The 54678-nt window shown below is 68.6% G+C and carries 56 protein-coding genes (2 of these 56 only partly in view); 22 read left to right on the top strand and 34 right to left on the bottom strand.

Going from position 1 to position 54678, the window contains the following annotated elements:
* The 4 genes from MRBLMI13_RS09880 to MRBLMI13_RS09865 all read left to right on the top strand — a co-directional run.
* Nucleotides 1-178 carry the 3' end of a M4 family metallopeptidase gene (locus tag MRBLMI13_RS09880; protein ID WP_367822194.1) on the top strand. Its footprint begins 887 nt before the window's first position, so the window shows 178 of its 1065 coding nt (coding positions 888-1065); its start codon lies beyond the left edge, outside the window; the stop codon is at nt 176-178.
* Entirely contained in the window at nt 153-458 is a 306-nt protein-coding gene (locus tag MRBLMI13_RS09875; protein ID WP_042538225.1) for a protealysin inhibitor emfourin, read from the top strand. The genes MRBLMI13_RS09880 and MRBLMI13_RS09875 overlap by 26 nt, the downstream gene beginning before the upstream one ends.
* Before the next feature lie 69 nt (nt 459-527).
* Nucleotides 528-857 carry a hypothetical protein gene (locus tag MRBLMI13_RS09870; protein WP_042538227.1) on the top strand — a complete coding sequence of 110 codons (330 nt, stop codon included), beginning with the start codon at nt 528-530 and terminating at the stop codon, nt 855-857.
* 99 nt (nt 858-956) lie between these two features.
* Nucleotides 957-1196: a hypothetical protein gene (locus MRBLMI13_RS09865; protein ID WP_367822191.1), complete on the top strand. Its 240-nt coding sequence runs from the start codon at nt 957-959 to the stop codon at nt 1194-1196.
* Nucleotides 1197-1214: 18 nt separating this feature from the next.
* Here MRBLMI13_RS09865 and MRBLMI13_RS09860 read toward each other — a convergent pair whose 3' ends face one another.
* On the bottom strand, nt 1215-2267 hold the full coding sequence (locus MRBLMI13_RS09860; protein ID WP_367822189.1) for a mechanosensitive ion channel family protein: 1053 nt from the start codon (nt 2265-2267) through the stop codon (nt 1215-1217).
* A gap of 84 nt (nt 2268-2351) precedes the next feature.
* Here MRBLMI13_RS09860 and MRBLMI13_RS09855 point away from each other — a divergent pair, with 84 nt between their 5' ends.
* Nucleotides 2352-3098 (top strand): ribonuclease H family protein, encoded by a 747-nt coding sequence (locus MRBLMI13_RS09855; protein WP_367822187.1) that lies wholly within the window; start codon nt 2352-2354, stop codon nt 3096-3098.
* A gap of 43 nt (nt 3099-3141) precedes the next feature.
* The gene (locus tag MRBLMI13_RS09850; RefSeq protein WP_367822185.1) at nt 3142-3558 is read left to right on the top strand and encodes a DoxX family protein; all 417 of its coding nucleotides are present in this window, start codon (nt 3142-3144) and stop codon (nt 3556-3558) included.
* A gap of 103 nt (nt 3559-3661) precedes the next feature.
* Here the strand turns inward: MRBLMI13_RS09850 and MRBLMI13_RS09845 are convergent, their stop codons facing one another.
* Together MRBLMI13_RS09845 and MRBLMI13_RS09840 are read right to left on the bottom strand one after the other, a co-directional pair.
* Nucleotides 3662-4639 carry an SRPBCC family protein gene (locus tag MRBLMI13_RS09845; protein ID WP_056375372.1) on the bottom strand — a complete coding sequence of 326 codons (978 nt, stop codon included), beginning with the start codon at nt 4637-4639 and terminating at the stop codon, nt 3662-3664.
* A 2-nt stretch (nt 4640-4641) separates the two neighbouring features.
* A complete protein-coding gene (locus MRBLMI13_RS09840) occupies nt 4642-5046 on the bottom strand; it encodes an ArsR/SmtB family transcription factor (protein WP_309693160.1) in 405 nt (134 codons plus the stop codon).
* A 125-nt stretch (nt 5047-5171) separates the two neighbouring features.
* Between MRBLMI13_RS09840 and MRBLMI13_RS09835 the strand changes: the two genes are divergently transcribed.
* A complete protein-coding gene (locus MRBLMI13_RS09835; RefSeq protein ID WP_367822182.1) occupies nt 5172-6218 on the top strand; it encodes an NAD(P)-dependent alcohol dehydrogenase in 1047 nt (348 codons plus the stop codon).
* A gap of 60 nt (nt 6219-6278) precedes the next feature.
* On the opposite strand, the gene MRBLMI13_RS09830 is transcribed toward MRBLMI13_RS09835, so the two are convergent.
* On the bottom strand, nt 6279-6962 hold the full coding sequence (locus tag MRBLMI13_RS09830; RefSeq protein ID WP_367822180.1) for a class I SAM-dependent methyltransferase: 684 nt from the start codon (nt 6960-6962) through the stop codon (nt 6279-6281).
* 38 nt (nt 6963-7000) lie between these two features.
* Between MRBLMI13_RS09830 and MRBLMI13_RS09825 the strand changes: the two genes are divergently transcribed.
* The gene (locus tag MRBLMI13_RS09825) at nt 7001-8491 is read left to right on the top strand and encodes a dihydrolipoyl dehydrogenase family protein (RefSeq protein ID WP_367822178.1); all 1491 of its coding nucleotides are present in this window, start codon (nt 7001-7003) and stop codon (nt 8489-8491) included.
* A 12-nt stretch (nt 8492-8503) separates the two neighbouring features.
* On the opposite strand, the gene MRBLMI13_RS09820 is transcribed toward MRBLMI13_RS09825, so the two are convergent.
* Nucleotides 8504-9145 (bottom strand): CDP-alcohol phosphatidyltransferase family protein, encoded by a 642-nt coding sequence (locus tag MRBLMI13_RS09820; RefSeq protein ID WP_056376407.1) that lies wholly within the window; start codon nt 9143-9145, stop codon nt 8504-8506.
* Nucleotides 9138-9857: a TVP38/TMEM64 family protein gene (locus MRBLMI13_RS09815; RefSeq protein ID WP_367822176.1), complete on the bottom strand. Its 720-nt coding sequence runs from the start codon at nt 9855-9857 to the stop codon at nt 9138-9140. The genes MRBLMI13_RS09820 and MRBLMI13_RS09815 overlap by 8 nt, the downstream gene beginning before the upstream one ends.
* Nucleotides 9858-9932: 75 nt before the next feature.
* Here MRBLMI13_RS09815 and MRBLMI13_RS09810 point away from each other — a divergent pair, with 75 nt between their 5' ends.
* The 4 genes from MRBLMI13_RS09810 to MRBLMI13_RS09795 are packed head-to-tail and all read left to right on the top strand — an operon-like array spanning nt 9933 to nt 14032.
* Nucleotides 9933-11174, top strand: coding sequence for an ABC transporter substrate-binding protein (locus MRBLMI13_RS09810; RefSeq protein ID WP_367822174.1), 1242 nt, complete (start codon nt 9933-9935; stop codon nt 11172-11174).
* A complete protein-coding gene (locus MRBLMI13_RS09805; RefSeq protein WP_367822173.1) occupies nt 11171-12046 on the top strand; it encodes an ABC transporter permease in 876 nt (291 codons plus the stop codon). The genes MRBLMI13_RS09810 and MRBLMI13_RS09805 overlap by 4 nt, the downstream gene beginning before the upstream one ends.
* A 4-nt stretch (nt 12047-12050) precedes the next feature.
* Complete coding sequence (locus tag MRBLMI13_RS09800; protein ID WP_367822171.1) at nt 12051-12983, top strand: ABC transporter permease; 933 nt, start codon at nt 12051-12053, stop codon at nt 12981-12983.
* Nucleotides 12980-14032, top strand: a complete 1053-nt coding sequence (locus MRBLMI13_RS09795; protein ID WP_367822169.1) for an ABC transporter ATP-binding protein — start codon at nt 12980-12982, stop codon at nt 14030-14032. The genes MRBLMI13_RS09800 and MRBLMI13_RS09795 overlap by 4 nt, the downstream gene beginning before the upstream one ends.
* 46 nt (nt 14033-14078) lie before the next feature.
* Here the strand turns inward: MRBLMI13_RS09795 and MRBLMI13_RS09790 are convergent, their stop codons facing one another.
* The 9 genes from MRBLMI13_RS09790 to MRBLMI13_RS09750 form a co-directional block, all read right to left on the bottom strand.
* The gene (locus MRBLMI13_RS09790) at nt 14079-15563 is read right to left on the bottom strand and encodes a hypothetical protein (RefSeq protein ID WP_200933712.1); all 1485 of its coding nucleotides are present in this window, start codon (nt 15561-15563) and stop codon (nt 14079-14081) included.
* 151 nt (nt 15564-15714) lie between these two features.
* Entirely contained in the window at nt 15715-17835 is a 2121-nt protein-coding gene (locus tag MRBLMI13_RS09785; protein WP_367823097.1) for a heavy metal translocating P-type ATPase, read from the bottom strand.
* Between the two features lie 70 nt (nt 17836-17905).
* Nucleotides 17906-20173, bottom strand: a complete 2268-nt coding sequence (locus MRBLMI13_RS09780; protein WP_367822167.1) for a heavy metal translocating P-type ATPase — start codon at nt 20171-20173, stop codon at nt 17906-17908.
* Between the two features lie 69 nt (nt 20174-20242).
* Nucleotides 20243-21205, bottom strand: coding sequence for a heavy-metal-associated domain-containing protein (locus tag MRBLMI13_RS09775; protein ID WP_367822165.1), 963 nt, complete (start codon nt 21203-21205; stop codon nt 20243-20245).
* Nucleotides 21202-21414, bottom strand: coding sequence for a heavy-metal-associated domain-containing protein (locus MRBLMI13_RS09770; RefSeq protein ID WP_079113876.1), 213 nt, complete (start codon nt 21412-21414; stop codon nt 21202-21204). Before MRBLMI13_RS09770 ends, MRBLMI13_RS09775 begins: the two co-directional genes overlap by 4 nt.
* A gap of 132 nt (nt 21415-21546) precedes the next feature.
* Nucleotides 21547-23085, bottom strand: coding sequence for a glycoside hydrolase family 32 protein (locus tag MRBLMI13_RS09765; RefSeq protein WP_367822163.1), 1539 nt, complete (start codon nt 23083-23085; stop codon nt 21547-21549).
* Nucleotides 23086-23121: 36 nt separating this feature from the next.
* A complete protein-coding gene (locus MRBLMI13_RS09760) occupies nt 23122-23955 on the bottom strand; it encodes a carbohydrate ABC transporter permease (RefSeq protein ID WP_367822161.1) in 834 nt (277 codons plus the stop codon).
* Nucleotides 23956-23963: 8 nt separating this feature from the next.
* Entirely contained in the window at nt 23964-24917 is a 954-nt protein-coding gene (locus tag MRBLMI13_RS09755; protein WP_367822159.1) for a carbohydrate ABC transporter permease, read from the bottom strand.
* Complete coding sequence (locus MRBLMI13_RS09750; protein ID WP_367822157.1) at nt 24917-26299, bottom strand: extracellular solute-binding protein; 1383 nt, start codon at nt 26297-26299, stop codon at nt 24917-24919. Before MRBLMI13_RS09750 ends, MRBLMI13_RS09755 begins: the two co-directional genes overlap by 1 nt.
* A 196-nt stretch (nt 26300-26495) precedes the next feature.
* On the opposite strand from MRBLMI13_RS09750, the gene MRBLMI13_RS09745 reads away from it, so the two are divergent.
* Both MRBLMI13_RS09745 and MRBLMI13_RS09740 read left to right on the top strand, forming a co-directional pair.
* Nucleotides 26496-27521 carry a LacI family DNA-binding transcriptional regulator gene (locus MRBLMI13_RS09745; protein ID WP_367822155.1) on the top strand — a complete coding sequence of 342 codons (1026 nt, stop codon included), beginning with the start codon at nt 26496-26498 and terminating at the stop codon, nt 27519-27521.
* A gap of 117 nt (nt 27522-27638) precedes the next feature.
* Nucleotides 27639-28391: an SDR family NAD(P)-dependent oxidoreductase gene (locus MRBLMI13_RS09740; protein WP_367822153.1), complete on the top strand. Its 753-nt coding sequence runs from the start codon at nt 27639-27641 to the stop codon at nt 28389-28391.
* 309 nt (nt 28392-28700) lie between these two features.
* On the opposite strand, the gene hisD (MRBLMI13_RS09735) is transcribed toward MRBLMI13_RS09740, so the two are convergent.
* Nucleotides 28701-30017 (bottom strand): histidinol dehydrogenase, encoded by a 1317-nt coding sequence (hisD, locus tag MRBLMI13_RS09735; RefSeq protein WP_367822151.1) that lies wholly within the window; start codon nt 30015-30017, stop codon nt 28701-28703.
* A 76-nt stretch (nt 30018-30093) separates the two neighbouring features.
* Here hisD (MRBLMI13_RS09735) and MRBLMI13_RS09730 point away from each other — a divergent pair, with 76 nt between their 5' ends.
* A complete protein-coding gene (locus tag MRBLMI13_RS09730; RefSeq protein WP_309693098.1) occupies nt 30094-31020 on the top strand; it encodes a LysR family transcriptional regulator in 927 nt (308 codons plus the stop codon).
* A 153-nt stretch (nt 31021-31173) separates the two neighbouring features.
* Here MRBLMI13_RS09730 and MRBLMI13_RS09725 read toward each other — a convergent pair whose 3' ends face one another.
* The 4 genes from MRBLMI13_RS09725 to MRBLMI13_RS09710 all read right to left on the bottom strand — a co-directional run bounded on the left by MRBLMI13_RS09725 (nt 31174) and on the right by MRBLMI13_RS09710 (nt 35362).
* On the bottom strand, nt 31174-32052 hold the full coding sequence (locus tag MRBLMI13_RS09725; protein WP_367822149.1) for a nitrilase-related carbon-nitrogen hydrolase: 879 nt from the start codon (nt 32050-32052) through the stop codon (nt 31174-31176).
* Entirely contained in the window at nt 32045-33214 is a 1170-nt protein-coding gene (locus MRBLMI13_RS09720; RefSeq protein WP_367822147.1) for a hypothetical protein, read from the bottom strand. The genes MRBLMI13_RS09725 and MRBLMI13_RS09720 overlap by 8 nt, the downstream gene beginning before the upstream one ends.
* Before the next feature lie 30 nt (nt 33215-33244).
* Nucleotides 33245-34225 carry an ester cyclase gene (locus tag MRBLMI13_RS09715; RefSeq protein WP_367822145.1) on the bottom strand — a complete coding sequence of 327 codons (981 nt, stop codon included), beginning with the start codon at nt 34223-34225 and terminating at the stop codon, nt 33245-33247.
* 135 nt (nt 34226-34360) lie between these two features.
* A complete protein-coding gene (locus MRBLMI13_RS09710) occupies nt 34361-35362 on the bottom strand; it encodes a LacI family DNA-binding transcriptional regulator (protein ID WP_367822143.1) in 1002 nt (333 codons plus the stop codon).
* A 100-nt stretch (nt 35363-35462) separates the two neighbouring features.
* Between MRBLMI13_RS09710 and hisD (MRBLMI13_RS09705) the strand changes: the two genes are divergently transcribed.
* Genes hisD (MRBLMI13_RS09705) through MRBLMI13_RS09695 form a run of 3 tightly spaced genes read left to right on the top strand, consistent with a single transcriptional unit; the run spans nt 35463 to nt 38289 of the window.
* Nucleotides 35463-36794, top strand: a complete 1332-nt coding sequence (gene hisD, locus MRBLMI13_RS09705) for a histidinol dehydrogenase (protein ID WP_042537258.1) — start codon at nt 35463-35465, stop codon at nt 36792-36794.
* Nucleotides 36791-37549: an SDR family NAD(P)-dependent oxidoreductase gene (locus MRBLMI13_RS09700; protein WP_367822140.1), complete on the top strand. Its 759-nt coding sequence runs from the start codon at nt 36791-36793 to the stop codon at nt 37547-37549. The genes hisD (MRBLMI13_RS09705) and MRBLMI13_RS09700 overlap by 4 nt, the downstream gene beginning before the upstream one ends.
* Nucleotides 37549-38289 (top strand): HpcH/HpaI aldolase family protein, encoded by a 741-nt coding sequence (locus MRBLMI13_RS09695; RefSeq protein ID WP_367822138.1) that lies wholly within the window; start codon nt 37549-37551, stop codon nt 38287-38289. Before MRBLMI13_RS09700 ends, MRBLMI13_RS09695 begins: the two co-directional genes overlap by 1 nt.
* 159 nt (nt 38290-38448) lie before the next feature.
* Here the strand turns inward: MRBLMI13_RS09695 and MRBLMI13_RS09690 are convergent, their stop codons facing one another.
* The 8 genes from MRBLMI13_RS09690 to MRBLMI13_RS09655 form a co-directional block, all read right to left on the bottom strand.
* Nucleotides 38449-39159, bottom strand: a complete 711-nt coding sequence (locus tag MRBLMI13_RS09690) for an alpha/beta fold hydrolase (RefSeq protein ID WP_367822136.1) — start codon at nt 39157-39159, stop codon at nt 38449-38451.
* Between the two features lies 1 nt (nt 39160).
* Complete coding sequence (locus tag MRBLMI13_RS09685) at nt 39161-40069, bottom strand: carbohydrate ABC transporter permease (protein WP_367822134.1); 909 nt, start codon at nt 40067-40069, stop codon at nt 39161-39163.
* Nucleotides 40066-40938: a carbohydrate ABC transporter permease gene (locus MRBLMI13_RS09680; protein ID WP_042537267.1), complete on the bottom strand. Its 873-nt coding sequence runs from the start codon at nt 40936-40938 to the stop codon at nt 40066-40068. Before MRBLMI13_RS09680 ends, MRBLMI13_RS09685 begins: the two co-directional genes overlap by 4 nt.
* Nucleotides 40939-41010: 72 nt before the next feature.
* Complete coding sequence (locus MRBLMI13_RS09675) at nt 41011-42318, bottom strand: ABC transporter substrate-binding protein (RefSeq protein WP_042537269.1); 1308 nt, start codon at nt 42316-42318, stop codon at nt 41011-41013.
* A gap of 135 nt (nt 42319-42453) precedes the next feature.
* Nucleotides 42454-43677 carry an MFS transporter gene (locus tag MRBLMI13_RS09670; RefSeq protein WP_042537272.1) on the bottom strand — a complete coding sequence of 408 codons (1224 nt, stop codon included), beginning with the start codon at nt 43675-43677 and terminating at the stop codon, nt 42454-42456.
* A gap of 72 nt (nt 43678-43749) precedes the next feature.
* Nucleotides 43750-44040, bottom strand: coding sequence for a hypothetical protein (locus tag MRBLMI13_RS09665; protein ID WP_079112045.1), 291 nt, complete (start codon nt 44038-44040; stop codon nt 43750-43752).
* A gap of 3 nt (nt 44041-44043) precedes the next feature.
* Nucleotides 44044-44373: a hypothetical protein gene (locus MRBLMI13_RS09660; RefSeq protein WP_042537276.1), complete on the bottom strand. Its 330-nt coding sequence runs from the start codon at nt 44371-44373 to the stop codon at nt 44044-44046.
* A 71-nt stretch (nt 44374-44444) separates the two neighbouring features.
* Nucleotides 44445-44894, bottom strand: coding sequence for a MarR family winged helix-turn-helix transcriptional regulator (locus MRBLMI13_RS09655; protein WP_367822130.1), 450 nt, complete (start codon nt 44892-44894; stop codon nt 44445-44447).
* Nucleotides 44895-45014: 120 nt separating this feature from the next.
* On the opposite strand from MRBLMI13_RS09655, the gene MRBLMI13_RS09650 reads away from it, so the two are divergent.
* Nucleotides 45015-45272, top strand: a complete 258-nt coding sequence (locus tag MRBLMI13_RS09650) for a hypothetical protein (protein ID WP_042537280.1) — start codon at nt 45015-45017, stop codon at nt 45270-45272.
* The gene (locus tag MRBLMI13_RS09645; RefSeq protein WP_056375338.1) at nt 45272-45829 is read left to right on the top strand and encodes a MarR family winged helix-turn-helix transcriptional regulator; all 558 of its coding nucleotides are present in this window, start codon (nt 45272-45274) and stop codon (nt 45827-45829) included. The genes MRBLMI13_RS09650 and MRBLMI13_RS09645 overlap by 1 nt, the downstream gene beginning before the upstream one ends.
* A gap of 45 nt (nt 45830-45874) precedes the next feature.
* Here the strand turns inward: MRBLMI13_RS09645 and MRBLMI13_RS09640 are convergent, their stop codons facing one another.
* The 3 genes from MRBLMI13_RS09640 to MRBLMI13_RS09630 form a co-directional block, all read right to left on the bottom strand.
* Nucleotides 45875-47452: an MFS transporter gene (locus MRBLMI13_RS09640; protein ID WP_367822127.1), complete on the bottom strand. Its 1578-nt coding sequence runs from the start codon at nt 47450-47452 to the stop codon at nt 45875-45877.
* Nucleotides 47453-47552: 100 nt separating this feature from the next.
* A complete protein-coding gene (locus MRBLMI13_RS09635; RefSeq protein WP_079112043.1) occupies nt 47553-47726 on the bottom strand; it encodes a CsbD family protein in 174 nt (57 codons plus the stop codon).
* Between the two features lie 56 nt (nt 47727-47782).
* Nucleotides 47783-48031: a hypothetical protein gene (locus tag MRBLMI13_RS09630; RefSeq protein WP_309693057.1), complete on the bottom strand. Its 249-nt coding sequence runs from the start codon at nt 48029-48031 to the stop codon at nt 47783-47785.
* Nucleotides 48032-48121: 90 nt separating this feature from the next.
* Here MRBLMI13_RS09630 and MRBLMI13_RS09625 point away from each other — a divergent pair, with 90 nt between their 5' ends.
* Nucleotides 48122-49756 (top strand): SDR family oxidoreductase, encoded by a 1635-nt coding sequence (locus tag MRBLMI13_RS09625; protein WP_367822124.1) that lies wholly within the window; start codon nt 48122-48124, stop codon nt 49754-49756.
* 214 nt (nt 49757-49970) lie between these two features.
* On the opposite strand, the gene MRBLMI13_RS09620 is transcribed toward MRBLMI13_RS09625, so the two are convergent.
* Genes MRBLMI13_RS09620 through MRBLMI13_RS09610 form a run of 3 tightly spaced genes read right to left on the bottom strand, consistent with a single transcriptional unit; the run spans nt 49971 to nt 54328 of the window.
* Nucleotides 49971-51995, bottom strand: a complete 2025-nt coding sequence (locus MRBLMI13_RS09620; RefSeq protein WP_367825002.1) for a BCCT family transporter — start codon at nt 51993-51995, stop codon at nt 49971-49973.
* 29 nt (nt 51996-52024) lie between these two features.
* Nucleotides 52025-53716, bottom strand: coding sequence for an ABC1 kinase family protein (locus MRBLMI13_RS09615; protein ID WP_079112039.1), 1692 nt, complete (start codon nt 53714-53716; stop codon nt 52025-52027).
* A gap of 24 nt (nt 53717-53740) precedes the next feature.
* Nucleotides 53741-54328, bottom strand: a complete 588-nt coding sequence (locus MRBLMI13_RS09610; protein ID WP_042540719.1) for a PadR family transcriptional regulator — start codon at nt 54326-54328, stop codon at nt 53741-53743.
* Nucleotides 54329-54569: 241 nt separating this feature from the next.
* Here MRBLMI13_RS09610 and MRBLMI13_RS09605 point away from each other — a divergent pair, with 241 nt between their 5' ends.
* Nucleotides 54570-54678 carry the beginning of a glycosyltransferase family 2 protein gene (locus tag MRBLMI13_RS09605; RefSeq protein ID WP_367822119.1) on the top strand. 1421 nt of this gene lie beyond the right edge of the window, so 109 of the gene's 1530 nt are visible here — the first part of the coding sequence; the start codon lies at nt 54570-54572; the stop codon falls past the right edge of the window.

Below are 54678 nucleotides of genomic sequence, written 5' to 3'. Positions count from 1 at the left end.
AACCGTCTGGTATCGCGCGCTCACCGGCGGGTTGTCGAGCACCGCGAGCTTCACCGAGTTCGCCGACGCGACCGTCGCCGCGGCATCCGCCATCGACGACGCCACGGCCGCAGCCGCTCGACGTGCGTGGGCGACCGTGGGAGTCTATGAAGATGAGCGAGTCCCCCGCACCGACTGACCCGCAGGTCGTCATCGCGGTGGTGCGCACGGGCGGCATCGCCGGCATCCGTCGCAAATGGCAGGTCGAACCCGATCCCGCCGAGACGCACCACTGGATCGCGATGGTGGACAGCTGCCCGTGGGATGCCGACAGCGACACCGATTCGGGCGCAGACCGCTTCGTCTGGCTGATCAGAGTGCGCACGCCGTCAGAGGAGCGCGAGCGGGAGCTTCCCGACTCCGCGCTGGACGGCCCGTGGCGAGAACTCGTCGACGCCGTCCGTGAGGCATCCGCCTGACGCGCCGCACCGAGCGAGGCGACCGCGACGAACCACCATCGCTGAGGAATGACGACAAGAGGGGACATCATGCCGACGAGCGAAGAGGCCACGCGCCTGCTGCAGCTGTCACGCGACGCCTACGACCGCGGCGATGCGCTGCTGCACCTGCAGGCCGAGGTCAGCCGACTGACCGGCCAGCCCTCGTCATGGGGTTCCGCGGAGAACGACTTCGTGAGCGACGACCACGTCGGCTACTTCCTCAGCGAGGTCGAGCGAATCGGGTGGCGTCTCGAGCACACCGGCTACACGTTCGTCGAATCCGGCGCGACGACCTCGGCGCGCATGCTGAGCACCGGCACCGGCGTCGTCAACCACGGCCATGTCGCGGGGTACTTCACGTTCCGTCGCGTCGGTTGACGGCATCCGTCTGCACCGCCGTCCGAACCGACCGTCTGAACCGACCAATCCGGTGTGAATCCGGCCTCCCTGCCGCGGGGCAGGTCGAGAATGGGACCCATGGGACTTTTCCAGCAGCGCACCGACGAAGAAGAGAACCAGTGGACTCTGCCCTCCGAGCCGCTCGAACGCACCGAGTCGGAGGTGCTCGACGAGGTGCCGGCCGTCGACCCGCTGTCGATCGGCCTGGGACTCGGCCCCGGTGTGTCGGTCAGTTCGGTCGCCTTCCCCGTCGCGCCGCCCGCGCCCGAGTCGTTCTCGACCAAGAACGGCGAACCCGACCCCGAACCCGAGGACTGACGTCGGCCTCGCTGCGCCTCAGTCCGCGAGCTGCGGGGCCAGGTCGACCCGTGTTCGCGGAAGCGCGTCGGGGTGCTCTCGCTGCAGCCAGCCGATGATCTTCTCCCGCACCTCGCAGCGCAGCGTCCACTGATCGCCCGAGTCCTTGGCCGACATCACCAGGCGCACGGTGACGAAACCCCCCTGGGCATCCGTGACGGCCGCGTCCCACGACCGCCCGTCCCACGCCGGCGACGCTTCGACGATGCGCTGGAACTCCTGGCGCAGCTCGTCCATCGGCACCCGCCAGTCGAGATCCAGATAGACCGTGCCGAGGATCTTGTCGGACTTCCTGGTCCAGGTCTCGATCGGCGTGGTCGTGAAATAGCTGCACGGCACGACGAGTCGCCGCTCATCCCAGACGTAGATGACCACGTACGAGAGGTTGATCTCACCGACCCGCCCCCACTCGCCCTGGATGACCACGACATCGCCGACCTTGATCGCATCGGTGAACGCGACCTGCACGCCTGCGATCAGGTTGCCGAGGATCGATTGCGCGGCAAGGCCCGCGATGATACTGACGATTCCGGCGGAGGCGAGAAGGCTCGTGCCGACTGCACGCATCTCGGGGAACGTGAACAGCACGGTGCCCAATGCGAGCACGGCGATCGTGACCAGCACGAGGCGGTGGATGACGAGCAGCTGCGTGCGCCGACGGCGCGCCTCCGGACCGACGAGCACGGCCTCTTCACGGTCGATGAGCCTCTCGAAGCCGAACGAGACCGATGCGGCGAGAAGCCACGACCCGGTCAGGATGGTGGCGATCAAGAAGATCCTCGACACCGATGGCCACCAGGACTGCTCCGCGGGTTCGGTGACGGACGCGGCGATCCAGATTCCGACCACCGCCGCAGCCACGATCATCGCGTTGCGCACCCGACGGGCGAGATCACGCACCCACGGCACCCGCCGGCTGATCAGGTTGGCGACCAGAGCGAGCAGCGCGAGTGCGGCTGCGGCGACGACGATCGCGGTGCCGATTGCCACCGCGCTGCCGATCCAGGAATTCCAGGTGAAGTCGGAAGGCATCACTCCACACTATGCCGCGGGCGGGCAGCACGCGAAAGACGCCGGCCAGCGTGCGGTGTCGCCGCGCGCGGCTACGGTTGAGGGATGACGATCACCGCCGCCGCAGACGGCTCCGCCCTGGGCAACCCCGGCCCCAACGGCTGGGCCTGGTACATCGACGACGACAACTGGGCCGCGGGCGGTTCGCCGCACGGCACGAACAACCAGGGCGAGCTGCGGGCCGTGCTCGAGCTGCTGCAGGCGACAGCAGGCATCTCCGAGAAGCTGATGATCGAGTGCGACAGCCGCTATGTGATCGACTCGGTGACCAAGTGGATGCCGGGCTGGAAGCGCAAGGGCTGGCGCAAGTCAGACGGCGGGCCGGTGCTCAACCGCGATCTGCTCGAAGGCATCGACGAGGCCATCCGCGGGCGCGACGTCGAATTCTCGTGGGTCAAGGGCCATGCCGGTCACTCGTTGAACGAGGCGGCGGACGAGCGCGCGAACGCCGCCGCCAAGGCCTATCAGGCGAAGCAGGAGCCGCGCCGCGGGCCCGGTTTCACCATGGCGACGGATGCCGGGGCCGCCGTCGCGGCATCCGCACCGATCGCCGCGGCCGCTCCGGCATCCGCTCCCCCTCCTGTCTCGACTGCTGCCACCACGAGCGCGCAGACGGCGATCGCCGAGCCGCTGTGGGCCGAGGCATCCGATCTGCTCGATGGCCTCGACGCCCCTGTCGACGATCCGATCGTCGTGAGCCTGGCACTCTCGAGCGATGAGCACGCGAGGTTGCGCGACAGCGCTGAGGCGCAGGGCATCTCGCTCGAAGAGGCGCTCCGCCGCCTGATCTGAGGCGCGCGGGGCTTCAGTCGCACAGCCCGCGTACACTCGCACCATGCCCAAGAAGAGTGTCGCGCGTACCGTCGGTCGGATCTTCCTCGGCTCCTTCCTCCTCTTCGCCGGCGTCTCGCATCTGACCTTCGCGCGAGACGAGTTCCAGGCGCAGGTGCCGGACTGGGTGCCGCTCGATCCGGACGTGACGGTGCTCGCCTCGGGCGTCGTCGAGGTCGGTCTGGGTGCCGCCCTGCTCGTCGCACGCAAGCGTCGGGGGCTGGTCGGCGTGATCACCGCGCTGTTCTTCGTCGCCGTCTTCCCCGGCAACATCGCGCAGTGGGTCGAGCACCGCGACGCCTTCGGCCTCGACACCGACATGAAGCGCTTCGTGCGGCTGTTCTTCCAGCCCGTGCTCATCGCACTCGCGATCTGGTCGACGCGCACCCCGCGCCGCGGCGATCGCACGGCCGCGCTCTGACCTCGTCGCCGCTGCTCGTTCACAATTCAGCACGAAAGCCGGCAAGCCAGCAGAAAGGAGGCGGTTCTCGCGAGAACCGCCTCCTCATGCTGAATTGTGAACGTCAGACCGCGAGCAGCTCCCGCTCGAGGCGTGCGTACGAGGTCTCCATGCCGTCGGCCATGCCGGTGGCGAGGATCATGTCGCGCGTCTCCTTGTCGGGGTACTCGATGTAGAGCGTGATCAGCGTCGCACCGTCCTCTTCATAGAGGTTCAGGTCGTTCAGCGTCTCGACCGGCATCCCGACCATCCGCTCGGTCTGCACCGAACGCCGGGGCGCGTCGATGAGCAGCGCCTCGCCCTCGAATCCGAACGCCTGCCCCTCGGTGTCGCCCACGGGCGCCCACGAGTTGCGGTAGGTCTGGCCCACCTCGGTCGCGACGACGCACTCGGTCATCTCCCACCCGTCGGGGCCCAGCAGCCACTGCTTCATGAGTTCGGGATCGTTGTGCGCACGCCAGACCAGCTCGCGCGGCCCCTCGACGAGACGCGTGATGCGCACGTGGGTGTCGTCGAGCAGCTCGACCTGCGTGCCCTTGCCCTGCGCGTAGTCGCGGAGGTCCTGCAGCACCGCGTCGAGCTGGCTCATCGCGAGCTTCGTGCCCTCGACCGCGCCCATCGACACGACCTGCTCGAGTGCATCGGCCGAGCTGAAGTAGCTCGTGGTGACCATCCGCGTGCCGTCTGCCGTGGGCTCGAACGTGAACACCATGCGCATGGAGGGCAGGTCGGGGTCGGGCGTGCCCTCTTCATCGGCGAACGCGTCGAGCACCTCGAAGCCGTGCGGGGCATCGATGCGCAGGAACTCCCACGTGCCCGAGGCCTTCTCGCCGCGGGGGCCGTTCATCGTGTAGTTGGCCTTGCCGCCCACCGTGTGGTCCCACTTCGTGAAAGTGGCCGGCCATCCGGGAGGGCCCCAGAAGCGCTCGAGCTGACGCGGGTCGCTGTAGGCGTCCCAGACCCGCTCGACAGGGGCGGCGAAATCTGCGAGAACCGTCATGGTCAGGTTCTCGGCATCAGTGGTGACATCGGTGACAGGCATTGTCAGTCTCCTTCTTCGGTTCGTGGTTCATCGGTGGTGTCGTCGTCGGACCGATCGGTCCCCGAGCGTGCCGGCGTCTCGGCCAGCAGCTCGTCGAGTCGGGCGATGCGCGACCGCCACAGCTCTTCGTATCGGGCGAGCAGCGCCCTGGCGCGGGCGATCATCTCGGGGTTCGCGCGGACGAGCCGCTCGCGTCCCTCGGCGCGCTTGACGATGAGATTCGCTGCTTCGAGCACGGCCACGTGCTTCTGCACCGCGGCGAACGACATCTCGTATTCGGAGGCGAGGGTCGAGACGGACTGCTCCCGCTCGATCGTCCGGCGCAGGATGTCTCGCCGGGTCGACGTCGCCAGTGCGTGGAACACACGGTCGACCTCCGCTTCGCTCAGTTCTCTTTGTGCAACCATTTGGTTGTACGTTAGACCTGGGCTGACCGGATGTCAACAGGTTCGATAATTGAACTGGCAGGTTCGAGCGCTCCCGCCTTCCGCACCGCGCGGCAGACCACTCGATCTGCTGGAAGGAAGACACTATGAAAGCTCTCCGTTACGTCGAGATCGGCAAGCCGCCCGTCGTCGTCGACATCCCGATTCCGAAGCCGGGGCCGGGTCAGGTCCTGCTCAAGGTCACCGCTGGCGGCGTCTGCCACTCCGACGACTACGTCATGGGCCTCCCCGAGAAGGACTACCTCGAGCAGAGCTACCCGCTGCCGCTGACGCTCGGTCATGAAGGCGCGGGCATCGTGCACGAGATCGGTGAGGGCGTCGACTCGACGCTGAAGGTCGGAGACGCCGTCGCGGTCTACGGGCCGTGGGGCTGCGGTCGCTGCCACAACTGCTCGCAGGGCATGGAGAACTACTGCACGAATGCCGCCGCTGAGGGCATCCGCCCTCCCGGTCTCGGCAGCCAGGGTTCGATGGCCGAGTACATGATCGTCGACGACGCCCGCCACCTCGTGCCGCTCGGCGACCTCGACCCCGTGCAGAACGTCTCGCTGACCGATGCGGGCCTCACTCCGTACCACGCGATCAAGCGCTCACTCCCGAAGCTCGGTGCAGGCACCTTCGCGGTGGTCATCGGCACCGGCGGCCTCGGCCACGTCGGCATCCAGATCCTGAAGGCGATCTCGGGTGCCACGGTCATCGCCCTCGACGTGAACGGCACCAAGCTGGCGCTCGCCACAGAGGTCGGCGCCGATCACGTGCTGATCAGCGATGCCTCCGCCGCCGACAAGATCCGCGAGATCACCGGCGGCCTGGGCGCGAACGCCGTGTTCGACTTCGTCGGCGCCAACCCGACGATGGCGCTCGCGCAGAGCGTGGCGGCGCTGGATTCCGACGTCACGATCGTCGGCATCGGCGGCGGGACCATGAGCCTCGGCTTCGGCTCGATCGCCTACGACGCGGCCGTGCGCATCCCCTACTGGGGCTCCCGCTCCGAGCTGATCGAGGTCCTCGACCTCGCCCGCGCGGGCAAGATCCACGTGCAGACCGAGACCTACTCGCTCGACGACGGCCCGAAGGCCTACGAGGATCTCGCCGCGAACAGCATCCGCGGTCGCGCAGTCATCGTCCCGTGACGCACGAGAGCCGTGCGGTCGAGCACCGACCGCACGGCGCTCCGGTCACCCCCGGTCAGGTCAGAGCGGCGAACCGCCGTCGACCGTCGCGACGACCGCGACGATGTGCCCGCCCTTGCGCTCGACCCGGCGCACCGACGCGGGGTCGACGGCATCGCGCTCGAGCATCCGCCATGGCCGTGCCGAGATGTCTGCCCCGCCCGTCGCGCAGGCCAGACGCGCCAGCGGTGAGAGCACACGCCAGAACCCGTGCGGCGGCTGCATGTCGACGATGCACGCCCGTGCGTCGGGGCGCAGGCTCGCCCGCGCTCGACGCCAGGCCTCTTCTCGCTCGGAGATCACACTGAGCGAGTAGGTGGCGAGCAGGGCATCCGCACGGCCGTCGCCACCGCCGCGCAGCTCGGTCACGGCCTGGACCACCGCTTCGGGGCTCAGCTCTGCCGCATCCGCACGGATCAGGCGCACCCTGTCGCCCCAGCCCTCCCGGTCGATCCGCCTCTGGGCCACGGCCAGCATCTCGGCGCTGCGATCGATGCCGATCACGAACCCCGACGGCCCCGTCGCGTCGAGCAGCAGCGCGAAGTTCAGACCGGTGCCGCATCCGAGGTCGACGACGGCGTCGCCGGTGCTCAGGTCGATCAGAGAGATCCCCGCCAGGCGTCCGGCCCGATACACCGGGCGCTCACCGGAGAGCACGTCGTACCACCGCGCACCCACGCCGTAGCGCCGCATCAATGCCGCCATCCGCCCTCCCGCTTCCGGGTCCACTCTAGGCTTCAGGCATGAGCACCCCTTCTCGCAGACCGGCGCGCGCACTGACCGCACGTGAAGCAGGCGGACGCATGTGGGACCTGGTCGTGATCGGAGCCGGCAGCGCCGGACTCGTCGGGTCGCGCACCGCGGCCGCGCTCGGCGCGCGCGTGCTGCTGGTCGAGGCGCACCGGTTCGGCGGCGAATGCCTGCACACCGGCTGCGTGCCGTCGAAGGCGCTCATCGCGTCGGCCGCCGCCGCGCACGCCGCGCGCAGCAGTGCAGGACTGGGCGTGACCACGGGCGAGATCCGGGTCGACTTCCCCGCCGTCATGCAGCACGTGCACTCCGCGATCCATGACATCGAGCCCGTCGACTCCCCCGAGACGCTCAACCGAGACGGCGTCCACACGCTCGTCGGACGCGCGCGGTTCGACGGCCCTCGATCCGTCGTGGTCGGCGGTGAACGCATCGCGTTCCGTGACGCGCTGATCGCCGCGGGAAGCACGCCGGTGCGCACGTCCGTCGAGGGCGAGGCGTCGATCGACGTGCTGACGAACGAGACGTTCTGGGATCTGGAGGAACTGCCCGCTCGGCTGCTGGTGCAGGGCGGCGGCGCGATCGGCTGCGAGATCGCACAGGCGATGGCGCGTCTGGGCAGCGCGGTCACGATGGTGCACCGCGGTGATCGGCTGCTTCCGAAGGAGGATGCCGCGGCGAGCGCCGTGGTCCTCGCAGCGCTGCGGGCGGACGGCGTCGACGTGCGCCTCGGCACGACCGTGCGCTCTTTCGATTCCGCCGGGTCCGACGACGATCCCTCCCCGTCAGGAACCGCGACGCTGAGCGACGGCACGCAGGTCGCTTTCGATCGGGCGCTGGCGGCACTGGGTCGTCGCGTCGAGGCCGGAGACCTCGAACTGTCGGCAGCCGGTGTGCGCCTCGATCGCCGCGGAGCCGTCGACGTCGACGCCTCGCTGCGCACGTCGAACCCGCGCATCCGTGCCGCCGGTGATGTGACCCCGTTGCCGCGGTTCACGCACACCGCCGGCATGTACGGCAGCGTCGCCGCGACGAACGCCGTTCTCGGGCTCTCCCGCAGGATCGACGCCGACGTCGTGCCACGCATCACGTTCACCTCGCCCGAGGTCGCGGCCGTCGGCATCACGCCGGACGATGCACCTGGACGCGGGATGCGAGTGGTCGTGCAGTCCCACGCTCATCTCGATCGGGCGATCGCCGACGGGCACACCGACGGCTTCACGAGCATCGTCGTCGACCGGCGAGGCCGCGTCACCGGCGCCGTCATCGTCGGACCGCGGGCCGGAGAGTCGCTCGCGGAGTACACCGTGGCGGTGAAGACCGGCATGAACGTGCGCACGCTGGCCACGACGATGCACGCCTACCCGAGCTACTCCGACGCCGGGTGGAATGCCGTCGTGAAGGAGGCGCAGCGCGGCCTCCGCGGCGGGGCCGTCGCATTCGGCATCCGCGTCCTGGGCCGCATCCATCGTCGCCGCGGCTGAGCCCGGCCCGACTCAGCGCAGGCTGCGGTAGCCGACGACGATGCGCTGCACAGCGCTGACGGCCACGAAGAGCGCCCACACCAACGCGATCTGCCACGCCCAGAACGGCAGGATGAGCCACAGCGCATGCACGGCGATGGTCTCGGTGCCCTCGGCTATCCGCCCGAGGAAGGAGAGCGACCGCCCGTCGTCTATCGTTCGCCCGGTGCGCTCGGCGATCGAGGAGAAGGCGAGAAAGGCCGTGCCGTTCACGTAGTAGACGAGGAGCACCAGCAGGAACGGCCACCACGGAGCGCCGAACTGCGCCGTGGCACCGAAGGCGACCCCGACGACCGTGGCACCGTAGACGACGAAGTCGGCGGTGATGTCGAGGAATCCGCCCGCGTGGGAGGGCGCGGAGTCCCGCCCCTGCGACTCGGCCAGCCGTCGGCGGCGTCGGGCGAGGGTGCCGTCGAGACCGTCCGCGATCCGCGAGACGAGCCAGAGCACGAGGGCGACCCACCACAGCTGGAACCCGGCTGTGACGGCGGATGCGACGCCGAGTGCGAGTCCGAGCACCGTCAGGCGGTCGGGAGTGATCCCCGGGCGATCGAGGGCGGCGGCCGTCACCTCGAGTGGTCGGGCGAGCACGGCCCGCAGAGAACGGTCAAGCATCGTGGCCACTCTCTGTCCTCTGCGCCGACGACGAGCGGCCGCCGTTCCGGCGGCGCAGGATCGCCGCCGTCACGACGCCGCCGAGGATGAGCACGCCCAGCACGGCCACCGCGATCCAGAAGGGCGGTCCGAGCTCGAGTCCGAACGCGCCGAGCGCCACATAGGCGGCGGACCCGGGGAGGATGCCGATGGCCGTGCCCAGCGCGTAGTCGCGTCGTCGCACCGCCGTCAGCCCTGCGCCGTAGTTGATGAGCGTGAACGGGATGATCGGCACCAGCCGAGCGCCGAGGACGGCGAGGAATCCGCGGTGCGCGAGGGCGGCGTCGAGGCGCGCGACCCGAGCCCCGGTGAGCCGCTCGACCGCCTCTCTGCCGAGCGCTCGACCGATCACGAACGACGCGGCGGCGCCCAGCAGAGCACCGACGTAGACGAGCACCAGGGCGAGCCAGAATCCCCACACGAGACCCGCCGCGATCGTGAGCAGATTCTTGGGCACCGGTGTCAGCGTGAGGGCGGCGTACCCCGCCACGAAGAGCAGCGCGCCGCCCGGTGCGAGGCTCGCCGCCCAGTCACGCACCGCGTCGATGTCGCTCGGAGCGAGGAAATACCCAACCGTTCCGACGAGGGCGACGAACAGGAGGAGAAGCACGAGGCGGACGATCGCCGACCGCTTCGAGGGGGCGTCTCTGACACGCGAATCACCAGCGTCCACAGCATCCTCCCCGACTCCTATACCCTAGCCCGGCGCGATATGCCGATACACCGATTCCGAAGCGAGGAACCCCTGATGAGCAGCATCGCACGACGACCTCGGAGAACCGCAGCCCTCGCTCTCGCCGTGCCGCTGCTCGCCCTCACGGCCTGCGCGGCACCCGAGAGCAGCGCGTCGACGGCATACGACGACTGGGATGCCGTGCTCGCGGATGCCGAGGGTCAGACCGTGCAGCTGTGGATGTACGGCGGCGACGACCAGGGCAACGCCTACGTCGACGACATCCTCACCCCGGCCGTCGCGGAGTACGGAGTGACGCTCGAGCGCGTGCCCGTGACCGATACCGGAGATGCGCTGAACCGCGTCTTCACCGAGATCCAGGCCGGCCGCTCCGACGGCACGGTCGACCTCATCTGGGTCAACGGCGACAACTTCCGCACCGGCAAGGAGGCCGATGCCTGGCTGTGCGACTGGACCGACCTGCTGCCGTCGATGGCTGCCACCGATCCTGACGACCCGCTGCTGCAGTCGGACTTCGGCACGCCCGTCGACGGCTGCGAAGCCCCGTGGCACAAGGCGCAGTTCACGCTCGCCTACAACGCCGAGGCGATCCCCGACCCGCCGACGACCCTCGCCGGGGTGCTCGACTGGGCCGAAGCCCACCCCGGACGCTTCACCTACCCCGCCCCGCCGGACTTCACCGGTTCGGTGTTCGTTCGCGAGGTGCTGGCGAGCGTCTCGGGCGGTGCCGACGAGGTGCCCGCTGCGTACTCGGACGAGGCCTTCGACGAGCTGAGCCCTGCTCTCTACGACCGACTGAGCGAACTGGCCCCGAGCCTGTGGCGCGGCGGTGACACGTATCCCGCGAACGAAGCCGAGCTCGGTCAGCTCTTCGCCGACCGTCAGATCGACATGACGATGACCTACGGGCCCGCGACACTCACCGATCTCGTCGCCGACGGGACGTACCCGCCGGAGACCACCGTGCTGCCGCTCGAGGACGGCACCGTGGGCAACGCGAGCTTCCTCGGCCTGCCCGCCAACTCCGACTCGATCGCGGGGGCGATGGTCGTCGCGAACGTCGCACTCTCGGCGGAGCAGCAGGCTGCGAAGGCCCAGCCCGACGTATGGGGCCAGTTCACGGTGCTCGACATCGAGAGCCTGCCGGACGACGACCGCGCCCTGTTCGACGCCCTCCCGATGTCGCCGGTCGTGCCAGGGTACGAGGTGCTCTCCGAGAACGCGCACGGTGAGCTCGCAGCCGAGTGGGTCCCCGCGCTCGATGAGGGCTGGCGGACGGGCGTGCTCGACCGATGAGCTTCGCGCCGGTGGCGCGCCGTCGTGGGAGCACCCGTCAGCTCCTCCGCGGCACGCTGCTGGTGCTCCCCGCCGCCCTCGTGACGCTGCTCGTCGTGGGCGGCGGCATCGGCGCCACGCTGCTCCAGGCCCTCGGACTCATGCCCATCGCGGGTCCCGTGACCCCCGGGATCGACGCCTTCCTCGCGCACCCGCGCGACCTCGCCGCCGCGACGGGGGTGTCGATCGCCGTCGCCGCGGCGTCGACCGTGATCGCCGTCGTCATCGGCACGGGCGCTGCGGTCGTCATCGCGTCCGGTCGCGCGGGCAGTCGCCTGCTCGCCGCCCTCGGCGCGACGACCGTGACCGTGCCGCACCTCATCGGCGCCGCCACCATCGGGCTGCTGCTCTCCGACGCTGGCGTCCTGCCCCGACTGCTCGGGATCCCGCCCGAGTCGTGGGCGCCCTGGGTGGGGGGTCCGTTGTGGGGTGCCGTGATCGCCGAGTTCGCCTGGAAGGAGTCCGCCTTCGTCGCGCTCGTCGTCACGGGCACCCTCGCCACCCGGATCGCCACCTACGACGAGGCGGCCGCGCTGCTCGGCGCCGGCCGGTGGCGGCGCTTCCGTCATGTGCTGCTGCCCCTGACCGCGCCGACGATCGTCATCTGCGCCGCGATCAGCTTCGTCTACGCTCTCGGGTCGTACGAGGTGGCGTGGCTGCTCGGTCGCACCTACCCCGAGCCACTGCCCGTGCTCGCCGTGCGGCTGTTCCAGGGCGTCTCGCTGGCATCTCGTCCCGAGGCAGCGGCCGTCGCGCTCGTGACCTGCGCGATCTCGCTCGCCATCGTGGCCCTCACCTTCGCGGCGCTCCGGCGCACGGCCGTCTGGCGGTGATCGGATGCCGTCGCCGACCCTGCCGATGCAGAGCACCCCCACCATGCAGAGCGCCCTCACCACGCCACGAGGCGCCGGCCGTGTCATCCGCGTGGCGCTGACGATGCTGCTGGTGGCCTGGTTCGCTCTGCCGTTCCTCCCCCTCGTGCTCTGGGCGTCCGCCGACGCCTGGTCGTTTCCGTCTCCCCTGCCCACGGCATGGGGAGTGCAGGGCCTCGAGGAGGCTCTGGGCTTCGGCCTGGTGCCGGGATTCGCCCGGTCCGTGCTGCTCGGATTGGTCGTCGCCGCGGTCGCCACACCACTCGGCGCCCTCGCCGCGCGGGCGCTGACCTTCGGCACCGTCCCCTTCCCTCGCACGGTCTCGGCGCTGCTGCTCGCACCCATCGCCCTGCCACCGTTCGCCGCGGTCCTCGGCGTCAACGTGCTGCTGCTGCGCGCATATGTGCCTCCGATCGTCGGCGTGGTCCTGGTGCTCGTCGTGCTCGCTCTGCCGTACACGACGTTCGTGATGCGCGCGGCGTACGGCGCCTACGACCTGTCATACGAAGAGGAGGCGCGACTGCTCGGCGCCACGCCCTCTCGAGTGCTGCGCCGCGTGCACCTGCCGATGATCGCCCCCGCGCTCGCGCGGGCCGCGTTCCTCGCATTCCTCGTCGCGTGGAGCGACTACATCGTGACGGTCATCGTCGGCGGCGGCGAGCTCGTCACCCTTCCGCTGATCGTGGCAGGAGCCGCCGCCGGTCTCGGCAACGACGCCGCCGTCGCCGTCATGTCCCTCGGAGCGGTCATCCCCCCGGTGCTCCTCCTCGTCGCCGTCCTGACCCTGCGTGGATCCGGCCGAGCCGCTGGCGGAAGGCGCCGCAGGCCATCCGCTCCCCCGAACACCACCTCCGCCGCCTCGTCTTCCCACCCCACGACCCCAGGAGCTTCCGCGTGAGCGCCGACCTCGTCCTCGACGGACTCGACAAGAGATTCCCCGGCTCGCCGACGCCTGCACTGCGGGCCTTCTCTCTCACGGTGGCCGCCGGCACCTGCACGGCCGTGCTCGGCCCCAGCGGGTCGGGCAAGAGCACCCTGCTCCGGGTCATCGCCGGGCTGGAAGACCCGGATGCCGGAACGGTGCGCATCGGCGGCACGGATGTCGCCGGGATCGCGGCGGAGCGTCGCGGAGTCGGGATGGTCTTCCAGCGCTCGCTGCTGTTCCCGCACCTCTCGATCCTCGACAACGTCGCGTTCTCCGACCGCGTGTCGGGCATGAGCCGCAGGGCAGCGCGATCCCGCGCCGACGACTACCTCGAGATGGTGCAGCTGCAGGGGTTCGGCGACCGCCGGGTCGGCGAGCTGTCGGGTGGTCAGGAGCAACGGGTCGCGATCGCCCGGGCTCTCGCAGCGGAGCCGGCGGTGCTGCTGCTCGATGAGCCGTTCAGCGCTCTCGATCCCGCGCTGCGCAGCGACATGCACGACCTTCTCGAGGCCGTGCGCCGCGCTGTCTCGCCCACCATCGTGCTGGTCACACACGATCGAGACGAGGCGGCACGGGCGTCGGATCGCATCGCCCTGGTCGAGCACGGCGTGCTGCTGCACGAGGGCACCGTGCGCGAGGCGTACCGCCAGCCGCAGAATCTGCGAGCGGCGCAGCTCATGGGAGGTCGGAACGCGATCGCCGGCGAGGTTCGCGACGGGCGTCACCACAGCGCGCTCGGCTCGGTGCCGGTGCCGCCTGAGACACCGACAGGTGCCGGAACACTCGTGATCCGGCAGGAGGACGTGGCCGTGCTCGCAGACGACAGCGATCGGGCGGCCCCGTCGGGCGCGATCTCGGGCGTCGTGGAGTCGGTCCGGGTGACCGGTGCGCGGTCCGACATCGTCGTGCGCTGCGGCGGCGCCGCGCTGCATGCCGAGGCGCCACCGACGCAGCGGTGTCAGCTCGGCGACCGTGTGCGGCTCGCGCTGCCGACCACCGCCGTGCACGTGATCGCCGGCTGATCCCGCCACCGACGCCGGGCTCATCGGCGCAGACGGCCGTCGCGGATCAGCGGGTGGTGGCTCGGGACGCGCCCGTCTCCCGCACGCCCGTGAGACCTGAAGGCCGAGAGACCACCTGCGGTTCGGCGCCGTCGCGGACCGACGGGATCGGCAGCAGTCGTCGCAGTTCGATGTTCTCGATCGGGTCGAGAACGGAGTGCTGCACGCACGCCGGAACCAGGCGCCCGTCCTCCGGGTGCGCCATCGCGTACATGCACGAGCCGAGGCGCTCCTGCGTCTCCTTGAGCAGCGGGTCGTCGGCGACGATGCCCTGTTCCATGAGCTTCCACGCAGGATCGACCTGCTCGGCATCCATGAAGTTGTGCACCACGAAGGTCTTGAACGAGACCTTGCCTCGGCGTGCCTCACGCAGCACGCGACGCAGTCCGCCGGCACGGCGGAGCACGCGTCGGGCGAGACCGAAGAGCGGAGGGATGTCACCCGGGTGGCCGGCGATCGCACGGACGACCTTCACCACGAGCACCGGCTTCGGGATGCCGCCGAAGATCATGCCGCCGAAGTGGTCGAGGAATCGGTCGCGCGCCGCGATGTCCTTCGGGTCGTCGGGGTCGAGCAGCGCCGCGAAACCGCCGCCGACACGCACGCCGACCGTCGACCGGTTGCACCGCGGGTCGCCGAACTGCGTCGCCTGCCAGGGCAGCTTGTGCCCCGCACCCGCCTCGATCCGCTCCCACACGGCGTCGATCGTGACCTCGCCGAAGTCCTCCCGCCACCGCCGATCGTCGCCGATGAACGCGGCCGGCTGGAAGGACATCATGTCGAACGGCATCTCGAGCACGTCGCGGGTGACCTGCTCGACCTCGTCGACATTCGACGGCGTGACGGTCATGTTGTGCGCGAGGTAGCTGTCGACGCCGTGGTCGCGCTTGAGATCGATGAACATCTGCGCGAACTTCTCGCGGAACGGGTTGAGCTCGGCCTCGCTGTGCGGCCGCACCGCACCCTTGCGCCCCCGCATGAGCGAGTCGAAGTGGGCGGCGAACGACACCTTGTCGAACCTCGGCTTGCGATCCTCGTCGAGCACCACGTCGAGGAGGTAGTCGTATTCGAAGTCACCGTGGGTCATCGACATCGGCTCGCGCCCGACCGCTCGCATGGCGAGAAGCGCCTGGGCGTGGTCTTCGGCCGACAGCAGGCTGACTTCGCCGCCGATCAGCTGCGCGTGAGCTCGCGGCCCCCGCACCTGGCGCAGGTAGGACATCTGTCGCGCGACGTTGTCGACCGTGTGGTCGCCGTCGATGCGCACCTTGTTGGCGTCAGCCGAGTGGTAGCAGGGCGAACACGTGAGATTGCACTTGGGGAAGACGCCGTGCGTTCCCTCGCACCCCACGGCGCAGCGTCCGAGGAGCTGGTTCGGCGTCTTCGCATGCTCGGGCAGCTCCGACCAGCGGATGGCGAGAGCGCGGCGCGTCTCGGGATGGATCGGGCGCGTCTCGAGCTCGATCCGCTTGAGCGTCTGTGCGAGTCTCATGGGCTTCCTCTCGACCAGGCGAGCGTCCGCACCGTCGACGGGCTCGATGTCCGAGAGTTGTTCGACGCCGAACCCATCTCGGATTGCATCCGATTCTCGCACCACGTCTGCACTGCCGCACAGATGTCACGGCATCTCTGCGATCAGTTCCTCACCGCCCCAGAACGGCCCGGACGCTCGCCTCGGGAGTCAGATCGATGCGACGCAGCAGCTGGGCATTGAGAGCGACGACGATCGTCGACAGCGACATCAGCACGGCTCCGACCGACATGGGAAGGACGAATCCGACGGGCGCCAGGATGCCGGCGGCGAGCGGCACCGAGAGCAGGTTGTACCCGGCCGCCCACCAGAGGTTCTGCGTCATCTTGCGGTAGGCGGCACGGGAGAGCTCGATCACGGAGACCACCGACCGGGGGTCGGAGCTCGCGAGGATCACGCCGGCCGAGGCGATGGCCACGTCGGTGCCGGCACCGATCGCGATGCCGACGTCGGCCTGAGCAAGAGCGGGGGCATCGTTGACGCCGTCGCCGACCATCGCGACCTTCTTGCCCTCGGCCTGCAGCTCCTTGACCTTCGCGGACTTGTCCTCGGGGCGCACACCGGCGAACACCCGGTCGATGCCGAGCTCGGTCGCCACGGATTCGGCCACGGCCTGGGCGTCACCGGTGATCATGACCACTTCGACACCGAGGCGGTGCAGGGCGTCGACAGCGTCACGAGACTCCGGGCGCACCTCGTCGGCGAGCTTCACTCCTCCGGCCACCTGCCCGTCGACGATCACGTGCAGGATGATGGCACCCTCGCCTCGCCATGCGTCTGCGGTGGCGATCTCTCGGCCTCCGACCTCGTCGAGGAGCTTCGGCCCGCCCACGCGGATCTCGCTGTCATCGACGGTGGCGGTCACTCCCACCGCCGGAGATGACGAGAAGCCCGAGGCCTTCGACACCGTCAGGCCTCTGTCTTCGGCCGCGCGCACGATGGCGCGAGCCAGCGGATGCTCGCTGTCGGCCTCTGCGGATGCGGCGAGCGCGAGCAGGCGGTCGGCGTCGATGCCACCGATCGTTTCGACGGCGGTGACGGTCGGTGCACCCTTTGTCAGCGTGCCCGTCTTGTCGAACAGCACGGCGTCGACGGTGCGCATGCTCTCGAGCGCCAGGCGGTCCTTGACGAGCACACCACCCCGGGCAGCGCGCTCCGTGGCGATCGAGACGACCAGCGGGATCGCGAGGCCGAGCGCATGCGGGCAGGCGATGACGAGCACGGTGATGCTGCGCACGACGGCGGCATCCGGATCTCCGACGAGAGTCCACACCAGCGCGGTGAGAGCCGCCGAGACCAGGGCGAACCAGAAGAGCAGTGCGGCTGCGCGGTCGGCGATGCGCTGCGCCCGGGACGACGAGTTCTGCGCGTCGAGCACCAGGCGCTGGATGCCGGCGAGTGCGGTGTCGTCGCCGGTGGCGGTGATCTCGACCCGCAGGCCGGAGTCGGTCGCGACAGTGCCCGCGGTCACCGTGTCTCCCTTCGTGCGGGCGACGGGGCGGGACTCGCCCGTGACCATCGACTCATCCATCGCGGCGGCCCCGTCGATGACACGACCGTCGGCCGGAACGCTCGCTCCGGGGCGTACGACGACGACATCGCCGACGACGAGATCGGCGGGTGCGACCATGACGATCGCGTCACCCTCGACCCGTTCGGCCTCGTCGGGCAGCAGCGCGGCGAGGGAGTCGAGCGCAGAGGTCGTCTGCGCGAGGGATCTCATCTCGATCCAGTGGCCGAGCAGCATGATGACGATGAGGAGGGCGAGCTCCCACCAGAACTCGAGCTCGTGGTGGAGGATTCCGAGGGTTGCGCCCCACGAGGCGAAGAACGCGACGGTGATCGCGAGGGCGATCAGCAGCATCATCCCCGGCGTGCGCGCCCTGAGTTCGCCGATCGCACCCGAGAGGAACGGCCATCCGCCCCACACGTACATGACGGTGCCGAGCACGGGAGAGACGAACCGCGCCCCGTCGGCGATGTCGTAGCCGAAGATCATCGCGAACATCGGCGAGAACGCCACCACCGGCACCGCGATGACGAGGTTGATCCAGAACAGGCGCCGGAACTGGCCGACGTGGTCGCCATGCCCCGCGTGACCACCGTGGCCCTCGTGCCCGCCGCGCCCCTCGTGCCCGGCGTGCCCCTCGTGACCTGCGTCTGCGTCCTGAGCGTGGTGATCGTGAGTGACGTGCTGGTCGCCGGCGCTTCCCTCGGCGTGGTGCGTGCTCATCATGAGTGCTGTCTCCCGTGTCGGGTGTGGATCTCAGTGTCTCTCTTCGGGGTGCGCGACATCGCCCGGGTCACCGCGGGATGACACTCCGGAACCCCCGCAGGCGCAGGCTGTTGCCGACGACGAAGACGCTCGACAGTGCCATCGCTGCGCCGGCCAGCATGGGGTTGAGCATTCCGAGCGCGGCGACCGGGATGGCCGCGACGTTGTAGGCGAAGGCCCAGAACAGGTTGGTCTTGATGGTTCCGAGGGTCTTCCGCGACAGTCGGATCGCGTCGACCGCGCTGCGCAGGTCTCCACGCACCAGGGTGATGTCGGATGCCTCGATCGCGACGTCCGCCCCGGTGCCCATCGCGATGCCGAGGTCGGCCTGCGCGAGTGCGGGGGCGTCGTTGACGCCGTCACCGATCATCGCGACGACCTTTCCCTCGCGCTGCAGTCGTCTGACGACGTCGACCTTGTCCTTCGGCAGGACTTCGGCGATGACCTGGTCGATCCCGACCTCTGCCGCGATGCGCCTGGCGACCGCGTCATTGTCGCCGGTGAGGAGGATGGGGGTCAGCCCGATCGCCGTGAACTGGGCGATCGCTTCGGCGCTGCTCGGCTTCACCGTGTCGGCCACGACCAGGATGCCGCGCGCCTGCCCGCCCCAGCCCACCGCGACGACGGTCTTGCCTTCGCTCTCGGCGCGGGCCTTCGTCGACGCCAGCTCGCGGCTCAGCGTCTGCGACCACTCGGCGAGGAGCGAGTCCCGGCCGACGAGCACGGCGTGACCGTCGACGATCCCCTGCACTCCCTTGCCTTCGATGTTCGTGAAGTCCTCGGGCGTCGGCAGAGCTCCGACCTCCTGTGTCGCGCCCTTGGCGATCGCCTGGGCGATCGGGTGCTCCGAGGCATCCTCCAGCGCGCCGGCGAGCCGCAGGAGTTCCGCGCGCTCGGTGCCGGGCTCGACGACCACGTCGACGAGCGTCATCTTGCCGCTGGTGACCGTGCCCGTCTTGTCGAGCACGACGGTGTCGACCGTGCGGGTGGACTCCAGCACCTCCGGACCCTTGATGAGCACTCCCATCTGCGCACCCCGCCCGGTGCCGACCAGCAACGCGGTGGGGGTCGCCAGGCCCAGCGCGCACGGGCACGCGATCACGAGCACGGCCACCGCCGCGGTGAATGCCGCGGCCACGGGGAACCCCGCGCCGAGCCAGCCGCCCAGCGCGACGACGGCGATCACGATCACGATCGGCACGAAGACGCCCGAGATCCGGTCGGCGAGACGCTGGACCTCCGCCTTCCCGGTCTGAGCGTCTTCGACGAGCTGGGCCATCTGCGCCAGTTGCGTGTCGGAGCCGATCCGGGTGGCGCGCACCACGAGCCGGCCGCCGACGTTGGTCGTGGCACCGGTGACGGCGTCGCCCTCTGCGACCTCGACCGGCACCGCTTCACCCGTGAGCATCGATGCATCGACGGCAGACGTGCCCGAGACCACGACACCGTCGGTCGCGATCTTCTCTCCCGGCCGCACGACGAACTGGTCTCCCACCTGCAGATCCTCGACCGGGATCTTCGTCTCCACACCACCGCGCAGCACCGCGACGTCCTTCGCGCCGAGCTCGAGCAGCGCGCGCAGGGCTGCGCCGGCCTGCTTCTTCGACCGCTTCTCGAAGTAGCGCCCGGCGAGGATGAACATCGTCACCCCGGCACCGACCTCGAGATAGATGTTCGCCGCCCCGTCGGAGGGGGCCAGTGCGAACTCGAACGGGTGGGTCATGCCGGGGGTGCCGGCCGTGCCGAAGAACAGCGCGTAGAGCGACCACAGGAATGCGGCCGATGTGCCCAGGGAGATGAGCGTGTCCATCGTCGCGGTGCCGTGCCTGAGGTTCATCCATGCGGCCCGGTGGAACGGCCACGCCGCCCAGAGGATCACCGGGGCCGCGAGTGCGAGCGAGGCCCACTGCCAGTACGTGAACTGCAGCGCCGGGATCATGGCCATCGCGATCACCGGCACCGTCAGCACGATCGCACCGATCAGGCGGTTGCGCAGCGACCGCAGCTCAGAGTCTGCGGTGCCCTCACCGGCGGAGGCGGCATCGTTCTTCGAGCCCTTCGGTGCGGGGATCGACGCCGAGTACCCCGTCTTCTCGACCTCTGCGATCAGCGCCGCCGGATCGTACCCGTCCGGCACGGTGACCTTCGCCTTCTCGGTCGCGTAGTTGACGGTCGCCACGACGCCATCGAGCTTGTTCAGCTTCTTCTCGATCCGCATCGCGCAGGAGGCGCAGGTCATGCCGCCTATCTCCAGTTCGACTCCGGTCCCTGCGTTCGCAGGTGCTGACGTGCTCATGTTCGTTCCTTCTCTGGCTTCCATCTGTGGGCCGCAGCGATCAGCTGCGGCAGGGGCGACGGCTGACGGTCAGTGCCCGTCGTCGTGCGAATCGCCCTCGGTTTCGGTCACGCCCTGTGCCTGAGCGGCATCGAGCACGAACCCGGCCGTGTGCACCGTGCCGTCCACCTGGAAGTCCAGGTACAGCAGGTACCGCCCCGCGGTCGGGGCCTCTGCGGCGAACGCGATCTCGGGCCCCGACGTCTCGCCCGCTTCGGGCTCATCACCCGCGGCGTGCACGTGCAGATACGCGAGGTCGCCGTCGCGCAGCGCCACGAGGTGGCCGAACGCGCCGAGATACGGCTCCAGGGCGGTGACCGGACGACCGTCCTGTGCGACCGTCACAGTGAGATCGCTCGCCGCTCCTGCTTCGAGGTCGCCGTCGAGCGAGACCGTGAAGCCATCGACCTCCGCGACGCGGGTCGGCTGCGGCGCGACGGGTGCGAACTCACCCGCCACCTGGACAGTGCGCGTGAGAGTGAGCGACGCAGCATCCGCCCGGGCCGGGGTGAAGTCCGCGAAGACGCGGTAGGTTCCGGCATCTGTCCACTCCCAGGGAAGCGACCACGTTCCCGTGGCCTCGTCGAGCACCGGATGGACGTGTCGGAACCGGCTCCCGTCTGAGCGCACCACGATCAGGTGCAGATCCTTATCGTGCGCCGTCGCGTAGTCCGTGACGGGGACGCCGGCGGCGTCTTCGATCCGGAATGCCAGTGCACCGGGTTCGCCCGGGGATGCCGGCGCCTCGATCGGCGACAGCACATATCCGTCGAGACCGAGCGACAGGCCCTTCAGGTCGTCTGCAGCGGCACTCGCCGCGTCATCCGCGCCGACAGCACTCTCGGCGTGACCATTGTGATCGTCAACTTCCGCCCCCTTCGTCCAGTCGCTGACCGCGCTCGCGGGAACGATGACGCCGGCGAGCCCGAAGGCCGCGCCGAACGCCACCACGAGGCCCGCCCCGAAGAGGCCGAGCCGTGCGCCGGCGTTCATGCCGTCCGCACCGCCGAATAGCCTGCCTCTGCGACGGCGGCCAGGACCTGCGCATCGTCGACCGACGTCGAGCCGGTGACGACGAGCTTTCCGGTCTGGGCGCTCACCTGGACGTCTTCGACGCCGGGGATCTCGGAGACCTCTTCGCGCACCGACATCTCGCAGTGCCCGCAGGTCATGCCCGTCACCTGGAACTCGTTCTTCGTCATCATGTCTCCATCCCTCGTTCTAGTACCCCTGGGGGGTATTAAGAACAAGCGTATACCCTCTCGGGGTATTCCGCGATGGGTCGATGACTTCGCGCGACCGCAGCTGTCGCGTGCGAGGCCGGTGCCGCTACCTCAGCACGCCTCCTCTGCGACGGCGACGCGCACCTCGCGCAGCGTTCCCGCCACGGCCGCCAGCGAACAGGCGCGACGCGAGGAGGCGGGGATCAACGCGGTGAGCACCCGATCGCCGTCCTCCGCGAACAGCTCCAGCGATGCCACCCGGTCGTTCAGCGCGTCGATCCAGATCTCCCAGGCGACCTCGCCCGCACGCGCGACGGGCATCGACATCGACCCGCCCACCCCCGCGGGCGGAACCACGTCGGGGCGAACGACGTCGATGCGCCCGCTCGCGTGGCTCTGCCGGATGACGACCTCGCCGGCATCCCCGGCCCCGATGCGGAGTTCGACGCTGTCGGCGTCTCCGAAGGTCGCCGTGACACGGATCCGCACCGCATCCGCCAGCGCAGCATCCGCCGACCCCGCACCCGCCGGCCCCGCATCCACAGCGACACGACCCGTCAGCGAGCCGAGCTCGGTGATCTCGTCGGCCCCGACCTCGATCGCCGGCGCCTGCCGCAGACGCACCGCACCGCTGCCGTCGCGGGTGAGCGAGAGCCTGCGGGGAAGAGTCATCGCGCTGCGGTACTCGGAGGAGTCATCGTGCGGGATGCTGCCGGCGTACCGCCAGTTGTCCATCCAGGCGATCAGCGTCCGCTCGTGCGCGGCGAGGCCGTCGAACGTGACGCCGGCGTAGCAGTCGGGGCCGAAGTCGATCCAGCCGAACGCCTCGAGCTCGTCACGCGACTGGCTGCGGTCGACCAGGAGTTCGGGCGCGGGAGTCGGAAGGGGCGCAGTCGGCCGGAAGGTCGTGCCGTCGAACTCGCCCACGACGTAGTGGGTCCCCGAGCCGCCGGCGATGCCTCCCGGGTTGAGGCTGATGAGCAGCACCCACCGCGCATCGTCCTCATCGCCGTCGATCGCCAGCCTGAACATGTCCGGGCACTCCCAGACCCCGCCGACGGGGCCGGCCGGACCGTAGGACGACAGATAGGTCCACGTCTTGAGATCGTCGGAGCGGTGGAACAGCACCTGGCGGTCCTCCGCCTCGACCGCGACCATCACCCAGTAGCCATTGCCCCCGTCGTCGTAGCGGAACACCTTCGGATCGCGGAAGTCGCTCGTGCCCCGGTCGAGCACCGGGTTGCCGCGATACTTCGTCCAGACGTATCCGCCGTCGGTGCTGTACGCGAGAGCCTGCGCCTGGTGCCCGTCCGCGGCCGCCGTGTAGAGCGCCACCAGCGGAGGCTCCTCGGCCGTGCCGAACCCTGAGGTGTTGCCGTGATCGACCACGACGGAGCCGGAGTAGATCTGCTCCGTGTCGTCCCAGAGGATCGCCGGCTCGTGCTCGGTCCATCGCGCGAGATCGGTGCTCGTCGCGTGGCCCCAGCTGAGGTGGGCGTGCTCGCTACCCTCCGGGTTGTACTGGAAGTACAGGTGGTACAGACCGTCGTGGAAGACGAGACCGTTCGGATCGTTCATCCAGTTGTTGCGCGGAGCGAAGTGCAGTCGCGGGCTCAGGGTGCGGACCGGGGGAAGGTCAGTGGGGGTCACCGGGGCAGTCGTCTTTCTACTTGATGGGGGCGTGCGTCATTTGCCGACGCCCGCCGTGAGTCCTTCGCGCAGAGGCTTCTGCCCGAAGAAGAACACCAGGAGTGCGGGGATCATCGAGAGGATCACACCGGCGAGCACCGTCGAGACGCTGCCGGTGCCGAGGTTGCCCTGCAGCGTCACCAGGCCGAGTGGCAGCGTGAAGTTCTGATCGCTGATGGTCATGATGAGAGGTCGGAAGAACTCGTTCCAGTGATAGTTGAAGGCGAGGATGCCGACGATCGCGAGCCCCGGGGTGGCCAGCGGCAGGTAGACGCCGAAGAACGTGCGCCAGGGCCCGGCCCCGTCGAGCTGGGCGGCCTCGCCCAGCTCGGTCGGGATGCCCATGAAGTACTGCCGCATCAGGAACGTGCCGAAAGCGGTGGGAAGCGCAGGCACGATGAGAGCGAGGAGGGTGTCGGCGAGCCCCATGCCCCTCACCAGCATGAACACGGGGACGATCGTCACCTGCAGCGGAACCATCATCGTCGCGAGGACCAGCGCGAACATCAGCTTCTTGTGACGGAACTCGAACTTCGCGAAGACGTAGCCGGCCATCGCGGCGGAGAGCATCTGGCCGGCGGCGACCAGCAGCACCACCAGGGCGCTGTTCCACGCGTAGAGCCAGATCGGGATCTTGGTGAAGACGTCGGCGAAGGCTCCGAAACCCACGTTGACCTCTTGGGTCACGCTGTCGGTCGGCGACAGCGCCGTGATCAGGGTCCAGACGACGGGCCCGAGGGTCAGCAGTGCCGCGAGTCCGAGCAGGGCGAACTTGCCGCCCGTGCCGAGCGTGTAGAGCCAGGAGCGCTTCGTAACCACTGTCGTTGTCATGATGGGCCTCACCCGTAGAAGACGAATCGGCGGCTCAGCCGGAACTGGATGGCCGTGACGAGCATGATCAGAAGGGTCAGCACGATGCCGATGGCCGACGCTCCACCGAAATCGAGCTGTCGGAACGCGGACTCGTAGATCACCATCACGGCCGTGCGGGTCTCGTCACCGGGGCCGCCGCGGGTCAGCACCCACGGCTGGTCGAAGATCTGCAGGGCGTTGATGATCGCCATGACGGATGCCACGAGCAGCGTCGGGCTCACCAGGGGCAGCGTGATCATGCGGAACTGGGTCCATCCCGCCGCACCGTCGAGGGCGGACGCCTCATAGACCTCACTCGGGATCGCGGCGAGCCCGCCGATGAAGAGCAGGAACGTGAACCCGAAGTTCTGCCACACGTAGACCAGGAGCACCACGACCTTCGCGCCGAGTCCGGTCGTCAACCACCCGACATCCGCGATGCCGATCAGATTCAACGTCTGATTCACCAGGCCGAACTCCTGGTTGAACAGGTACGCCATGATCAGCGAGACGGAGGCGGCCGACAGGATCAGCGGGAAGAACAGCGCCGACCGGAAGAAGGTGCGCAGCCAGTTCGGCATCTTCGACTGGACGAGCACCGCGAGCACCAGTGCGACCCCGAGCTGCAGGATGACGGCGACGACGACGAAGCCGATGGTGTTCAGGAACGACACGCTCACCGTCGGGTTGGCCGCCAGATCGACGAAGTTGTCGAACCCGACGAAGACCGGGTCGGAGATGATGTCCCAGCGGAAGAAGGCCAGGACGAACGATCCGATGATCGGGACGAAGTTGAACAGCCCGAGCCCGATGAGGGTGGGCGCCAGGAAGACCCAGATGATCGATCGTCCCGAGCGGGCGACCGTGCCGGTCTCGCGCCGGGATCCCGGCGGCACGGTGAGAGTGCGGGTGGTGTTCTCGGACAAGGTGTTCTCGGACATCAGTTTCCCCCCAGCGCGAGCTCGAGATCTCGCTGCATGGTCTCGAGCCCTCGGCGGACGCCGGATGGGCCGTTCGTGATGGTCGACACCACGTTCTTGAGCAGAGCGGACTCGACGGCGGCCTGCTGCGGAGGCGCCGGCATCGGACCGGTGTCGGGGAACTTGTCGAGAGTGTCGTAGAAGACCTCCCAGTGCGCAGGCCCCACCCCCGCACCATAGAGCTCGGCGTTGAGGGAGCGACGAGGGAGTGACGAGTCGGGCTTCGGGTGGGCGATCGTCATGCCCTCGACCGAGACGCAGTACTTGAGCCACTCCCATGCCTCGTCCTTGCGGGGCGAGGTCTCCATGATTGCGTAGCCGCCCGCCCCGAACTGGTGCCGTTGCCCCGCTATCCTCGGGAAGTAGGTCACGTCGTAGGCGTCGTTCGCGACGCCCGCCTCTTCGAGGCCGCTGACCCAGAAGCCTCCCGCGGGGGTCATCCCGACCGAGCCGGTGGAGAACAGAGAGACCAGCTCGTTTCCGCCACCCTGTGCGGGGTTCGCGGCGAGGCCCTCCGAGACCATGCGCTCGAGCACCGAGAAGCTCTCGATCGCGTGCTCGTTGAGCGCGTCGGCCTGCTTCCACACATAGCCGCCGCTGCGGGCCGGCTGGCCGGGGTAGAAGCGGTCCCACAGCCAGTCGCCGCCGCTCGCCTTCTCCTCGTGCAGGAAGCTGGTGTTGTTGACGTACAGCCAGGGGACGACGCCGCCCCACAGCCGGTTGTTCCAGAAGTACGGCAGGAACTGCCCCGAAGCGCTCTTCTTCATCGCACGGGCGGTGCCGAGGAAGTCCTCCAGCGTCCAGTTGTCGGCGGGGCGTTCCAGCCCCGCGCGATCCATGGCCGTCGTGCTGTAGAAGACGTTCGCCGCATTGAAGTTGTCGGGCATCTGGAACAGGCTGCCCTGGTACATGAACGCCTCGATGAGGGTCGGGTTCACGTCGTCGAAGTACTCCTGCATCTCCGACGCGTCGCGGCGCACATACTCGTCGAGAGGATGCGCGAGGCGCGATGCGAAGAGCTGCGCCCCCTCGGTCGCGACCGTGACGACGTCGGGCGGCGTGCCCGCGGCGATCATCGTGAGGATCTTCGCGAAGTACTCGCTCCAGTCCTGTCCTTGAATGGCCACGATGCGCACGGTGATGCCGGGGTGCTTGCGCTGGAACCCGTCGACCAGCGCCTGACGCGCCACGGCGTCCTGCGCGGTGCCGAAGAGGGCGACGGTCAGAGTGTCTGTGCCGCGGCCGGGGATGTCGGCTCCGGTGAGCCTCGGCCACGAGACGACGGTGCCCACGATGCCCAGACCGATCGCGCCGAGCAGAGCCCTGCGAGTGAGATCAACCACGATGTTCTCTCCTGAGTGAATGACTTCAGAGCGAGGGAATCGAGTCCCGCCCATGAAGCTAAATTGATTCAGCATCGCCGAGGTTAGCATCGTCGATCGAGGGCCGCAACGATTTTGCTAAATCAATTCAACCAGCGTGGTTCCGGGGTGCCGCATGCACTGCCTAAGCTGGAGATGTCACGACAGGAGGAACCCGGTGCCGAAGAACGTCGATCGCAGACCGACGCTCGCCGACGTCGCCGCGCTCTCGGGCATGTCCAAGACCGCCGTGAGCATGATCCTGAACGACCGACCGGGTTCGCGTCTCTCCGCCGACGCGGCACGCCGGGTGCGGGCAGCAGCGGAGGAACTCGGCTACCGGCCGAATCCCGCCGCCCAGAGTCTGCGCCTCGGCAAGACGAAGACTCTGGGATTCATCTCGGATCAGATCACCGTGACCCGCTATGCCTCCGAGATGATCCGCGGCCTGCTGTCCGCGGCGAAGGAGCACGGCCACACCGTTCTGATCGCCGAGACGGAGGGCGATGACGCGACCATCTCCGACGAGATCCAGGCGATGATCGACCGCCGGGTCGACGGCATCCTGATCGGGCTCCTCGGCGCCCGCATGATCGAGGTGCCCGAGACCCCCGCCGACGTGCCGGTCGTGATCGTCAACGGCACGTCGACGACGGGGCACCCCTCCGTACTCCCCGACGAGCGGACCGCCGGCCATGCGATGGCGCGCCTGCTCACGGATGCCGGCCACCGCCGGATCGGCGTGATCGGCAACAACCCGCGTGCGGTGTCGTCTCCCCGGCACTCGGTGACCATCGGCCCGAGATTCGACGGCATCCGCGCCGCCTTCGCCGAGGCCGGCGTCGATCCGTTCATCATGGACGTCCCCGAGTGGAACCCCGACATCGGATACTCGCGCACGCTGCAGATGCTCGACGCGCACCCCGACCTCACGGCGATCCTGGCCGGCAACGACGGAGTGGCCTTCGGCACGTATCAGGCGATCGCCGAGCGCGGGCTGCGGGTTCCCGACGACATCTCGGTCGCATCGTTCGACGATGAGGAGCTCGCGAGCTTCCAGCGACCGGGCCTGACGACTGCACGGCTCCCCTACGACGTCATGGGTCGCACGGCCGTCGAGATGCTGCTCGGCGAGCGCCCGCTCGGCGCGGTGCTGATCCCGATGCCGGTCATCGAGCGGGCCTCGATACGCTCCGCGGGCTGACCGAGAAATTCCATTCACGCGCATCCATCTCCTCCCGACAGGCGTAGGCTGGACCCCTAGGACGGACCGTCCGAGAAGATCTCCCGGCACCGCGACCGTCCGGGAGAGGAGCCACTCGTGGCTCAGTACGACGTCTCGAACCGCTCGGCGATCGTGACGGGAGCAGGCAGCGGAATCGGACGCTCGACCGCTCTCCTGCTCGCTCAGAACGGCGCATCCGTCGTCGTGAACGACCTGAACGCGGAGCACGCGAACGCGGTCGTCGACGAGATCCGCGCCGCCGGCGGCACCGCCGAGGCATCCGTCGGAGATGCGACCGACACCGCGTGGATCGCCAGCTCGGTCGAGCTCGCGAACACGCTCGCCCCGCTGCGCATCGGCGTCAACAACGCCGGCATCGGCGGAGCATCCGCCCCCACCGCCGAGTACGACGACGAGGCCTGGGACAAGGTCATCTCGATCAACCTCAACGCCGTCTTCCGCAACATGAAGGCGCAGATCCCCTCGATCCTCGCGAACGGCGGCGGCTCGGTCGTGAACATCGCATCGATCCTCGGCAGCGTCGGCTTCGCGAACTCGCCCGCCTACGTCGCCGCCAAGCACGCGGTCGTCGGCATGACCAAGTCGGCAGCGCTCGAGTACTCCGCACAGGGCGTGCGCGTGAACTCGGTCGGCCCCGGCTTCATCGACACCCCGCTGCTCGCCAGCATGGATGCCGCGGCGAAGGAGTTCCTCGTCAGCAAGCACCCGATCGGGCGCCTCGGCCAGGCCGACGAGGTCGCGAACCTCATCGCCTTCCTCGCCAGCGACGCCGCCAGCTTCATCACCGGCAGCTACCACCTCGTCGACGGCGGCTACACCGCCCTCTGAGGTTCAATGGCCGCGCGGGTCTCGCAGTGCGGCACATCCGCAGGACGACAGCACGGATGCAGGACTCAACCACCCGCATGATCCTGCATCCGTGCCTCGGTCCTGCATCCGGCCCCGGTCAGGTCGCACATCCGCCGGCATCCGGCCCCACCTCCGGCGCCGCAGCCCAGGCACCCCGGCCCGTCTGCAGGACGACAGCACGGATGCAGGACGAGATCGGCGATCCCGCCCTGCATCCGTGCCTCGGTCCTGCATCCGGCCCCGACCTACCCGTCGGCATCGGATGCAGGACGATGGCGGCACGCCCCGTCAGGCGAGACGGTCCAACCGGAGCGTGGCCGTCGCGCTGTGCGCGGCCATCCCCTCGGAGTCGGAGATCACCTGCACGGCATTCGCGAGCTCGGGCGTCGCCTCGCGGCTGATGCGCTGATAGGTGAGAGGCTTCAGGAAGCGCGAGACCGAGAGACCCGCGCTGTGCTTCGCCCCACCCGCGGTCGGCAGCACATGGTTGGTGCCGGCCATGCCCTTGTCCGAGTAAGCCACGGTGCTCCAGGGCCCGAGGAAGATCGAGCCGTAGTTGCGCAGATTCTCGTGGTACCACTCGTCATCGGCCGTGAGCAGCTCGAGGTGCTCAGGGGCGAGGTCATCCATGAGGGCCGCGGCGGTCTCGCGATCCTTCGCGACCGTGACGACACCGTAGTCGCGCCAGGCGGCACTCGCGATGTCGACCGTCGCCAGCGTCTCGAGCTGCCGTTCGATCTCCGCGATCACAGCGTGGCCGTGCTCCTCGGATGTCGTGATGAGCGCCGCAGGCGAGTTCGGTCCGTGCTCCGCCTGCCCCAACAGGTCTGCGGCCACGAGCACGGGGTCGGCGGTCTCGTCGGAGATCACGGCGACCTCGCTCGGACCCGCGAGCAGGTCGATCGCGACCGTGCCGAAGAGCTGACGCTTGGCCTCGGCCACGAACGCGTTGCCCGCGCCGACGAGCATGTCGACGGGCAGATCGCCGAGCAGCCCGTAGGCCATGGCCGCGAGCGCCTGCACCCCGCCGATCACGAAGACGCGGTCGACCCCCGAGAGGTGCGCGGCGTAGACGACGGCGTCGTTCGCTCCGCCGTCGGGCTGCGGAGGTGTGCAGGCGATCACGGTCGGCACACCCGCCGCCTTCGCCACGCCCACGGTCATGAAGGCGCTCGCCGTGAGCGGGAATCGACCGGCCGGCAGGTACGCACCGACGCGCGAGACGGGGATGTACTTGGCGCCGGTCACGATGCCGGGAACGAACTCGGTCTCGAAGTCGGTCAGGTGCTCGCGGGAGGCGCGCGCGAACGCCTGCGTGCGCTCGGCCCCCAGTTCGATCGCCGCGCGCAGATCCGGGTCGAGGCGGTCTCCGCTGCTCGCGATCTGCTCGGCGGTGAGCTCGATGTCGGCACCCTGGTAGTTGTCGAGCGTGCGTGCGTAATCGAGCACGGCATCCAGACCGCGCTCGCGGATGTCGGCGAGCATGCTCGTGACGGTCTCGATGACGGCCGGGTCGCGCTGCGCGGCGGGTGCGTCGATGAGCGGGGTCTTGAGGTGATGGAAGTCGCCGGCGTAGCGGGCGAGGACAGCTGAGGAGTAACGCATGCAGGAAGGCTAGATCCGCTGCATCCACGAGACAAGCCTGATGATCCGTGGCAAGCCATCGGGTTTACCATTGGCTATGACCATCACGCAGCTGACGGCCTTCCTCGCGGCGCTCGACGACGGCTCGTTCACGGCGGCGGGCAGGACTCTGGGCATGACGCAGGCCTCCGTCTCCGAGCTCGTCGCGCGCCTCGAACGCGAACTCGGCGTGACACTTTTCACCCGCGGCAGCAGGCGCCTCGTGCCGACGGCCGCCGCGCTCGAGCTGCGCCCCCACGCGGCGCAGGCCGTGAGCGCGGTGCAGAACGGCATCGACACCATCCAGGCGCTCACGTCGCTGGACCGCGGCACCTGCACGTTCGGCGTGCTGCGCAACGCGGCCTATTACGCGCTCGCGGATCTGGCCGAGACCTTCCATCACCGGCATCCGAACGTGCGACTGCGGCTCGTCGGCATCAACTCCGCGCACGTCGCCCGCTCGATCGCCGCCGGCGAGCTCGAAGCCGGCCTGCTGGTTCTTCCGGTCGACGAGGACGGTCTCGAGGTGCGCCCGCTGTTCCGCGACGAGGTGCTCTATGCCTCGGCCACCCGCGAGCCCGACGCTCCGGCCGTCACGATCGACGAGGTCGCCGACGCCAAGCTCGTGCTCTACGACGCCTTCGCCGGATGGGACGACCCCACACGGCGCCAGCTCCTCGAACGCGCACGGCTGCGGGGGCTCACCATCGAGCCGGCGGTCGAGGTCGAGCACGTCGAGACGGCGCTCAGCCTGGTCGCGGCGGGCACCGCCGACACGATCGTGTCGCGCTCGATCGCCGAGTCCGACGCGTTTCCGTCGGGCATCCGCACCTTCCCGTTCGCCGAGCCGATGCACGACACCATCGCGCTCGTGCAGCGCGAGGGCGTGCTGCTGTCGCCCGCGACGCAGAAGCTGGCCGAGCTGGCAGAGCGGATGCTGCGCGAACGACTGCCGGAGCATCAGGGGCGCACCGCTCTCGCATGACGGCGGGTTCCGACCCGTCTGCAGGACGAAGGCACGGATGCGGGAGCAGATCGACGATCCAGCCCTGCATCCGCGCTCAGGTCCTGCATCCGGCACGGGTCAAGTCCTGCACTGGTCAAACCCGGCACGGGGCAAGCCCGGCAGCCGATCGCGTCAGTACAGGTCGGCGCGACGGTCGGCGAACAGGTCGTTGTGCGGCGGAAGCGCCTTGCCCCGCGCCGCGTCGAGCGACAGCACCGCGGATGCCCCCATCACGGCCCGGAACGCGACGATCCACCCCTGCTCGTCGATGATCGCCGTGCCGTCTGTCCAGTCGACCCCGCGCTCCGAGCCCCACCGATCGGCGATCACGACGGGCAGCCTCGACGACCTGGCCGATGCCATCGCCTGGATGAGCTCGGGAGCATGCTCACCTGCGGGGCGCGGAACGAGCGGCCAGTTGACCGGAAGTGCGAGCACGTCAGCGCCCGCCAGTGCCAGCCGACGGGGCACCTCCGGGAACTCGTTGTCGTAGCAGAGCGCCACGCCGAGACGCCCGAACGGGGCATCGACGACGAGCCCCGCCTCGGATCCGCTGTCGAAGACCAGCTTCTCGGCACCCCAGAGGTGCGCCTTGCGGTAGTCGGCGAGGCGCAGATCGCGGGTGAGGACCGCGGCGGTGTTGAACAGACGATCGCCGTCGCTCTCGGCATACCCCACCACGACCACGGCGCCCTCGGGGATCGCCTCCTGCACCGACGACCACCGCGGGTCGCCGGCGGTCAGAGCGGCACCGAGCGCCTCCTCACGATCGGCGAACACGTAGCCGCTCGTGGCCAGCTCCGGCAGCACGATCAGCTGAGCGCCGCGGCGCGCGGCCGCGGCGATCGCCGAGCGGATGCGGTCGAGGTTGCCGTCGACATCGCCGATCACGATCTCGAGTGAGATCGCGGCGACACGCAGCGAACCGGCATCCGCTGCTCCGACACCCGCGGAGGAGACGCCGGAGCGCGAGGAGCCGGAAGCCCCTCGCGCCCCTGCGATCTCAGTCATCCTCGGTGGCGGTGACCATCACTCCGAGAGGGGCCAGGTAGCCGTTGGGGTCGATGGTCCAGTCGGCGGCGGCCGCCGCCTCGACGACCTCCGGAGCCCACTCGAGGTAGACGCGGTCGTCGCCGCCGTTGATCACGAGCACCGTTCCGGTTCCGGTCTCATCGCCCTCGACGCAGACGTACGAGCGCCAGCTGCCCTCGGGCACCGAGAACGTGTCGCCCGCGCCCAGCGTGACCGCGGTCGACCGGTCGCCGTTGAGGGTGACCTCCCACCGGCCGGTCTTGAACAGCAGCGCCTGCGTCTTGTCATGGCGGTGGCGAAGCACGCCCTGTCCCGCCTCGGCACGCACCCACGCGAGGTTGAACGAGTGCGGCTCGGTCACGTTCGGCACCTGACGGCGGTTCTCGCTCATGCCGTAGCCGATGGCGGTGGCGAGCTCGACGTGGCCGCCGTCGACCGCTGCGCAGAGCAGTGCCGCCGACGAGTACTTGCGGTCACCCGGCTGGATGACCCGCGAGCGCATGTCCTCGACCGTGTAGGTCGTGAGCTCGTCGATGTAGTGCTGCTTCATCGGCGTGATCAGGGGCACGTCGTCGGGCAGCACATCGCCCGCGACGGTGTCGATGAGCTTGTTGTCGGCCGTGAGGTGCAGGCCGTACGACTCCGCCTCGCGAAGCACCGACGGACCCCAGATGATGCCGCCGTTGTCATCGCGGCCGAGCACCGTGTAGAGGATGCCGTCGTCCGGCCCCTCGTTCGTGAAGCCGCGGAAGATCCAGGTGGGGATCGTGACGATGTCACCGTCGTGGCTGATGTACTCGCCCTGCTTGCCGTCGACCCCCCAGCGGAGTCGGAACTCGCCGCCGAGGTTGATGAACACCTCTGCGGTGAAGTGCAGGTGCAGGTTGTTCGAGATGCCGTTCGGCATACCGGCGGCCCCGGTGTTGAAGCCGTGGTTCACCTCGAGGTTCACGTACTGACTCGCGTTCTGCGAGACACCGGCGCCGATGAACGAGTAGTTCTCCTTGCGGTCGGAACCCGGGGTGCGGCAGTCGATGAACGCCGAGTTGCACGGCACCCAGTCGGACCGACGGATGGTGCGGCGTGCGATCTCGTCCGCGGGGACGATGACGTCGACCTGGTCGACGATGGCGTTGCTCATTTCTTCTTCTCCTTGTCGATCAGTCGCTGATCAGTAGATGTTGCTGAAGGCCGCAGGCTCGTCGCCGCGAACGCCCGCGATCTGGGCGCGCAGGGCGATGTCGTCCCACAGGCGCACCTCTTTGACGAGGGCTCCCCGGTGGAATGTGAACTGCGAGATGCCGATCAGGTCGATCGGCTTGCCGGTGAGGCTGCCGTAGTTCGGCACGCCGTTGTAGTCGCCCACGAACTTCCAGGTGACGGCGACGCGCAGGCCCGCATAGCGCACGTCGTAGTTGGTCTGGATGTCGCGGATCTCGAACTGTCCCGCGGGGAACGACTCGAGGAACCGCAGCAGCGCCCGACGGTAGCCCTCGGGACGGATGACGACCCGGTTGCCGACCGTGAGCAGCACGAGGTCGCGGTGGAAGAACTTCTCGACCTTCTGCAGGTCGCGGTCGTTCCAGACCGTCTGGATCATGTCGATCACAGTCTCGACCTCGGAGCGGTAGTCGTCGGGGCGCGCACCGGAGTCGCCCTTCGCGATCGGATCGGCGGGGGCCGGCTCGGTCCACGATCCGGTGTACCCGCGGAAGGCCTGGGCGCGGGCGAGCTCATCGACGTCGAGGCCGCTCTCGAGCGCACCGGCGAGCGAGTCCCGCACCACCCACTCCTCGACCATGCGCCCCTTGCGGTACAGGCAGTTGGCGATCGTGCGGCTGTGCGACGACGTCTGCAGATGTCCGGAGAGCACGAGGTGCGAGCTGAGGAAAGCGTCGTCTCCACGGGCCTCCCAGATCACGTCCTCCGCCTGGCCGGTGCGATCGGGCGTCGCCGAGATGCGCATGAGCGTTCCCTCGATGACCTCCTGCCGCGTGGTCGAGGTGCCGTAGGCGCCGTGCACGATCGAGTCGGGCTCGTAGTTTTCGCGGATGAAGCTGATCGACCGATCGACCCAGATCAGATCGGTGACCTCACGGATGAAGTCGTCGGGGTCTTTGTACGGCAGGTAAGCAACCGGGTCGAGAGACACGCTTTTCACTCCTTCGAGACGCGAAGCTGCGGTTCATCGGTGATCGCTGGCTTCGTCTTCGTCAGTGTATGCGTATGCACAAACCAGCGCAAGAGATGATCCTGCGCACACGGTGATCATCGCCGAGCGGCGGGGTCAGCCGGCGTGCGGGGCCGCGAGGGTGCGCCGCGGCACGAAAGCGGATTCGAACCGCGTCTTCTCGAGTGCGGCGTCCGGGTCCTCGATGCGACGCACGATGAGGTCTGCGGCGGTGCGCGCCATGCCGGCGATGTCGTATCCGATCGTGGCCAGGTCGATGATGGGCCAGGCCGCCTCGGGGAGATCGTCGAAGCCGAGGACCGAGAGGTCCTCCGGCACGCGCAGACCCGCGCGGTGGGCGGCGTTGAGCGCCCCGTATGCGACCACGTCGTTGCCGCAGAACAGGAGGGTCGGGCGGTCCGCTCCGGCGAGGATCTCGGATGCCGCCGCCTCACCCTCGGCTGCTCCGTACGGGACCCGCCGCACATCGCTCTCGTGCAGCGTCACGCCCTCGGCGACGAGGGCGTCGCGCAAGGCCGCCTCCCGGCTCTGCGCCGTGCTGGTGTTGCTCGGTCCGAGCACCGCTCCCACGCGCGTGTGACCGAGCTCGAACGCCCGCCGGACAGCGTCGCGATAGCCCGGCGCGGGATCGACGACGGTGGCATCCGCCTCGACGAACGAGCCGGTGCGATTGAAGTACACGAACGGCAGGCCGCGGTCCTTCAGGCGCAACGGTGCGACGGACTCGACCGTGGTGGTCGCGAGGATCACGCCGTCGAGACCGTTGGCGAGCAGCCGTTCGACGATCGTGTCGTTGTCGGCCGACTCGGTGTGCAGCATCAGCTGGTAGCCGAGGGTCTCGAGCTCCCGGTGCACCGGGGCGATGATGTGCGAGTAGAACTGGTTGTCGAGATCGGTCAGCAGCAGGCCGATGCGCCGGGTTCGACCCGACGACAGGGCACGCCCCGCCTCGCTCGGCACGTAGCCCAGCAGCTGGGCCGCTTCGCGCACCCTGAGCTTCGTCGCCTCGGACACTCGCGCATCGTCGCGCAGCGCCCGAGACACCGTCGGCTGCGAGACACCCGCCAAGCGGGCCACATCACGACTCGTGACGACCATCTGGCGCCTCCCCCTCGATCTCACGGATTCTACTGCTCTTGACGCCCGAATGCATACGCGGTCATAATTAGCACATACGTATGCAACGGAAGGAAGGGCCATGCCCCTGCATCTCAAGACCGCGCCGACGAAGACGTTCGCGGACACCGCTCAGCAGGACGTCGCGGAGCGGGTGAGGGGAATCATCGGCGACATCCGCGAGAACGGCGACGTCGCCGTGCGTCGGTATGCCGAGCAGTTCGACAACTGGAGTCGCGACTCGTACCGACTCTCCGATGAGGAGATCACGGAGATCATCGGCACGCTCGATGCACAGGTGATCACCGACATCGAGTTCGTGCAGAGCCAGGTGCGCCGTTTCGCGCAGGCGCAGCGCGATTCACTGGTCGACATCGAGGTCGAGACCCTTCCAGGGGTGTTCCTCGGCCAGAAGCACGTGCCCGTGCAGGCTGCGGGGGCATACATCCCCGGAGGCAAGTACCCGCTGACGGCGTCCGCGCACATGACGATCATCACGGCCAAGGTGGCTGGGGTCCCTCGGGTCGTCGCGTGCACCCCGCCCATCCGCGGCGAGATACCCGCTGCGACCGTGGCCGCGATGAAGATGGCCGGCGCCGACGAGATCTACATCCTCGGAGGAGTCCAGGCCGTCGCCGCGATGGCCGTCGGCACCGACTCGATCGAGCCGGTGAACATGATCGCCGGGCCGGGCAACGCCTACGTCGCCGAGGCCAAGCGGCAGCTGTTCGGTGAAGTCGGCATCGACCTGTTCGCCGGCCCCACCGAGATCCTCATCGTCGCCGACGAGCACGCCGACCCGTTCTTCACCGCGGTCGACCTGCTGTCTCAGGCGGAGCACGGACCCGACTCGCCCGCCGTGCTCGTGACGACGTCGCAGGCGCTGGCCGAAGAGGTCATGGACTGGATCGAGAAGATCCTTCCCGGCATGCCCACGCGCGACTACGCGGGCCCGGCCTGGCGCGACTGGGGTCAGGTGATCGTCGCCGACGACCTCGACGAGGCCTATCGGATCGCCGACGACTTCGCCTTCGAGCACGTGCAGATCTTCACCCAGAACCCGCGCGAGGCTCTGACGAAGATGCACGATTACGGCGCGCTGTTCCTCGGCGAGAACACGTGCGTCTCCTACGGCGACAAGGTGATCGGCACCAACCACGTGCTGCCGACGCTCGGCGCTGCCCGGTACACGGGCGGGCTCTGGGTCGGCAAGTATCTGCGCACCGTGACGTACCAGGAAGTGCAGAACACCGAGTCGTCGGCCGAGCTCGGCGCCGTCTGCGGGCGCGCTGCCCGGGTCGAGCTGTTCGAGGGCCACGCCCGCTCGGGTGACGCCCGTGCCTGGCGTCATGCCGGCACGGAATTCGCCTGGATCGAAGAGAGCCACGCCGCGGTCGGCGCGGAGACGCGATGACCGACCTCTCCGGTCGCACGGCAGTGGTCACCGGCGGCGGCAGCGGACTCGGGGCGGCCATCGCCCGGTCGCTGCACGCCGCCGGTGCGCACGTCGTGGTGGTCGGGCGCGACGCCGCGAAGCTCGACCGCGTCGCGGCCGACCTCGGGTCACGGGCGCGGGGGATATCGTGCGACGTGTCCGACCCGGCATCCGTCGACGCGCTCCGCGAGCAGCTCGCCGGCACGGATGTCTCGATCCTGGTGAACAACGCCGGCATCCCCGGCCCCGTCGCGGCTCTCACCGACATCGACGTCGCCGACTGGGACGAGGTGTTCGCCGTGAACGTGCGCGGCACCTTCCTGCTCTGCAAGGCACTGCTGCCCGGAATGGTCGAGCGCGGCGACGGCGACGTCATCAACGTGGCATCCGTCTCTGGCAAGCGTCCGCTCGCGCATCGCACTCCCTACTGCGCCTCGAAGATGGCCGTGATCGGACTCACGTCGACGCTCGCGTTCGAGGTCGGCCCCGCCGGCGTGCGTGTGAACTCGCTCTCCCCCGGCCCGGTGCAGGGCCCACGGATGGAGCGCAACTTCCGCCTCGAGGCCGAGCGCTCGGGCACGAGCATCGACGATGCCGAGCAGGCGTTCGTGTCGCGTGCGGCTCTCGGCCGCATGGTGACGGAAGACGAGGTCGGCGCGGCGGTCATCGCGATGCTCGCGATGCCGGGCATGTGCGGCGCCGACATCGACCTCTCGGCCGGGATGGTGGCCTGATGCCGTCGCTGCGCGCCAGGGCACGGGCGGGCGAGAAGCTGATCGGCGCCCTGCTGCGGATGCCGTCGGAAGAGCTCGTCGAGATGCTCGCCGTCGCCGAGTTCGACTTCGTCCTGATCGACTGCGAGCACGGACCGGCCGACCTCGTCGCGCTGCGTCAGCACATCGCGCTCGCGCAGGTGCACGATGTGCCGGTCGTGGTGCGCGTCGGCGAGGGCGATCGGAATCAGATCCTGCGGGTGCTCGATCAGGGAGCCGAGGGCATCCTGGCTCCGCACCTCGACACGACTGCGGATGCCGAGGCGCTGGTCGCCGCGGCGATGTATCCCCCGGTCGGGTCGCGCGGGTTCGCGACGTACAGCCGCGCAGGGCGCTTCGGTCTCGTCGACCCCGCCGAGCACCGCGAGTGGTGGCTCGAGAACACTCTGGTGCTCGGCATGATCGAGTCGCCCCGCGGCGTCACGAACGTCGACGCGATCGTCACTGTGCCGCGCCTCGACGGCATCATGGTCGGTCCGGCCGATCTCGCGGCCAGCTCCGGCCCGGATGATCAGCCTGTGCCGCAGGCCATCGCCGCCGTGCACTCGGCCCTCGCACGCGCCGGTTCGCTGCGCATGGACATCGTCGGCACGCGGGATGCGGCAAGCGCGGCCTTCACCGCCGGCGCCGACCTCGTGGTCTACAACCTCGCCTCCTCCCTCATGGCGCATCTGCGCGGACTGGCGACGCCCGAGCGCTGAGCCCGCCGCCGCATCCCCACCCTCGGGCCTCGCGGCCCCATCCCCAACCTCGGGAGGAGAACTGCGCTTCGGGAGGAGAGATTCACGGATTCTCTCCTCCCGGGGCGCAGTCCTCCTCCCGAGAGGACGCCGCGCGACGGCGCCCGAGCGTCTGTCGGCTCAGATGCGGAGGTGCGAGCGCCACGACCGCACGAGTCCACCGAATTCCCGCGGCCTCTCGAGCGGCAGGAGGTGGCCGGCATCCAGAGACACGAGCCGTGCGTCCGGCATCGCCGACACGATCTCGGTGTGGAAGCGCGGCGGGCAGATGACGTCGTCGAGTCCTGAGACGACGAGCGTCGGCATGGTCAGTCCGCCGAGTCGCGACAGCAGATCGGTGCGTGTGAGCTGCATCCGCAGCTGAGCCCGCAGCCGCTCGACCCCGGTCTCCTCGCCCATGCGCAGCGTGCGCTCCACGAGGTCGGGACGATCTCGCACGACGTTCTCTCCGAGCAGAGGCTGGAGGATGCTGTCCTGCAGCGCACGCGGCTCAGCACCACCGTCGAGAGCATCCAGCCAGCTCGTCCAGCCGGAGCGCTGCGCATCGGTCGGCGCCTTGGCGTTGGTCGACACGAGGCAGAGCCCCGCGACACGCGTCGGGGCGGCGAGCGCTAGCGCCATGCCGACGATGCCGCCGAGCGAGTGCCCGACCACGATGAACGAATCGGGCAGCTCGTCGAGCAGCGCGTCGACCTGCTCCGCGACGGTGGGGCGATCCAGCACCGGCCGGATCGCCCCACCTGCTCCCCCTCCGAAACCGCCGTCCTCCCATAGATCGGCGGTGCAGTTCATGCCGGCCAGCAGCACGAGCGGCGGCACCGCGACCGGCATGTCAGCCCTTCACAGCGCCGTCGCTGAGACCGGCGACGAGATACTTCTGCGCGATGAACGCGATCACGAACACCGGGATCGTGAGCAGCATGGATGCCGCGCCCGCCTGTTGCAGCATCGGCAGGGTCTGCCCGAGCTGCGTCGCGATGAAGACCGGCACGGTCTTCGACGAGGTGTCGGTGAGCACGAGAGCCGTCAGGTACTCCTGGAACGCGAAGAGGAACACGAAGATGCCGGCCGTCAGGATACCGGGGCCCATCAGCGGGATCATGACCCGGCGCAGCATCCCGATCCTGGTGCAGCCGTCGATCATGGCGGCCTCGTCGAGCTCCTTCGGGATCTCGGCGAAGAAGTTGCGCAGCAGCCAGATCGTGAACGGCTGGTTGATCGCGACGAGGGCGATCGCCAACGCGAACGTCGTGTCGTAGATGCCGAGCGCCCTGCTGATGTCGTACATCGGCAGCACGACCGAGAAGCGCGGGAGCGCCCGGAAGATCAGGGCGAGCACCAGCAGCAGCGCCGAAACATAGCTCGGGAACCTCGAGAGCGCGTACGCCGCGGGGATGCCGATGACCAGCGCGAGCACGGTCGAGACGACGGCGACCACGAGGGTGTTGACGAGGTAGTCCGCGAAGTAGGTCGTCTCCCACAGGTTGACGAAGGCCTGCAGCGTGGGCTCGTAGTCCCAGAACACCGGCGGGTTCGAGAACGCGACGTCTGTGGGCTTCGTGACCGACAGCGCCATCCAGATGAACGGGCTGAGCATCACGATGCAGAGGATGCCGAGCAGCAGTCCGGTGACGACCGGGGGGCGGTTCGGTCCGCGCCGCTTGCGCTTCGATGCGCCGCTGGTGATGATCGCCCGGGTGGAGAGCTCGGAGTCGGAGAGCTCGGAGGTCGTGAGGCTCATCGTTCTGCCTTCGCTTCCTTGAAGATGCCCCGGATGAACGGGATCAGCATGATGAGGATGAGGACGATGGTGAGCACGTTGATCGCGCTGCCGAGGCCGAGGTTCTGTGCGCCGTCGGCGAAGGCGACCGAGTAGACGTAGAGCATGATCGACTCGTTGCCGATCGACTGCGCCTGCGGCGACAGGGGGATCAGGTTGTCGAACATCCTCAGGACGTCCATGATCGTGATCAGCGTCACGAACCCGAGCACCCCGCGAATGGTCGGGATGATCACGCTGATGTGGGTCTGGAAGGCGTTCGCTCCGTCGATCTTCGCGGCTTCCTTCAGTTCGTTCGGCACCCCCTGCAGCCCCGCCAGGATGATCAGCATCGCGAACGGGAGCATCGACCAGACAGTGTTCGCGATCACGAGGATCGCGTTGGGAACCTGGTCGGTGAACCAGAGCACCTGGGTGCCGCCCATCAACCCGATGAACCGGTTGACGACGCCGCCGAAGCTGTCGTCGAACAGCCACGAGAACGCCACAGCCCCCACGAGGTTGGGCAGCACATACGAGACGAGCAGGATGCCGAGCACCAGCGGACGGGACGTCGTGATCCTGTTGACGCCTGTCGCGATGATGTACCCGAACACGAGCAGGATCACGGTCGTGATGACCGTGACGATCACGGTGAAGGCGACCGCCCGGTGGAAGCGCGGATCAGTCAGCGCGTAGACGAAGTTGTCGAGCCCGACGAACGATCCGGGTGAGCCGTAGCGGACCTGCTCGAAGCTCCACTGCACCGTGCGCACCAGGGGGAGCACGAGGAGCGCCCCCATCACCAGCAGGCTCGGTGCGAAGAGCAACCAGAACTCGCGTGTCTTCATAAGCGTCCTCCCTTGGACGAGCTGTGGCCTGAACTCGCGCTCAGGCCACAGCCGCGGACCGGCGGTCCTGGATCAGCCGACGAAGGACTCGCCGGTTGCCTGCATCTGCGCCAGCCCGTCGTCGACGGAGACGTTGCCGTTGAGGATCTCGACGAGGATCGGGCGGATCTCGTTCGTCAGGTCGGCCAGCACCGGCGACACGATCGGCGGCATCGCCGAGGCGATCGAGTCGTTGGCGGCGGCGCCGTACGGCGAGTTCTCTTCGGTGACCATCCCCTCGCGGGCCGGGTAGGCCGCCGGAACGGATGCCGTCGACGCGTCTTCGCTGACGGCCGAGGCCATCATCTGGAAGAGCATGTCGTGGTCGAGCTTCGTGTTGAACGGAATCGACCATCCGTCGATCGACAGGCGGTTGTAGGAGTAGTCGGCGTCAGTCGTGAGCTTGGGCGCCCCCGCGAAGCCGAACGAGTCGGAGAGCTTCGAGTTCTCCGGCAGCGTCAGGTCGATCATCCGGCCCGAGAACATGATCGACATGGCCGCAGTGCCGTTGAACATCTGCTGCTGCACCTTGGGCTGGTCGAAGGTCGTGACCTGCGGATCCATGTACGGCTTGAGCGCGAGCATCGCCTCGACGGCTTGCTTGGCCTCGGGGCCGTCGAGCGTCACGTCGCCGTCGGCGTTCACGAAGTCGGCGCCGAGCGAGTTCATCGCGGCCTGGAATCCGGTGGAGACGTCGCTCGTCGCGAGCCACGGCAGCGCGATCGGGTAGTCCATGAGCCCCTCGGCCTGGATCGCCTCGGCGGCGGAGATCATCTCGTCGAAGGTGGTCGGCACCTCGAGCCCCAGGTCGTCGAAGACATCCGTGCGGTATGCCATGACGAACATCTGCGCCTGCATCGGGATGGCGTAGATGTCGCCGTCGTACGACATGCCCTCCACCATCGACTCGCTGATCTCGCCCAGACCGTAGTCGTCGGCATACTTGTCCCAGAGGTCGTTCAGCGGAACGAGCTTCTTCTCTTCGGCAAAGCCCGGGATGACGAATCCGTAGGTTTCGAGGATGTCGTAGGTGCCCGAGTCGCCGGCGAGCGTCGCCGTGGTCTTGGTCACCTGCCCGCCGAAGTCGATCGGGTCGTGCTTCAGCGTCACGTCGTCGTTCGAACAGCTCGACACCATGGTGTCGGTGAACGGGTCGATCGCCGAGGAGTTGTAGGCGAGGACGTTGACCGTGGTCTTGCCCTCCGGAGCCGTGTAGTCACACGACACCGTTGTCGAGTTCGCGTTGTCGGTGCGGGTCCCGGCGCCGCAGCTGGAGAGGGCGATCATGCCCACCGCTGCGAGGGCGAGTACCGGCAGTGCCCGATGCTTGATATGTCCCATGACGCTGATGGTATACGTATGCAACGGACTTAGGGAAGCCTATATTCCAGGAATTCTTGAGGATTGAATACGTATACTGCCGAAACCCGCGGCATGGTGGGCGCGGAGGGGTCTGGGCATGCCCGCAGCTGCCGACTACCCCCGTGGACGACGCTTCTCGAGCACTCCGGCAAGCAGCACCGCGACCACCGCCGCGGCCGGCGCCACGATCAAACCCGCACGCAGGCTCTCGGTGTCGGCGATGAAGCCGACGAACGGCGGCGACAGCAGGAAACCGATGCGCAGCAACCACGACACGATCGTGAGACCGGCTCCCGGGCGCAGACCCGGCAGCTCATCGGCCGCATGCATGGCCGCGGGGATGAGCGTCGCGATGCCGAAGCCGACGGCGGCGAATCCGGCGATCGTTCCGGGCACGCTCGGGAAGATGAGCGCGAGGGCCATTCCCCCTGCGGCGATCAGGCCCCCGACTCGGGCGACGGCGCGCTGGCCGAAGCGGTCGGTCATGCCGTCGCCCAGCATCCGTCCGATGAACTGCGCGCCCACCAGAGCGATGAATCCGAGGGGCGCGACCGCGGCAGCGGCGCCGAGCGAGTCGCTGAGGTACAGGGTGGCCCACGAGTTGCCGGCGTCCTCGGCGATCGCGCCGGCCATCGCGATGAGCGTGAGCGCGATGAGGATCATCACGGTCCGCGGGCTCACACCGCGGCGCACCGCGGTCTGCAGTTCGACCGGTTCGGCGGTCGCCTCGGCATCCGCTTCTTCATCACGGCCGGGGAGGCAGAACCAGAGCGCCGTGAAGGCCACGGCCGCGAACACCGCAGTCGAGATGCCCAGGTGCACGCCGAGAGGCAGCTGCAGGGCGATCGCCGCCGCGGCCATGCCTCCACCCAGCACCGCGCCGATCGACCAGATGGCGTGGAACGAGTTGATGATCGAACGGCCGTAGCGCCGCTGCACTCGCAGACCGTGCGCATTCTGCGCGACGTCGGTGATCGCATCGAACGCTCCGCCGAGCAGCAGGGCGACCGCGAACAGGATGCCGGACGGTGCGAGGGCTGCCGCGAGCAGCCCGAGGCCGGTGCCGATCGTGCCGATCACTGCGATTCGCGCCGAACCGAAGCGGCGGATCAGCACGGCGGCGAACAGTCCGGCGGCGATGGCTCCGGCGGGGAAGGCGGCGATCGCGAGTCCGTAGCCGGCATTGTCGAGGTCGAGGGCGGCCTTGATCTCGGGGTAGCGAGGCAGGATGTTGGCGAACAGCGCACCGTTCGTGAGGAACAGCGCCGAGACGGCGATCCGCGCACGTCGGGTCGCCTGGTCCGCGACGGGGCGTCGAATCGATTCGATCGAGGTCATGGCAACGACGGTACACGCCTCAGCCCGTCGCCGAAAATCGCCCTTTCCGACGCGGGTGTCGCCTGCCTGAGATCAGCCCAGCAGCGGTTCGACCTGGGCAGACCCCTCGGCGGTCGCCGACGCCGCGGCGATCGCGGCCTTCGCGTCATCGAGGCGATCGAACTGGCCGATGAAATCGGACTGCGCCCCGAATGCGCGGAAGCCCTCGCGCGGCGTCCCGGTGATCGAACCGAGGAACTGACGTCGGTCATTGCCGACGTGGAAGCCGGGGTCGACCTCCACCCACAGTCCTCGGGGCCGGGATGCCGAGCGCACCCGTGCGCTGGTCACAGCCTTGGCGGCGTTCCTGATGCGTGCGGACATGGTTCACGCACTCATCGCATGCAGGGTGCGCGAGCCGTCGACCACCCGGGCGAACTCGTCACGGGTCAGATCGAGGCCTCCCGCGGAGCTCGCGGCGTTCATCATCGCCACCACCAGCGAACGATCGACATCCGCCTCCTGCGTCATCGAGAAGCGCAGCGGAATCGATGCGTGCACCCAGATCGTCTCTGCGACGCCGTCGCCCATCGCGAGCGTGAGCGGGAAGGACTCGTTTCGCCGCAGCTTCGTCACGATCACGAGCCGCAGGTGCGTCATCAACCGATCGTCGAGCTCGATCGGCGTTGCTGTGTTGCCGTACGTCAGACGTCCCATGATCTCTCCCTCAGACGAACATTACGTCGAGAAATAGATTACTAGGTTACCTAGCTAAATCACAGTCCGACCTAGGGGAGGTCGCCGATCTCCTCGGCCAGGCGTCGCAGGAACCGGGTGATCGCATCGGTCTGCTCCGGGGTGAACTCGCTGGCGAGCGACTCGATGCGCTGCGTCAGCTCATCGGCCTGCGCGTTGAGATCGCGGAGGGACGGGCGCAGCACCTTGGAGCGGGCATCGGCAGGGTGCGGCCCCACGACGATCTGACCGCGCTCTTGAAGTCGACGCAGCAGGCTCGTGATCGCCGCCGTGCTGACGTTCAGGTGAGCGGCGAGGCCGCCCGGCGTGGCGGGGGCGTCGTCAGGGGCGTCGAGGATGTACCTCATCGCCTCCCTGTCGGTGTCGTTCGGTGCGCGCACGGCGGCGAGGCGTCGCCCGAACTGGGCCTCGGCCCTGCGAAGTTCGTCGACACGCGCGACGAGTTCGGTCGCCCGCGTCGTCGTCTCAGTCCTGCTGCTCATGCGTCACCCCCTGACCCTTCCATGGTACTCGACAAACAGGTAACCAGGTTGACTAGCGAAATCCAATGCGACCAGCCACTCTGATGAAGTGAGATGATGGGATTCTGGGAAAGGGGCCTCATGGTCGAGCGATTCGCACTCGAGGATGCCGGGTACATCATGTACGCCGACATGATCGACCGTCTGCGCGCGGACTTTCCCTCCGTGCCTGCGTGGCGGATCGATCAGATCGTCACCGCCGAACACGACGCGATCACCGGCGGGATACTCCGGATCGTGCCGGCCGAGGTCGAGTCCGGCGCGGCCGAGATGCTCGCACGCGAGGCGGAACCCCGTGGAAGTGAAGAAAGCCTGAGCGATGATGGCGAGGTGGCGTGATGGAGCGCTCTGAGGAGTTCAGCCGTTCCGGCTACTGGTATCCCGAGGCCGACAGCGCCAGCACCGTCGACGTCCTGAACCTGCTGCGTCGCTACCGCGCGGCCGAGACCGCGATGCGGGAACGCACCCGCATCTCGATGAAGATGAACGAGACCGACCTCGTCGCCCTGCGTTTCCTGCTGCGCGAGCAGCGGGCCGGCCGCATCGTGCGAGCCATCGACATCGCCCGCATGCTCGACATCTCCACCGCATCGACGACGACGCTCATCGACCGCCTCGAGAAGGGCGGGCACGCGAGGCGAGAGCCGCACCCGACCGATCGACGTGCCGGAATCGTGGTGCCGACGGTCAGCAGCGACGACGAGGTTCGCGAGACCCTCGGTGCGATGCACAGGCGGATGCTGGCACTGGTCGACGAGATGAGCGACAAGGAGCGCGCCGTGGTCACGCGGTTCCTCGCCGGCATGACCTCGGCCATCGAAGAGGCGTCCGATCTCGACCAGGAACTGCGCGAGGTCATCCGCTCGCATGAGGAATCCGAGTCCTCCGGCGAGTGATCGCCGAGAGCCGGCCGACGATCGGCCGGCCCCCCGACGCTCCGATCAGGCCCTGTCGACGTCGCCCTTCGGCTGAGCGTTCGCCTCTCCCTCGGCATCCGCTGCGACCGCCACCCGCTCGGGGAAGAGCTCATCGAGATCGAGATCGGGATTCTCCTCTTGCGTCTCGACCAGCTCGACGGCCTCCTCGATCGTCTGCACGCTCGGCATCGCGCCGGGCAGCGGTCGGCGCGCCGACTCCTTGAGCACGATCACGGCGATGAAGCCGGCGACCGATGTGCCGATCACGTAGAAGGCCGGTGCCAGCGACGAGCCGGTGAGCTGCACGAGCGCCTCCATCACCACGGGCGCGGTGCCTGCGAAGAGCGCGACGGCGAGGTTGTACGAGATGCCCATACCGCCGTAGCGCGACGACGTGGGGAAGAGCGCGGGCAGCGACGACGCGAGGTTCGCCACGTAGAAGGTCACCGGGAAGGCCAGCAGCACGAGCCCGAGCAGCGTCGACCAGATCTCGCCGTGCATCATGAACAGGAACGACGGCACCGCGAGCACGATCGCCGAGATCGAGCCGATGAACAGCACCCTCTTGCGCCCGATGCGGTCGGACAGCTTGCCGGTGAGCGGAATGCAGAGCGCCATCGCCACGAGCACGGGCAGGGTGAGCAGAGTGCCGTGCACCTCGTCGTAGCCCAGAGTGCCGGTGAGGTAGGTCGGCATGTACGACGTGAGCGCGTACCCGACGGTGTTGGCGGCGGCCACGAGCACGAACGCCGTGAGCAGCTCGCGCCAGTACGCGCGGATCAGCGCGATGACGCCCTTCGGCGCATCCGGCGAGGCCTGAGCGTCGTCAGCCGCGCGCTTCGCCGCGTCCTGCGCCTCCTGGAACGCCGGGGTGTCCTCGATCTTGAGACGGAAGTAGATCGCGATGAGTCCGAGCGGCAGCGCGACGAGGAACGGGATGCGCCAGGCGAAGCCCTGCATCGTCTCCGCCGAGAGCGTCAGCTGCAGGATCGACACGAACGCGGCACCGATCGCGAAGCCCATGTACGACCCGAGATCGAGCAGCGACGCATAGAAGCCGCGACTCTTGTCGGGTGCGTACTCGGTGATGAACGTCGTGGCACCGGCATACTCTCCACCGGTCGAGAAGCCCTGTGCGAGCTTGAGCACGATGAGCAGGATCGGCGCCCAGATGCCGATCACCGAGAAGTCGGGCAGCACGCCGATGAGGAACGTCGCCGCCGCCATCATGATCAGCGTGAAGGCCAGCACGCGCTGGCGGCCGAGACGATCACCGAGCTGGCCGAGCACGACGCCGCCGAGCGGACGGGCGACGAAGGTCACGGCGAACACGCCGAGTGAGAACAGCGACTGCGCTCCGGCGGACGCATCCGGCAGGAACGCGCGTCCGATGATCACGGCGAGATAGCCGTAGACGCCGATGTCGTACCACTCCATGAGGTTGCCGACCACGGTGCCGGCGACGGCGCGGCGCAGCATCGGGCGGTCGACCACGGTGACATCGTCGACCGTGAGTCGTCGCGGTTCGTCCGTCACCGGCCGCAGGCGACGGATCAGTCGCTGCCACAGGCTCAGGGGGGTGCTCTTCAGGGGATCGGACATCGTGCCATCTTCCTTCTCTTGCGGCATCCGCGTCGTACGACAGGCCGCACACAAGGCGGGGAGGCGGCATACGCCGCCTCCCCGCCTTGTGTCACTGTTGTCAGTTGTTGAAAGCGTCCTTGACGTTCTCGCCAGCCTGCTTGACGTTGGCCTTCGCCTGGTCGGCGCGGCCCTCCGCCTCGAGCTTCTCGTTGTCGGTCACCTTGCCTACGGCTTCCTTCGCCTTGCCGGCGAGGTCCTGCGCGGTGTTCTTGATCTTGTCATCGAGTCCCATGGGGGCTCCTTTCTCTTACCAGCGGTGGTCTGCGGTCGGGGTGCTGTGATGTCGTCTCACAGGGGGATGTCGAGCGCGGAGGCCGCCAGCGGCAGGGTTGCCGCGGCGATGACCGCGATGAGGCCGGCGACTCCGGCGGACTTCCAGAGGGGCGGTCGCGCAGGGGCCACCGGGACGCGTCGGATCCCCGTCGAACGGCCGACGGCCGCGCGGGCCGAGAGCGGAGCGACGTCGACGGAGTCGATCGGAACGAGACGGCGCGATCGGAGATCGCGGCGTGTGCGGTACTGCGCTGCTGTCGACATGATTCCCCTTCCTCGGTGAAAAGATTACTAGATGAACTAGTGATTCGCCAGCCTAGTGAAAACTTCAGGATTCGCGCCTACGCTCGAGTCATGACCGAGCTCACGCAGCCCACCGGGCACGAAGAGGCCCTGCGCGCCCTCCCCCGCGACGACGGATCGGCACCTCGCGCGCTGGTGCTCGGCGCCACCGGATACATCGGCGGGCGGCTGACCCCGCGACTGCTGAACGCCGGATACCGGGTGCGCGCACTGGCCCGTGACGCCGCGCGTGCGGCATCCTTCCCCTGGGGTCCCGACTGCGAGATCGTCGAGGGATCGGCCGACGACGCCGAAGCCGTCGCCGAGGCCATGAAGGATGTCGACGTGGTCTACTACCTGATCCACTCGATGACCGCGGGCAAGGGGTTCGAAGAGAGCGACGAACGAGCGGCCACCACGGTGGCGGATGCCGCGGCCAAGGCCGGAGTGCGTCGGATCGTCTACCTCGGCGGACTGCACCCCGAGGATGCCAAGCTGTCGCCGCACCTGCGATCCCGCGTGCGCGTGGGCGAGATCTTCCTCGAGTCGGGCGTGCCCACGCTCGTGCTGCAGGCGGGCGTCGTGATCGGCTCGGGGTCTGCATCGTTCGAGATGATCCGCCACCTCACCGATGTGCTGCCCTACATGCCGGCGCCGAAGTGGGTGCGCAACCGCATCCAGCCGATCGCCGTGCGCGACGTGCTGCACTACCTGTTGGGCGCTGCCCGCGTCGACGACGACGTGAACCGCGCGGTCGACATCGGCGGACCCGACGTGCTGCGATACGGCCAGATGATGAACGGATACGCGCTCGAAGCCGGACTCCGTCAGCGTGCGATCGCCGCACTGCCGGTGCTGACCCCCGGTCTCGCGTCGCACTGGGTCAATCTCGTGACTCCGGTTCCGCGGTCGATCGCCCGCCCGCTCGTCGCGTCGTTGCAGAACGAGTGCATCGTGAAGGACCACGCGATCGACGACCTCATTCCGCAGCCGGACGGCGGGCTGACCCCGTATCGCACGGCGGTCTCGCTCGCGCTGGGTCGCGACGCCGCGGACACCATCGAGACGAGCTGGAAGGATGCCGAGGTCTCGGGCGCCCCGAGCGATCCGCTGCCGAGCGACCCCGACTGGGCCGGTCGCACGGTGTTCACCGACACGCGCAAGCTGCGCACCGACGCACCGGTCGACGGCCTGTGGCGCGTGATCATCGGCATCGGCGGCTCGAACGGCTGGTACTCGTCGAAGTTCCTGTGGGCCGTGCGCGGGTGGATGGACCGCCTCGTCGGCGGCGTGGGCCTTCGCCGTGGACGCCGCAGCAAGGCCGAGGCGCGGGTCGGCGACGCCATCGACTTCTGGCGCGTCGAGGCCGTCGAAGAGCCCGGCCGCAAGACCGACTCCTCCCCCGCGAGCGGCGGACTGCTGCGCCTGCGCGCCGAGATGAAGGTTCCTGGCGATGCGTGGCTCGAGCTGCGCGCGCTGCCCGACGGCGACGGGTCGCGCTACGAGCAGCGCGCCGTGTTCTTCCCCCGAGGGCTCGCCGGCCGGCTGTACTGGCTCGGCGTGCTGCCGTTCCACGGCTTCATCTTCGCGGGCATGGCGGCGAAGATCACCGCCGCCGCCGCGGTGCCGGTCGAGACGATCGCTCCGGGTGCGCCGGGTGCTGCGGATGCGCCGGGTGCGCCAGAGAGAGATCCGGCGACGGCCTGACCGCTCGCAGACTCGGCCTGTCTTCGCGGGCATGAGGCGTCGATTGCGCCTCCGGCATCCGGTTCGTGGTCGATTCCGCATCCGGCAGGCGGTGCGTGGTCAATTTCGCATCCGGCATCCGGTGCGTGGTCAATTTCGCATCGCAAACCGCTGATTCGGATGCTTTATTGACCACGCACAGAAGTGATGGGGCTCCAGAGGCCGGCGTGAGGGGTCAGGAGGGGCGCTCGGCGAGGCCGGAAGGGTCGGCACCGGCATCCGCACCAGGGCCAGCACCGGCATCCGCACCCGCATCCGCGCCGGCACCCGCATCCGCCTCCGAAGAGGTGCCTGCGTCGGCGGGGATGATGTCGATCGCCTCGGTGGCCGTCGCGTAGACCTCGGCCAGGCTGTCGTCGACGTCGGCCTCGTCGATCCAGGCGAGGTCGTCTCCCGAGTGGTCGTACTCGACCGGCACGAGGGCGAAGTCGTCGCCGTACTCCTCGAGACCGGCCATGACGCTGTGGCGCACGGCCATGCGGGCATAGCGCTCGCGCAGGATCATCGGGTCGCGGCGCAGGTCTTTCATGAACGCGACCATCATGAACGCCATGATCACCGCGAACGGCAGAGCGGCGATGATCGTGACGTTCTGCAGCGACTTCAGACCGCTGCCCTCTTCGCCGGTGACGAGCAGCACGGCGGCGATCACGCCGACCAGGACTCCCCACACCACGGCGACCCAGCGAGACGGCTCGGGGCGGCCCTGCTGCGAGAGCGTGCCCATCACGAGTGAGGCCGAATCGGCTCCGGTGATGAAGAAGATCGAGATGAGCAGGATCAGGACGATGCTGGTGATCAGCGGGAACGGCAGGTTCTCGAGCACGCCGAAGAGCACTTCCTCCGGCGGATCGTCCGAGAGGTTCGCGCCGTTCATCTGCTGCTGGATCGCCGTCGTGCCGAAGATCGCGAACCAGACGAGCGAGATCACGGCGGGCACGACGATGACGACCGAGACGAACTGGCGCAGCGTGCGGCCGCGCGAGATCTTGGCGATGAACATGCCGACGAACGGCGACCACGAGATCCACCACGCCCAGTAGAAGATCGTCCAGCTCGACAGGAACATCTGCGCCTCATCGCCCTGCGATGCCGAGCGGGCGACCATCTCGGGCAGGTCGCCGAGGAACTGCACGGCGACGGAGGGGATGACGTTGAGGATGAGCAGCGTCGGACCGACGAAGAATACGAAGAAGGCGAGCAGCAGCGCGACGACCGCGTTGATGTTGGAGAGCGCGCGGATGCCCTTTGAAACGCCCGAGACGGCAGATGCGATGAAGCAGGCCGTGAGCACGGCGATCGCGGCGATGAGCACGCCGTTGCCGAGCTCGCCGATGCCGCTGACGATCTCGACGCCGTGGCCGATCTGCAGTGCGCCGAGGCCGAGTGATGCGGCGGTGCCGAACAGCGTGACGATGATCGAGAAGATGTCGATCGTGCGGCCGAGCGGGCCCGTGGTGCGGCCCTCACCCAGCAGCGGGGCGAAGATCGACGAGATCAGCGGGGTGCGGCCGCGGCGGAACGCGCCGTAGGCGATCGCGCCACCGACGAGCGCGTAGAACGCCCACGCCTGCGGACCCCAGTGGTAGAGCACCTGGGCCTGCGCGGTGTGCATGGCCTCGAGAGTGTCGGCCTCGACGGTGCCGGGCGGCGGGTTCTCGAAGAAGGTGAGCGGCTCGGCGGCTCCCCAGAAGACGAGGCCGATGCCCATGCCGGCGGCGAAGAGCATCGAGATCCACGAGAACATCGAGAACTCGGGCTCTTCGTCGTCACGGCCGAGGGGGATGCGTCCGTAGCGGCTGAAGCCGATGAACAGCATGAACACGAGGATGACCGTGGCGATCGTTGTGAAGAAGAAGCCGAAGTACTCGACGACCCATGCGAGCACGGTGGACGTCGTGCCCGAGAGGTTGTCGCCCGCGAAGACTCCCCATGCGATGAAGGCGACGGTCAGCGCGACGGCGATGCCGAAGACGAGCGGATCGGTGCGATAGGTGCGCCCGGTCTCTTCGACCGAGACCCCTGGCACGAGCGCGGGGTGCACGCCGCGCGGCGGCACGGCCGCGATGTCGCGGACGATCTTCTGGGCGGCTTCTGTGGCCTTCGCAGCCTGTCGGACTGCGGCGGTGTTGGTCTTCGGAGCGTCGGTCCGTGAGGTGGGGGTGTCGTCCGGAGTGTCCATGGGAACCAATTCTCCCATGCCGGCATTCTGCGGCCGGGGTCGGCCCGTCAGCGCGGCTGGCGGCGACCGCCGAAGACCGAGTGCAGCAGCGGCAGTGCCGAGACGCAGATGAGCGTGATGCCGAGCGGCGGGATCGAGGGCACCAGCAGCGCGCCGCCGACGAGCATCGCGGCGAAGAGCACCCCCGAGCCGATGCGGCGCGCGATGCCTTCGAGTCGGTCGAGGCGGCGTTCGAGGGCCGAGGTGTCGAACGTGACGTTGCCGTCGTCGACGCGGGTGATGATCGCGTCGATGCGCTTGGGCAGGCGGTATGTGACGGCGGCGGTCTCCATGGCCTGCTGCGCCATGTCCTGCATGAGGTTGCCCGATTCGTCGCGCAGCAGCCGTGCGGCGTAGGGCTCGGCGGCATCCCACACGTTGAACGAGGGGTCGAGGCTCGAGCACATGCCCGAGGTCAGCGACACGGCGCGGATCAGCAGCAGCATGTTCTCGGGCAGCTGCAGCGGCAGCGAGCGCACCATGTCGCCGAACTCATCGGCGAAGTCCGTGAACTCACGGGGGTCGACCTTGCTCAGCTCGGCGAAGCCCATGCCGCCGAAGCGGGCGAACAGCGCACGGAGCGCCCGTTCGAGCTCGGCGGTGTCGGCCGACGGCAGCAGCACGCCGATCTCCTGCGCCGCGGTGACGAGCCCGCGGCTGTCGCGACCGGCGACCGCGATCAGCAGCGTGCGCAGGCCGTCGCGAAGGTTGTCCGGCACCTCGGCCATCATGCCGAAGTCGATGAAGGTCAGGCGGAAGTTCCTGCCGGTGGCGGATGCCGGCTCCGGCGTCACGAAGATGTTGCCGGGGTGCGGGTCGGCGTGCACGAAGCTGTGCGTGAACACCTGATCGAACATGACCTCCGCGAACACGTCGGCGACCTCCGACGGATCGATGCCCGCCGCACGCAGAGCATCGGTGTCGTTGATCTTGATCGCCGTGACGTCGGACAGCGTGAGCACGCGACGTGTCGACCGCTCCCAGACGATCTCGGGGGCGTCGACGCGAGCATCCCCGGCGAAGTTCTCCCGGAACCGCTCGGCGCTCGCGGCCTCGTGCAGGTAGTCGATCTCCTCGAGGCTGGTCTGGGCGAACTCCTCGACGAGGCCTGGGGCGTCGACGCGGTCGCTGACGAGCCTGACGCGCATCGCCCAGCGAGCGACGCGGCGCAGCGCCGCGAGGTCGACCGCGACGATCTCGTCGATGCCCGGACGCTGCACCTTGACGACGACGTTCGCGAGTCCGGTGTCGACGGCATCCTGCGCCGACAGGCGGGCTCGGTGCGCCTGTCCCAGGGATGCGGCAGCAACCGGTGTCTCGTCGAACCAGGCATACGCCTGCTCCAGCGGCATCCCGAGTTCGGCCTCGGCGGCCGCGCGGATGCCGGTGAACGGCACCGCCGGAACCTCGTCCTGCAGGCCCTCGAGCTCTTTCGTGATCTCAGGGGGCAGCACGTCGAGGCGCGACGACATGAACTGCCCGACCTTGATCATGAGCCCGCCGAGCTCGACCGCGAGCACGTGGAACCGCTTCGCGAAGCGCTGCATGCGCGGGGCGCGGGTGCGCTCGGCGATCGAGCTCATGCCGAAGCGCGGCAGCACGAGCTCGAACCACCAGACCTTGATGAACTCGCGCGCCGCGAACGACAGGATGCGGCGGTACCGGGCACGATGGGCGCCCTGCGCCGCAGCATCCGTCATGTGTCGTCCCTGGGTCGTGTGCGATCAGTCCTGAGCGAGGATCGAGTACAGCCTACGGCGGGCCTCATCGAGGATCTCGACCGCCTGCTGCACCTGCTCGGTGCTGCCGCTGCGACCGACCGCTGCGGCGGCGGCCGCGAGGTCGACACCGGCCTTCGGCAGTGCGCTGTAGCGGGGGTTGTCGTGCGAGCCCTCGCCCTTCGACTGCGACTCCCACGGGGCAGGGGTCTCGGTGTGCTCGGCGGCGACGGCACGGCCGGCCTCGGTGAGCGAGTAGGTCTTGCGACCGTTCTGCTCATCGGCCTCGATGAGGCCCTCGTCGGCGAGCAGCTGCAGCGTGGGGTAGACCGAGCCTGCGCTGGGCTTCCACGAACCGCCGCTGCGATCGGCGATCTCGTTGATGATCTGGTAGCCGTGCATCGGCTTCTCGGCGAGCAGCGACAGCACCGCGGTGCGGACGTCTCCCTTCGCCATGCGCGAGCCGCCGCTGGGGCGCTGCTCGAACGTCTTGCGGAGCTGGTCCATGGCATCGAAGATCGCGGATGCGGGTCCGCCGGGGCCCGAGCCGAAGCCGGATCCGCCGAACGGGTTCGAGGGGAATGCGTTGTTCATGATGACCTCCCGGAAGTGGTGAGCGATAGTCAACGATATATCGTTAAGGCTGAGTGTCGGGTGGGAATCCGGCATCGTGAGAAACTCCGGCGGATGTGCGCAGCTCACACCCAGGGGCGCTGACGCGCACTGCACGCACGGGCTCCTGAAAGCAAGCCCCCTGCGCTCCACAGCCGACGATGTTTCACTGATGTCGATGTCGAATTCTGCTGCCGTTTCCCCTGCGTCCACTTCCATCCGGGTGAGCGTGGTCGTCCCTGTGTTCCGACCGGGAGCGGCATTCGACGAGCTCATCGACTCCCTCGACCGACAGACGCTCGACCACGACCGGTTCGAGGTGCTGCTGTGCG

The organism is Microbacterium sp. LMI13-1-1.1, assembly GCF_040815625.1.
GTDB lineage: Bacteria > Actinomycetota > Actinomycetes > Actinomycetales > Microbacteriaceae > Microbacterium > Microbacterium forte.
The sequence above is the reverse complement of the archived record's forward strand: the minus strand, read 5'-3'. Positions and strand labels throughout refer to the sequence as shown.

What these genes read in the sequence shown, in the direction of transcription:
- MRBLMI13_RS09610 (WP_042540719.1), bottom strand. Translation starts at nt 54,328, where the DNA reads ATGAACAACGCATTCCCCTCGAACCCGTTCGGCGGATCCGGCTTCGGC.
- MRBLMI13_RS09870 (WP_042538227.1), top strand. Translation starts at nt 528, where the DNA reads ATGCCGACGAGCGAAGAGGCCACGCGCCTGCTGCAGCTGTCACGCGAC.
- MRBLMI13_RS09755 (WP_367822159.1), bottom strand. Translation starts at nt 24,917, where the DNA reads ATGTCCGAGAACACCTTGTCCGAGAACACCACCCGCACTCTCACCGTG.
- MRBLMI13_RS09790 (WP_200933712.1), bottom strand. Translation starts at nt 15,563, where the DNA reads ATGAGACTCGCACAGACGCTCAAGCGGATCGAGCTCGAGACGCGCCCG.
- hisD (WP_367822151.1), bottom strand. Translation starts at nt 30,017, where the DNA reads ATGCGTTACTCCTCAGCTGTCCTCGCCCGCTACGCCGGCGACTTCCAT.
- MRBLMI13_RS09625 (WP_367822124.1), top strand. Translation starts at nt 48,122, where the DNA reads ATGACCGAGCTCACGCAGCCCACCGGGCACGAAGAGGCCCTGCGCGCC.
- MRBLMI13_RS09845 (WP_056375372.1), bottom strand. Translation starts at nt 4,639, where the DNA reads ATGCCTGTCACCGATGTCACCACTGATGCCGAGAACCTGACCATGACG.
- MRBLMI13_RS09695 (WP_367822138.1), top strand. Translation starts at nt 37,549, where the DNA reads ATGCCGTCGCTGCGCGCCAGGGCACGGGCGGGCGAGAAGCTGATCGGC.
- MRBLMI13_RS09830 (WP_367822180.1), bottom strand. Translation starts at nt 6,962, where the DNA reads ATGGCGGCATTGATGCGGCGCTACGGCGTGGGTGCGCGGTGGTACGAC.
- MRBLMI13_RS09665 (WP_079112045.1), bottom strand. Translation starts at nt 44,040, where the DNA reads ATGTCCGCACGCATCAGGAACGCCGCCAAGGCTGTGACCAGCGCACGG.
- MRBLMI13_RS09615 (WP_079112039.1), bottom strand. Translation starts at nt 53,716, where the DNA reads ATGACGGATGCTGCGGCGCAGGGCGCCCATCGTGCCCGGTACCGCCGC.
- MRBLMI13_RS09660 (WP_042537276.1), bottom strand. Translation starts at nt 44,373, where the DNA reads ATGGGACGTCTGACGTACGGCAACACAGCAACGCCGATCGAGCTCGAC.
- MRBLMI13_RS09785 (WP_367823097.1), bottom strand. Translation starts at nt 17,835, where the DNA reads ATGAGCACGCACCACGCCGAGGGAAGCGCCGGCGACCAGCACGTCACT.
- MRBLMI13_RS09725 (WP_367822149.1), bottom strand. Translation starts at nt 32,052, where the DNA reads ATGACTGAGATCGCAGGGGCGCGAGGGGCTTCCGGCTCCTCGCGCTCC.
- MRBLMI13_RS09690 (WP_367822136.1), bottom strand. Translation starts at nt 39,159, where the DNA reads ATGCCGGTCGCGGTGCCGCCGCTCGTGCTGCTGGCCGGCATGAACTGC.
- MRBLMI13_RS09650 (WP_042537280.1), top strand. Translation starts at nt 45,015, where the DNA reads ATGGTCGAGCGATTCGCACTCGAGGATGCCGGGTACATCATGTACGCC.
- MRBLMI13_RS09720 (WP_367822147.1), bottom strand. Translation starts at nt 33,214, where the DNA reads ATGAGCAACGCCATCGTCGACCAGGTCGACGTCATCGTCCCCGCGGAC.
- MRBLMI13_RS09820 (WP_056376407.1), bottom strand. Translation starts at nt 9,145, where the DNA reads ATGCTTGACCGTTCTCTGCGGGCCGTGCTCGCCCGACCACTCGAGGTG.
- MRBLMI13_RS09635 (WP_079112043.1), bottom strand. Translation starts at nt 47,726, where the DNA reads ATGGGACTCGATGACAAGATCAAGAACACCGCGCAGGACCTCGCCGGC.
- MRBLMI13_RS09655 (WP_367822130.1), bottom strand. Translation starts at nt 44,894, where the DNA reads ATGAGCAGCAGGACTGAGACGACGACGCGGGCGACCGAACTCGTCGCG.
- MRBLMI13_RS09805 (WP_367822173.1), top strand. Translation starts at nt 11,171, where the DNA reads ATGAGCTTCGCGCCGGTGGCGCGCCGTCGTGGGAGCACCCGTCAGCTC.
- MRBLMI13_RS09700 (WP_367822140.1), top strand. Translation starts at nt 36,791, where the DNA reads ATGACCGACCTCTCCGGTCGCACGGCAGTGGTCACCGGCGGCGGCAGC.
- MRBLMI13_RS09645 (WP_056375338.1), top strand. Translation starts at nt 45,272, where the DNA reads ATGGAGCGCTCTGAGGAGTTCAGCCGTTCCGGCTACTGGTATCCCGAG.
- MRBLMI13_RS09840 (WP_309693160.1), bottom strand. Translation starts at nt 5,046, where the DNA reads ATGGTTGCACAAAGAGAACTGAGCGAAGCGGAGGTCGACCGTGTGTTC.
- MRBLMI13_RS09685 (WP_367822134.1), bottom strand. Translation starts at nt 40,069, where the DNA reads ATGAGCCTCACGACCTCCGAGCTCTCCGACTCCGAGCTCTCCACCCGG.
- MRBLMI13_RS09680 (WP_042537267.1), bottom strand. Translation starts at nt 40,938, where the DNA reads ATGAAGACACGCGAGTTCTGGTTGCTCTTCGCACCGAGCCTGCTGGTG.
- MRBLMI13_RS09630 (WP_309693057.1), bottom strand. Translation starts at nt 48,031, where the DNA reads ATGTCGACAGCAGCGCAGTACCGCACACGCCGCGATCTCCGATCGCGC.
- MRBLMI13_RS09775 (WP_367822165.1), bottom strand. Translation starts at nt 21,205, where the DNA reads ATGAACGCCGGCGCACGGCTCGGCCTCTTCGGGGCGGGCCTCGTGGTG.
- MRBLMI13_RS09770 (WP_079113876.1), bottom strand. Translation starts at nt 21,414, where the DNA reads ATGACGAAGAACGAGTTCCAGGTGACGGGCATGACCTGCGGGCACTGC.
- MRBLMI13_RS09875 (WP_042538225.1), top strand. Translation starts at nt 153, where the DNA reads ATGAGCGAGTCCCCCGCACCGACTGACCCGCAGGTCGTCATCGCGGTG.
- MRBLMI13_RS09670 (WP_042537272.1), bottom strand. Translation starts at nt 43,677, where the DNA reads ATGACCTCGATCGAATCGATTCGACGCCCCGTCGCGGACCAGGCGACC.
- MRBLMI13_RS09800 (WP_367822171.1), top strand. Translation starts at nt 12,051, where the DNA reads ATGCCGTCGCCGACCCTGCCGATGCAGAGCACCCCCACCATGCAGAGC.
- MRBLMI13_RS09865 (WP_367822191.1), top strand. Translation starts at nt 957, where the DNA reads ATGGGACTTTTCCAGCAGCGCACCGACGAAGAAGAGAACCAGTGGACT.
- MRBLMI13_RS09850 (WP_367822185.1), top strand. Translation starts at nt 3,142, where the DNA reads ATGCCCAAGAAGAGTGTCGCGCGTACCGTCGGTCGGATCTTCCTCGGC.
- MRBLMI13_RS09675 (WP_042537269.1), bottom strand. Translation starts at nt 42,318, where the DNA reads ATGGGACATATCAAGCATCGGGCACTGCCGGTACTCGCCCTCGCAGCG.
- hisD (WP_042537258.1), top strand. Translation starts at nt 35,463, where the DNA reads ATGCCCCTGCATCTCAAGACCGCGCCGACGAAGACGTTCGCGGACACC.
- MRBLMI13_RS09640 (WP_367822127.1), bottom strand. Translation starts at nt 47,452, where the DNA reads ATGTCCGATCCCCTGAAGAGCACCCCCCTGAGCCTGTGGCAGCGACTG.
- MRBLMI13_RS09760 (WP_367822161.1), bottom strand. Translation starts at nt 23,955, where the DNA reads ATGACAACGACAGTGGTTACGAAGCGCTCCTGGCTCTACACGCTCGGC.
- MRBLMI13_RS09825 (WP_367822178.1), top strand. Translation starts at nt 7,001, where the DNA reads ATGAGCACCCCTTCTCGCAGACCGGCGCGCGCACTGACCGCACGTGAA.
- MRBLMI13_RS09860 (WP_367822189.1), bottom strand. Translation starts at nt 2,267, where the DNA reads ATGCCTTCCGACTTCACCTGGAATTCCTGGATCGGCAGCGCGGTGGCA.
- MRBLMI13_RS09780 (WP_367822167.1), bottom strand. Translation starts at nt 20,173, where the DNA reads ATGAGCACGTCAGCACCTGCGAACGCAGGGACCGGAGTCGAACTGGAG.
- MRBLMI13_RS09835 (WP_367822182.1), top strand. Translation starts at nt 5,172, where the DNA reads ATGAAAGCTCTCCGTTACGTCGAGATCGGCAAGCCGCCCGTCGTCGTC.
- MRBLMI13_RS09710 (WP_367822143.1), bottom strand. Translation starts at nt 35,362, where the DNA reads ATGGTCGTCACGAGTCGTGATGTGGCCCGCTTGGCGGGTGTCTCGCAG.
- MRBLMI13_RS09730 (WP_309693098.1), top strand. Translation starts at nt 30,094, where the DNA reads ATGACCATCACGCAGCTGACGGCCTTCCTCGCGGCGCTCGACGACGGC.
- MRBLMI13_RS09620 (WP_367825002.1), bottom strand. Translation starts at nt 51,995, where the DNA reads ATGGGAGAATTGGTTCCCATGGACACTCCGGACGACACCCCCACCTCA.
- MRBLMI13_RS09855 (WP_367822187.1), top strand. Translation starts at nt 2,352, where the DNA reads ATGACGATCACCGCCGCCGCAGACGGCTCCGCCCTGGGCAACCCCGGC.
- MRBLMI13_RS09810 (WP_367822174.1), top strand. Translation starts at nt 9,933, where the DNA reads ATGAGCAGCATCGCACGACGACCTCGGAGAACCGCAGCCCTCGCTCTC.